This window comes from Pseudarthrobacter sp. KH_020_B (assembly GCF_057840185.1).
The window spans coordinates 1,942,210-1,999,880 of sequence record NZ_CM174506.1; the positions used below are offsets into that span (position 1 = coordinate 1,942,210).

Below are 57,671 nucleotides of genomic sequence, written 5' to 3' on the forward strand. Positions count from 1 at the left end.
GGGGGCCACATCCTGGCTACAGGTGGTCTCGGCACCGACCGGCCGCTGGCGTCGGCCGAGCTGTACGACCCGGGCGCCGACCGCTGGACGATTGCGCGCTCCTTGGCCGAGGCGCGGGGCCGCCACCGCTGCACCGTCTTGTCCGACGGGTCCGTCCTCGTGAGCGGTGGGACGAGTTCGACGGCCGCGCCGGTAGCCGGCGGGGAGCTGCCGTCGGCGGAGCTCCTCGACCCCGTCGAATCGACCGTCGGGGTTGCCTATGTCGAGGTTTTCCGCCGTCTCGTGACCCATCTGCAAGAGGACCGCCGCGAGATCGCCCTCGGCGGCGCGGACACGACCGTCCACCTGCGCACCGTTGCACAGGTTAGGGTCGCCGCTGTTCCGACGAACCACGTCCCCGCGACGCTGGGATGCTCCAACGCCGCCGCGTACGTGCCGGGCGACGGCGCGGGCCGCCTGTCCACGATCACCACGCCATCGGTCGCGGCCACGAACCTGTGCGACGTGCCAGCCGACCGCACCTACTCCGGCCGAGACAACCGGCTGTACCGGGTGGAGATTCTTGACTCGGGGGAGATGCTCGGCGCTTTGGCGCCCGCCGGCCACTCGCTGGTGTCCGACGCCGCCGGCCCGGTCACCGTGCTGCACGTCGGCGCACTCGACCCGGCAGCAATCGCGGCGCTGCGGGTGGGCCGCTGGGACCTCGTCGCCGGGGACGGACCGTCCGCCGTCCGCGAGGCAGTCCGGATCTCGGGTGTCGATGCCTCGGGCACCGTGACGCTCGCCGCACAGACGCGCCATGCCTCCTACACTACGGCCGCGGGGGCCATGCTCGTTCCCGTCCGCGATGTCGCCAGACTCGCGGCGGCCGCGGCAGCCGGTGACGTCACGGTCACCGTCGTCCCGGGCGAGGGGCCGGACCCGGCCGAGGCCGCCTCGGGAGCTCTCTCCCGGCGTGGTTGGTTCCTGCGGACAGGGGCCGGCGCCGAACCGGTCTCGTTGCTGTCCTTCGACGCCGGCACCGGGACCGCGACCCTCGCCAGCCCGTTGCGCGAAGCCTACCCGGCAGGGGCGGAGCTCGTGCCCCGGGCGAGATACACGTGGTCTACCGAGAACGCATCGTTCGCCTCGGCGGTGACGTCCGTCGTCCGATCGGACCTCACCGCAGCGACGACGACAGTCCAGGTGGCGGGACTCGGGCCTGACCGATCGACGGCCCTGCGTGTGGGTGACTTGGTCGAGCTCGTGGGCGATGCAGACGAGCTTGGGCGCGGGCGGGGGCTGCTGTGCCGGATTGCCGCCGATCCGGACCCCGACACCCTGACCGTCACCCTCGACGCCGCGGATCCGCGGTTCACCCCCGACCGCACCGACGAGATCACGTCCGACCACCTCGTGCTACGTCGCTGGGATGGCATCGGCTACGTCGGGACGGACCCGGCCGACCTCGATGACGGGGTAAGGATCCGGTTCAGCGGGTACGACTTCCGCGCCACCTCGTACTGGTGGTTCACCGCCCGAGCGCGCGAGGCGCAGGTGGAGAAGCTGGACGCTGCACCCCCGAACGGCATCCAACGCCACCGAGCCCCCCTCGCGGTCCTCCACTGGAGCACCGACGTCTCGGGGACGGTCACGCTCGATCGGGTCACCGACTGCGTGCCCGTCTTTGACCCCCTGACCGACCTCCAGGCTCGTCATGTCCAATACGACGACTCGGCGACCGGCCTCGGGGCGGATAACGTGCAGGGGGCGATTGAGGCGCTCGCCCCTCAGCTTCTGCCGCGGGTGGACCGGGGCGGGATCAGCTGGGCGAACGACCGGCCCCTGCCGGTGGCCTCGCTCAACGCGGGCCTCACAGTCCGGTTCACGGAGTCGCTGGAACCTGCCACCCTGACTGACCGGACCGTGGAGGTGTGGCTCCACGTTCCCGACGAAACCGACCCGTTCATCCACGCGGTCCGGCTCCCCGGAATCGTCGCTCCCGGGGTGGCCAGCATCGCGCCGGGCGCGGTCTCGGTGACATTCCGGCCGCGCACACCCGTCGACCCACTGCGGGTCGGTGCGTGGCAGGACCGACTTCGCGTGATCGACGATCCCGCCTCCCAAGGAGTCCGCGCCGTGGTAGTGCTCCGTGCCGCGAAGATCCTCGACGCCTCCGGGACGCGCCCGCTGGACGGCGAGGCCTTCGCTCGCCTCACGACGGAGGGGTATGGCACCGTCACCGATCTGCGCTTGCCGTCGGGCGACGGGCGGCCCGGCAGTGACTTCGAAAGCTGGTTCTTTCTCACCGGAGCGGCCGCACCGGTGCGCGTCGCGACGGTCGACCCACCCACCGGGTCCCGCCTCGACGGCCCACCAGCGGCCCTCCACGTCATGTTCACCCGCGACGTCCGCCGGACGAGCCTGACGGCTGCCGCCGTCTCGGTGACAGGGCCCGAGGGCGGGGTGTTGCCCGGCACGGTCGCCCCATTCCCGTTCACGCCCGGCGCGGACGCCGTTTCCGGCCTCACACTGACGCCGTCTTCAGCGGCGGATTGGTCGGTGCCGGGCATGTACACGCTGCGCCTCTCAGCCTCGATCGTCGACTTGGACGGCGGAGCCCTGGACGGCGTCGGCAACGGCACGCCCAGCGACTTCGTCTCGACGTTCTTCCTCGACCCCTTCGAGCCGGGACCGGTGAGAGTTCTCGAAATCGAACCCGCCGATTCCCAGACGTTGCAGGAGTTCCCCGACGTCATCCGCGTGCGCTTCACCCGCCCGATACGCCCGGAGACGCTCGACTCCCAGACCGTCAACGTCATCCAGGCGCCCCTGGAGGACCCCGTAGGATTCGCGGACGTGCCCGGCACGATCACCCTCGTCACGTCACCGACCAGCCCGCCGCGTGTCGTCGGGTTCACCTTCGCCCCGACAGACAGGTCGCAGCTGAACTTCCCAGGCCTGTTCGGGGTCCGGCTGCGGGGCACGGGCAGCGTCGCAATCCGCGACTTCGACGGGAACGCCCTCGACGGCGAGTCCTCTGGCGGCCCGAGCGACTTCCGGTCCTTCTTCGAGGTCGGGAGCGTGCCGTGATCGTCACGACCAAGGCGACCGGTGTCGCCGCCCGCGGGCGGTCTCCGCTCGTCGGGCTCCTCGATCCGGCCGGTGATCGGTATCTTCGGGGGTGCCTCGTTGCCCTGCGCGAACGGCTCGGCGCCGACCTTGTCGGTGTCTACTTGTACGGCTCGGCAGTCATCGGCGAGTACTATCCCAGGCGCAGCGATCTCGACGTCGTCGCCATCGTCACGCGGCCGCTACCCGCATCGCGCGCGCTGTGGGTGGCGGCAGGCATTTCCGCGGTGGCCAAGCCCTGGGCAGCGAAGGGCATTGACCTGGCCGTCGTGACCGCCGACGTGGCGGGCTCCCCTTCCCGCAGCCCCCGATTCGAGCTCCGGATGCTGGCGTTCTACGGGCCACCCCAGGCAGGCGACGCCGTGCCCGGGGGGGACCCGCGTTTGGTCATGACCTTGGCCTGCTGCCTTGATCACGGGATCGCAGTATCGGGGCCGCCCGCGGCGCAGGTATTCGGGCCAGTGCCGCGGGAGGCCTATCTGTCGGAGCTGCGTGCTGAGCTCGGGAAGCGATGGCTGTCCTCGCACTACCGGGTCCTCAATGCCTGCCGTGACTGGCGTTACATCGAGGAAAGCGTGATCTGCTCCAAGGTCGACGGAGGGCGGTGGGCCCGCGGTCGCCTCGCCGATCCATGGGTCGTCGACGCCGCCTTGGAGTGGCAGGTGCGAGGCGACGGGCCGGTGCTTGACGTTGGGGAGATCGAGATCTTCCTAGCGCGGGTCGTGGCCATGCTGGAGGCGGCATAATGGCTACGGCCTCCAGAGTGACGGAGGTCGCCGCCCGACTCGCCGCACTCCCGGCCTGGCTCGCAGCCGGGGCGTCGGACGACGCCGGGCCGCTGGTGTCGGCGGTCCTCGTGGCCGGTCCCGACCCCGAGGCCACGGCGCGGTCCATGGCCCTCTTCGCAGCGCAGGACCACGTCTCACGCGAACTCGTCGTCGTGCTGACGGACGGCGGCGGGCTCCCCGACGTCTCCGTCCCCGTCCCCGTCGTCCCCGTGGTCGTGGAATCCGGCCTCGGCGCGGGAGTCGCACGCGACCGGGGCTGCGCCGCCTCGCGCGGCGACCTCCTCGCGCTGTGGGAGGTTGACGCCTGGTATTCTGCCTGGCGGCTACGCTACCAGTCACAGGAGCTCCGTCGCACCGGATTGCCGGTGTCCGTTGCCGCATCCTCGTTGGTCTGGGACCCAGAAGCGGGCGAGGGCTGGGCCGGCAACGCGGACCCGTACGCGCTGCCGCCGCGGGTGTTCGCGGCGACGGCCTGCCTCGCGCGGACTGAGTGGGTCGCGCGGCCTTTCGCCGGGCGCGGTATGCACCGCGCGGACGGCGGGAATGGTCCACTACTCATGGACATGCCCTCGACGCCGCGCCACGTGCCGCACGGCTCTCACCCGGCGGTCATCGTCCGCCCGGGCGCCTACCGGCCCGAGGTTGCCCAGAATGGCTATCCGCCGGGGACGATCGAACTAGTCCTCGCCGCCGGTGCGGGTACGGGGAGGGACGCGGTCGCCGGTCCCGGCGAGGGTACCGCCAAGGTCGCCTTTTCCGGCACCGACGAGGGCCCGGCCGCTGCGGCTATGGTTGTCGGCCGGGGCGGGCACAGCGAGGGAACCGGCCCGTGGACAGCACTACCTCTCGTGTCCTGCGTCATGCCGACATTCAACCGGCGCCGGTTCATCCAGCAGACCGTCCGCCTCCTCGCCCGCCAGGACTACCCCCACCTCGAACTCGTCGTCGTCGACGACGGGACTGAGCCGGTCGAAGACCTGCTCAGCGGGTTTCCACGCGTGAAGTACGTGCGGCTGGGAGAGCGGGCGACGATCGGCCGGAAACGGGACATCGCCGTCGAAGCCGCGAGCGGCGAGATCGTCGTCCAGTGGGACGACGATGACTGGTACGGGCCCCACCGGGTGAGCCGCCAAGTCATGGAGATTATCCGCGGCCGCGTCGACGTCACCGGTATCGGCATCAACCTCCTGCTAGACGTCCAGAGCATGCGGTTCTGGTCCGTGCGCGAGGACGAGGCCGACGCGCCGCACTTCGCCCCGTCCGACATCCTTGCCGCCGGCACCCTCTCGTTCCCGACCGAGCTCTGGCGCCGCGCAGGCGGCTACCCGGACCTGTCGATCGGCGAGGACGTCGGCATCGTCCAACGGTTCGCCGACGCTGGCGCGCGGGTCGCCGCCATCAGCAACCGGGCCGCCTACGTCTACGTGCGGCACGGCCGCAACTCCTGGCGCTTCGACTTCGAACCCGCAAATGGTCCCCCGGCGTGGCATCCGGCCCAGGCACCGCCAGCCATGTCGGCAGGAGACCTCGCCTTCTACGCATCGCTCACCCCGGGGGGTGCCTTGTGAGGAACCTGCAGACCAGCTCAGTGCCGCTCGTATCCTGCCTGATGCCGACCCAGGACCGGCGGCCGTTCGTCGCCCGGGCCGTTGAGATGTTCCTGGGCCAGGACCACCCGGAGCTCGAGCTCGTCGTCGTCGACGACGGCACCGACCCGATCGGAGACCTCCTGCACGGCGACCACCGCCTGCGGTATGTCCGGCTCACGGGGCGTCGCTCCATTGGCACCAAGCGCAACATCGCTGCCCAGCACGCCCGAGGAGAGATCATCGTGCACTGGGACGACGACGACTGGCACGGCCCCGGACGGGTATCGGCACAGGTGGCGCCCATCCTCGACGGGACAGCCGACATCACCGGCCTCGGCAACCCGCCGTTCGTCGATGTCCGGACTGGTTGGTTCTGGGCGTGCGACGTACCCGGCGACTACATCCTGTTCGACGGACTCGTGCTCGGCGGAACCCTCGCCTTCCGCCGGTCCTGGTGGCTGCTCAGCGGCGGATACCCGGATACCTCAATCGGCGAGGACATCCAATTCCTACGGGCGGCTATGGCCCGTCATGCCCGTCTCGCGGCCGTGACCGAGGACCACCACTACGTCTGCGTGCGCCATCCCGGCAACACTTGGCACTTCGACGGCGGCCACATCGAGCTGTTGTCCGGGTGGCGACGGATCCCCGCCCCGGCGTTCCTGCCAGAAGCCGACCGTCAGTTCTACGCCGCACCGACGGGACTGGGTGCGGCGGTGGTCGGGGGGCAGGGCCGATGACGACCCCGGCAGGCCCGGTCGGCGTGCCACCCTCGCGGTCGCCCAGAACGGGAGGACCTGGATCCCGCCAGGGCCCGGCGTCACGATTGCCGACCACCGAACGCGGCCGCGCGGATGAGGGCCCGGCGTCGCAGGTGGCGGCGCTGCTGGCCGCCGCTCCATCGCCGGGTGCAGGCGAAGCCGCGACCGAGCGCCACGCGGATGCCGTGGCGGAGGCGCTAGGGCCGGTCATCCAAGACGCGCTGCTTCGCGGGCCCCCCACCGGTGCCGTGGAGAGGACCGGCGGTCTGCCCGCACACGGCGCTCGCCCGCCCGACGGGCACTCCTCCGACCAGGCCGTCATCGCGGGTATCGGCGTGCCGGGCGACCCGCTGCCCGCTGCGCTCATCGCCGCACTCGGCACGCTGCTCCGGGTCGATCTCAGATCCGTCCGGCTGCACGAGGGAGCGATGGCCGAGGGCAGCACCCAAGCCCTCGGAGCACGGGCCTACGCGTTTGGCCCGCACGTCGTGCTCGGCGGGACGTGGCAGGGGCTCGGCACTGCCTCGGGTCGCCAACTGCTCGCTCACGAGCTGGCTCACATCGCCGTTCAGACCCACCAGGGGACCGCCCGCGTGCAGCGGGTCGAGTTCCCGGCCCAGACGGTACCCGCCCGGCCAGCGTTCGACACGCTGTACACCGGCGAGGACCCCGCGACGGTGATCGGTCAGCTCCCGGAGGTGTTCCGGGCGCTCAGGACGATCACGCTGGACGATGAGGCCGTCCAACTGGGCGTCTCGCCCCGTATCCTGCAGCCGTCAGAGTGCTTCCTCTACACCGAAAACTACATCGCCATCATCCGGGCGGATGGGACTGTCGGCGCCCTCATCGAGCAGGACACGAGCAACCCGGTCATGCTCAACGCGGCTCTGCTGCTGCTCCGCGAGCACCGCACCGGGCGGGTGTGGTTCGTCGGGCTGCGCGGTGACCTCATCGCGATCCAGTCTTTCCGCCGGTACGGGGGCATCCCGGAGCCGGCCCGGCCGGCGGGGGAGTCGGCGCTCGTCCTGTTCATGCCGGGCGTGCTAATGCCCCCGGAGCTGGCGAACTCCCTGCGGCGCCGCGCCCGAGGGGCCTCCGGTACGTCCGCCGAGGCCCCGGAATGGGCCCTGACTACCCTTGCCCGCCTGCGCCGACGTCGCGGGGGAGCCGGGAGCACCGGTGACGGGCCCGGCGCGGGAACCAAGGGCGCAGGAAGCGGCGGCGGCGGGATCGCCGATCGGGCAGGTGAGACGGTGACGGGCGACGGCACGGGCACCGGAACCGGCACCGGGCCGGGCAAAGGCACGGCGCCCACGCCCACGTCGCCCACGTCGCCCAAGCCGTCCCCGGCTCCCAGACCGGGCCGGCTGCGCGGCCCCGCCACGTACCGGGCTTCCGTATCCGCGTCGGGGGCGGCGCAGCTCCAGGTCACCATCGATCGTGCCACGACCACCGTGCCGTTGCGCGAGGGCGAGCCGGCCCCCTCGCTCGACGCACGCGTGGACGCGGCCGAACGGGCACTCCAGGAATCGCGCGACCCGAGCTCACAGGCGAACCAGCAGGTGGCGAATCCTGCGGCCGCAACGGGATTCACCCCACCGCCTCCCGGTTCCAATGCCTCCGCCCTCCCCCCGGAGCAAGCCGCCGAGCAGGCGCGCGGATCCGGAACTGCCGTGACACCCGGGGAGCACGTGCCCGGCGGCCGCTCCGGGGCGAACGCTCCGCCATACCCGTCAACGATCCGCATGGGTGGTGTCGCACCCGAGGACCCGGCGGTGACCGCCTCCGGTGCCACCAACCGGTTCACCATGAACCTGGACTACGCCGCCAGATCTCTCTCCTCCAACGACGAGGTGTTCAATCGGATGCAGCCGGTCCAGTACTACTGGGAGCTCATCGACGTCACCAAGCTGACCCGGGGCCGTGACGTCACGTCGGGCGAGGCGCGTACCCTCGCGGACAAGACGAACGTCGGCGAGGGCGAGGCCCAGTCCGCCTTCAGCGGCGCCGGGGCCGATCTCTCGCGCACGGCCGAGGACGTCGCGGTCGACCAGCAGCGCGACCTTGACATGATGGCCGAGGAGGACTGGCCCTGGGCGGCCCGGGCCGGCTACCTCATGGTGATCGGGCTGTCGAACAGCGTGCGGCTGCTCGGCTCGATCGTCAGCAGCTTCATCGACGTCGTCACCCAGCCGCTCAACGAGCGGTCCATCGGCTTCGACCGTGAGGGAGACTTCATCGTCCGCTGCGTCGCCAGTCCCCAGTGGTCCGACGAGGCTGTGGCGGACCCGGACCACCACGTACTGCGCGCCTCGAGCGTCGCGGTCCGCCCCGTCCGGGTCGCGAATATCGAGACACTCGCCAGCCAGGGAGCCGACCTGGAGGCGACAAACCTCGTCCAGGCCAGGGCGGAGCTGGTTGCAGCCGAGGCCTCCCGCAACGCCCGGCGCATCGCCGCGGCGCGGGAGAAGGTCCGGGGCCTGGAGGTGTCGGGCCGTTTGGGCGGGTTCGACATGTTCACCCGCACTGCCGACGGTCTGCGCAGGGTCATCACGGTGGCCCAGCAGCTGCAGGGGCACCTCACGGCGCGCGCCCCCGACTCGGCGCTGTCGCGCGACGAGGTATTCCTCCACCTCCAGTTGCTGAGCACCGGGCAGTCGGTCCAAGAGTTCCTCGAGCTGAAGCGCCGCCAGCTTGTCCAATTCGCGGGCGAGGGCGGCGAGCACGAGGCGTGGGTGCGCAAGCAGCACGCCTCGTTCCGGGCGGTCGACGGCATCATGGATTTCCGTCCGCGTCTGGTGCTGGCCAGCCGCGAGACCGGCCAGGTGACACCCGTTAACACGATGCTCGGCGAGCTGGCGGACTCGCGCCCGGGCGCCCGCCGATGGGGGCTGGTCGACGTCACATCCTCTGGTAGCCGGGATCTCTACGTCGGTCGCGGGTCGGCCGCCGGGCATGAGGGTCACGTGCAGGCGATCCGGGACGCGTTCCGCGACTTCGCCGAGAACGCCGGCTACGGGCGCGGCACCCTGGCTATCCGACTTCCCGAGGAGCTGACCAACGCGCTTGGCGCACCGGTCCGCATCGATGCCACCATGGTGTCGCGCCCCGGGGCATGGAAGCGGTTCACGCAGCGGCTGCAGGACCTCGCCACCGTCGCCGAGATCGCCGGGCTGTTCGCGACCGGCGGGCTCGGGCTCGCCGTCGGTGCGGTCGGGGGCATCGCCGGGGCAATCACTGCGATCGATTCGCTGGCGCGGCGCGCGAGGACCGGGCACGCGTGGGAAATCGGCACGGTGTTCGACGTCCTCGGGGTGATTGGGGGCGTCGCCGCGGTCGGGCAGCTGGGTACGTTCTCGGCACGTCAGATTGCCGAAGCTGGCAGTGCGGTGGGGCGCCTGCCGTCCTGGGTGACGCGCGTCGAGGCCGCGGAGAACGTCCTGCACGTGTACGGCATGGTCGGCAACGTCCAGCAGCTCGTCACGATCCCGATCCAGCTAGCGATCGAGTGGAACGAGATCGACAGGATGGAGGGCCTCACCGACGGGGAACGTGACTCCCTGCGAGCCCGCGCGCTGCTCGGGGCGATGAAGTCCGGAGCGGTCACGGTCGTGTCGATGGGCGGGGGCCTCACGTCCCACGAAGGTGGAACCACCCGTCTGGGCGGCGGAGAGCCGGAGGTGCTCCCCGCGGGGACCGGCGCCCGTGAGGCGGCCCAGCTCGCTGACGGGACCGGTCCGGCACGGCCCCCGCTGCGGCATCTCGAACCCGGCCTGGCCGGCGGCGAACAGGGACGTGCAACGGAGGGGGCCGGGGCGGCGCCGGGCCCCGCGTCCGGCGGGACCGATCAACTCGCAGGAGGTTCCAGTGCGACCGTCGCGCATGCCGAGGCACAACCGGTTTCTGACCTCGTCGCGCAGGCCCGCGAGCTCGCAGCCCGTCGCTTAACCGAGGCCCGCCGCGGCGCTGCCAGCACGGACGCGGCTGCCGCTAGCCCCACGGCCGACGAGTCGGGTCGGCGTGCCGCCGACGAGGGCGACGCCGCACGCACGGCGGCGGGGACCCCGCGCGATCCTGGTGGGGCCGTAGGCCGCGCGGCGGCAACCGAGGTCAACGCGGCCGAGCGTGACCTGTCCATCGAGATTCTCGGGTTCCGTCTCGGACGCAAACAGCCCTCCGGGCCGGTAGGTCCAAGCGCCAGTCCTCCGCGGCCAGGGCCGTTCGGTGCCAGGACCACGTCGGGCGAACAGGCGGTTGCCACCTATGACCAGGCCGTCGCTCACAGCAGGGGTGCGGAGGTTGGCTTGTTCTACAACGTGAACACCGGTGAGTTCGCCGTCCAGACAGGGACGGAGTTCTCCGTCCGCAGCCCGGCCGGCGACGGGTGGCGGGCCCTGGTCCACCTGCACCCCAACCCAGAGAACGTGGTCATCCGCCGCCTGCCGGCCCCGGCGGACATCTCGATGGCGGTCCGGGCGGCGTTCCGCAGCGGCAGCCACACCGAGTTCGTGCAGTCGACCCGGCCCAACGGTTCGACTGGCATCACCCGGGTAGAGGTGACGACGAACCCGCTTCGCATCGTCGTCGAGATGCCGGCGTCGGCCGGCGAACCGGCACGGCGCATCGAGGTCAGCTCGCCAGAGGCGTACGCGCGCGAGTACGGCGACCAGACGACGCACATGGACCCGTCGAGCCCGCTCTTCGAATGGGTGATCCGTGACCTGGACGAGTTCTACCGCGACCGGCGGGAGGACGCCGGGGCCGATCCCGCCACGGGAGAGGTGACCGGTGCCGGCGCGGCGCGGCCGGACACGGGTCCCGCGGCCGGGACCGGAGACCGCGCCGCCGAGGGCGGGCAGGCTGACGAGCGAACGGCCGCGGGCACCGTCCGCCCCCCACGGTCCGAACCGGGCGTCCGGCTCACCGGTCCGGACGCCCCGGCGCGGCTCGGCGAGGCAGGTGGCCTCGGTTCGGAGGTCCACGCGTGGGCCGAGCAGGTCCTCGCCGCCTGGACCGCGGGCCACACCTTGGAGGCGGGAAGGGGCGCACCGCTCCCGGTCGGGCACCGCGATGCGCCTGCCCTCGTTGCGCAGATGGATCGGCTGCAGGCGGCCATGGAGCGTTACCGCCGAAGCCGGGGATCGACCGCGCTCACCCTGGCCAGCGCGGTCGCGAACATGCGCCGCCAGGCAGCCCGCGCGACCGAACTGCTCAGGTCCAGTGCCTCCGCCTTCGAGGTCACGCCGCTGACCCCCGAAGTGCTGCCGCCCGGCGGCCCGCGGGTGCCCGGAGCGGTGGCGGAGCCCGGATCTGGTGCCGCCCTGGCCGATGCGGCACGGGCGCGATTGACGGCGCTGGGGCCCGTGACGTCGCCGTCGGCTCTGGAGATCTTCAAAGCCCTGCACATCTCCGGGCCGGAGTTCGTCGCCGAGGGCACTCTGCGGGAGTCACTGACGAGGGGCGAGATCCCGGATGTCGGGCTGCAGGGCTACACGCTCGGCGAGGGCGGCATCCGAGCCCTGGCCACCGACCCGCCCGGCTTGGCGGACAGGCTGGCCGATGTGGTCGCCGGGTGGGAGCGGGCGCACATGGTCGGGCCCGGCTTCGGGTCGGAGGAGTTCCTCGGCATTATGCTCGCGCCGTGGGGGGTGAACCAGGTGGCGCAGCGCCAAGGCATCGAGGCGTTCCTGCGCTGGGCGCGCGACAACGGCTACACCACCGATCCCTTCATCCGTGCCGCCGGGCGCCGCCTCGCGATCCCTCTGGAGGGCGGGGGGTACGACTACGTCGACGTCCTGACGTCGATCCACTACGAGATCCCGCGCGCCGGGGCCCTGGCCCTCACCTTCGACATCACAGTGCAGCCCGACGGCAGCTGGACGGTTGTCCACAACCTGCCCCCGGGCGCGCGCGGCGCGGACATCCCGCTGTCGGGCAGCCGCTGACCTCAGCCCAGTGCGGCCAAGGCGTCGAGCCAGGACCGGGTGAGGCGACGGGCGATCTCCTCATCGCCCTCGGTGGTGAAGTCCACGGTCATAGGGCGGGGCGACAGGACGGGTACCGAGAGGCTGGTACGGCGGGCCCCTAGTCGCACGAGATGGACTGGCGCCAGCTCTTCCAGCAGCGCCAGGGCCCGGCGGGTGATTGCCTCCACGCGGTGCGCGTGCTCATCCGGGGCATCGAACTCCACGGTCAGCCGGTCGACGCGCACGTCGAGTCCGCTCACGGCGGCGCAGCCCTGAGCATGACCTCGCGCCAGTAGGGTCCGAAGTCGGCCTCGGCCGGGACCCTGCCGTGCTTCTCGAGTTCGCGTCGCAGGCCGCTCAGCAGTCCGACCGTGCCGATCGGGCGCCCGGCCGCGGCGGCCTGGTACGCCGTGTGCAGCACGGCATTGCGGATCGAACCGCCCGCCAGCGGGAACGACGCGAGGCGGTCCCAGTCGACGTCGTCCTCAACCGGCGCGGCTGCCGGCAATTGGACCTGCCAGATGAGACGGCGCTCGGCGGCCGAGGGGAAGGGGAACTTCACCACGAAAGCCAGCCGGCGTAGGAAGGCCTCGTCGAGATGACGCTCCAGGTTTGTCGCTAGGACTACGAGGCCGTCGTGGGCCTCGATGCGCTGAAGCAGGTAGCTAATCTCGATGTTCGCATACCGGTCATGAGCATCCTTGACCTCGCTGCGCTTGCCGAATAGGGCGTCCGCCTCGTCGAAGAACAGCAGGCCATCCGTGTCCGCCGCGGCGGAGAAGATTCTGCTGAGGTTCTTCTCTGTCTCGCCGATGTACTTGCTGATTGCGGAGGCGAGGTCGACGGCGAATAGATCGAGGCCCAGCTGGGCGGCGACGATTTCGGCGGCGAGGGTCTTCCCCGTGCCTGGTGCGCCGCTGAACAGCGCGGCGATCCCGCGGCCCCGGGAGCGGCGTTCCCCGAACCCCCAGTCGGAGAGCACCCGGCGGCGGGCCCCCACCGCCGCAGCGAGCTCCGCCAACTGCTCCTTCTGCGCCGGGGGCAGGACCAGGTCGTCCCATGTGAGACGGGAGCGGATGCGGCGTGTGGCAGCACCCATCGCCGGTGCGCTGCCCTCGCGGGCCGCGGACTCGACGTCGCCGACCGTGACGGGCGATCCACGCAGCCGGGCGGACGCCACGGCCGCGGACACGACCGCCGGGATCTCGGTGGCACCGGCCCTGAATCTCGACGCGAAGGAGGAGGCCTCGGCTTCCCCGGCGTGGACGCCCGCCGCGGACAGCTCCGCTAACCAGTTGCTAGTGAGATCGCCGGTCCCGCTCTCGGGCAGGACGACTGTGATCCAAGGAACGCCCAAAGGGCCTCCGCGGCCGGTGACACCCTGCTCCGTGGAGACCAGCGTCAGCCAGCCCGTCCTGTCGATGACGTCGACGACCTCGGCGACCATGGCATCCACGTCGGTCCTTGGACGCTCGGGCGTCTCGCCACGGGAAGGTACCGGCTCGGGGAGGACGACCAGCAGGAGCGCCGGAGCGATCCGCGCTTGGAGGGTCGCTTCGCGGACTGCGTCCGCAAGCGATCCCGGTGCGGCTGGGTCGGCCCGGTCGACCGCGCCTTCAGCGACGGCAATGTCGAGGACAAGGAGAGGCAGTCCGAGCAGGCTCGCCGCCGCGTGCCCGGCGTCCACTCCCGTCTGCAACCGGCCGGTGAGGCATGCGACTAGCCGGGTACCCGCCGCGCCGGCGGCCCACGTACCGCCCGCGAGCAGCCGCGCCCCAGCCCGGACCAACGGCTCGGCCGCGGCCGTGATGTGATCTCCGAGAACATCAGGGCGGCGCGGCGCCATGACCCGCAGCCAAGGCCGATCGAGGAACGGCGCGTGCCCGACGAGGGCTGCGAGAGCGGCGTCGGTGAGTGCCAGCACCGACTGCCCGCCGTGCGGGTCGGGGATCGCCCGCAGGATGCCCGATCCCCGCAGTGGTGCCTGCGGCAGCAGCGCGAGGGCACCGCCGGCCCGCTCTGCCAGCCCACCGCCCAGCAGGTCAAGGGCCAGGGCCGTGCCGGGACGTCCCCCGCCGGAGACATCATGGAGGGCCGAGCACCATGCCGCCCACCTTCCGTCCAGCTCTACGCCCAGGCACAGGACGACGAGCGTCACCTCCCATGGGGAGAGCTCGGCCGCTCGAGCCAGCCGGGCTAGGGGCAACCGGACCCACGAGGCGGTCGCGGTTACGCGCTCGTCGAGGGCCGACCGTAGCTCCGCCAGGACCGGGCCGAGTTCTTTCCCTCGTTCATCGGACAGTCCGGGTGCCGCACCGAGGCTGTTGAGCGCGTGCTCCAACAGGACGAACTCCGCACGCAGGTGCTCCCAGTGGTCCGAGAACCCGCGCACAGACGCCGGCGTCGCTGTCTCGTCGGCGTCTGCGTCCATCTGCATGTCTGCACCCATGTCCACGTCACACGGTCAGGGTGAGGGTGTCGGAGCGACCGCCGTCAATGTTGACCTCGACCTTGTGCGTCCCCGGGGGGAGAGGACTGGCGAACTGGAGGACCAGCTCGGCTGCGTCAAGGTGCTCGCCGAGGGAGTGCTCGGCGCCGTCCAGTCGTACGCGCACGTCGTGTCCGTCCAGCCGATCGCCGCGAAGGACGAGCCGCCCCTGTGCGATCTCGTACGATGAGCCGCCACCTCCGGAGAAGCCCCGGAGCAGCGGTGCGACGACTAGCGAGCGCGGGTTAGAGAGTCCGCCTGAGGCGAGCTCGGCGCGGACCTCGTACCGACCGTTGACCAAGCCCGTCCCGGGAGCGAGGTTGGAAACAGCCGCCGTAACTGCCGAGACGGTGACGCGTTCAGCATCGCTGCGGGCCGGGTCCGCCGCTGCGGACCACGTGACGGTCGCCTCCGGCCGGTTTCCGACGACGGGCGAGGCGACGAGCCGTGTGGCGGTTGAGAGGCCTGAGCCCGTGAGGACGACGTCGGTCGCCGAGGCGAATGTCCCGCGCACCGGCGAGAGGCCGGCCGCCCAAGGATCGATCCGGAAAGCCTCGGGCGCACTGCTGCGTCCGCTCACCGTCACGACGACGTCGGCGTCGGGCCCCCGGCGCAGGGACTGAGGAAGGGCGGCGACGATCGTCCCAAAAGTCGCCGGAACCGCCGGGGCTGCGGTGGCCCCGGCGACTGTCACAACCGGCGCAGTGCCCTCCGTGGCGAGCCCGGTCCCCGTGATCGTGATACTCGTGGGCGTCACCGAACCGGCGACGAGCGCGGCGAGCGGCGCGGTGACCGGCTCGAGCCCGGTGATGGTCGGCCGTATGACGGCGGCCACATCGACCCGCACGGCGACGGCCGGGGGCGCGATCGGGGACGTCCCTGTGCCTCCGAGCCGGACGAGAGAGAGCTGGTAGGCGACGGACAGCCGGAACGGCTTGCCGATGGTGCTCCAGATCCTCGACAGTTCCTCGACTGTGATCGGATGGAGTCTGGCTGTGAGGTCGCCGAAGGCGTCCCGCAGAACCGACGGCACATCCGTATCGGAGTCGAAGCCAGGGACATGGGCGCGGGTGAGGACGGGAGCATCGTGGAGGGCGAGCATCGCCTCGCCGAGGGCGGCATGGGCTTCGTCCGTCTCGTCGTCGGCCGTGGGCGTGGGACCGAAGGGCGTCAGGAGATAGTAGAGGTCCAGCGACAGCGCCGGTACCTGCTCTGGCGCCCCGTCCATGGAATCGCCGGGGGGTGCGGCGTTCTTCAGGTATGGGCTCTCCGTGGTTTGGTAGAGATACAAGTTGACGCCGCTGCCGACCGTCGGCGGGTCCTCGCCGGGCGGGAGTAGCGTGACAGAGCGCGCGGCGGACATGACCGCAGTGAGGTAGGCCCGCAGTGTTCGGGTAGCCGCTGAGATCGCCTGCGCGCTCACGTTATCTCCCGAACCGGACTCGATCGAAGGGGGAAATGCCAAGCGGAGACGCGGAGAGGGCGGGCCGCGGTGCAGGCCGATGCGTCCCCGCCCCGTCCGAGGGAGACACGGGGACCACAGCCGGGCGGTGGACGACGGTGACCTCTAGCCGACCGATGTGGACCGAGATGGAAGGGGCGGTGTCGTTGCCGGGGCGTCCGCTGCCCTCGTCGGACCACTCTTGGCCAGTGGCCGAGCTGTCGTTCCCGGCGGCGCTGCCCCCCTCGGAGCGGGTACCAGTGGCGCCGACCTGTGCGGGATCGGGTGCCACCGGGCGGCCGGGTTCATCGGGCCCGACCCGGATTTCCGGCGGCATGCCACGGAGGACGCGGGTGAGCATGTCTTGCATGTCGAGGTCCGTGATGCTGACGAGGGAAGCGACAGCGGGCTGCGGTTCAGGCTCGGCAGGGGCCCGTCCGGAACCCGCATCCCCACCCGAGCCACGAAGTCCGGTCTGCGCCGTGTCGCCCCGCTGCAGCGAATGTTGAGACGTGGACCCTCCGGGCCCGGCCCCGGTCGTGGGCACGGCCTGAGGAGGCGGCTGAGGAACCGCCAAGGGCGGGGTTTCGCGCTGGCCGCGCGCTGTCGTGGACCCGGGACCGGGTGAGTGCGGAGGGAGCGCCGCTGGGGCGGCCTCCGACCACTCCTCGGGTGGGGCGGGAAGTGCGGCGATTCCGGCCGTCGGGGGCACCGCCGCCGACAGCGGCTGCAGCCCGGGGTGCGGGGCATCCGGCACCGGGCCAACCGGATGATCGCCCGCGGTGTAGGAGGAGGGCAGGCCTGCTCCCGGATCGGACGCCGCGCCGTGTCTTACTTCGGGGACACCTGGTCCGGAGGAACCGTCGTCTCGGTTCCCCACGAGGTCCAACCCCGTAGGACCGGCATCGCCCTCGGCGTGACCTGTACCGCCCTCAATCCCGCTCCCGGAACCCGGCCGCGGGCCGTCAGCGGCGCTCGACGTACCCCTCGGCTGCGCCCCTCGCACGCGCCCCGTCCTTCCGTGTGCCGACCCCGGCTGCGCTACATCGTCCGGCCGATCCGTGTCACCGAGTTGATCCGGATCGTCACCGTGCGGTGCCAGTGCGGTCGGAACGGTATACGGGCCGGCCAGCCCACTTGTCCGCGCAATGCGCGCGGCCGCGTTCTGCCGGAGCACGGAGTCGGCGCGCCACGGCCGCGCGCCCGCCGATGCCGACCGGGCCAGGTAGCCGCTCACAGAGCCGCCTGCGACCGGACGTCCTGGGAGACGAGGGTTGCAAGGGCGCGTCGACGGGGGCTGGGAAGGCTCATGATCTCCCGTTCGCCCCAGTGGTAGACGCTCGCCAAGAGGTGCAACTCGCGGACCACGGTGCTGGCCGGAACCGCGAACTCATCGAGCAGGTATGTCGCAAGGTCGAGATCCGCCTGGAAAAATGTATTGCACTCGGGGCATTCGAGGTCCATCGCCAGCTCGATCGCCGGGCCAAGGGCGGCGACGGCGTCGGGAAGGGCCGTGCGGGCCTCCGCCGGCAGGGCCTGCCAAGACCCATCGGTGACGCACCGCGCGACGAGCATGGCCAGCGGGTCCTCGCCGCTAGCGGCCCAGGCCCGAGCCACGGCCTCCTGGTCTCGTCCGGTAGCCGCCCGCACCGCGAATTCGAGCAGGCCACCGGCACCGTCCGAGACCTCGACGGGGACCGGGTCGGCGGCGAAGGAGTGCGCTCGCCGGGGAATGTCGGACGCGCCGAACGACACATCCATCGGTTGATCACACGTCGAGCACGACAAGACGACTTCGAACCGGTCCCCGTATGTCGCAGTGCGCACGGCGAGTAGCAATAGGTCACGGTCGGCGACGGCGAGGTCCAGCAGAACGTCGGGGCTCGGCGGTTCCCAAGGGCCCAGTCTGACGACGCTCCGGGACAGGAGGCCCGTGACGACGACCGCGACGGGACTTAAAGTCGGCTGGGAGGCGAGCCACTCCTCGTCGTAGCCGCACAGCGGCCGCACCCATGCTTCGACGATCCGGGAGCCGTCGGGCGCGGAGGCACCGCCCAGTAGGGGGACGGCTTGCGCGACGCTCATCCAGCGGCCACGGGATTCAGCCGATCCGCGCGGGCCCGCGGTCGGCTGCCTCGGACACTGCGGTGTCCCGCTCGAACCACTCGAACTCGAGTTTGACCGTCGTGATGGCTACTGCGTTCGCGGATGCGTCGAGGTCGGGGATGGCCTGGTAGTCCGCCACCCACGCCCGGTACAGGTTGTACGAAATCGCCTTCCCGCCAGCCTCGTTGAATACGTCGACCGTGACGTTCTTCCGGAAGTCGCGTGGGCTGGTGATTCCGTGGCTGGCAAAGTCGTTGACGAGATTCGCCCAATCCTCGAAGGCGGTGTCGTATGTGATTCCCGCCTCGAGGGTGACCGGCTCATACTTCGTCTTTCCCGGGAGCTTGCGGGCCACGATATTCTCACCCGCCTCGCGCCATTCCGTCATTTCCGTCGACCGTTTGAGGCCGGTCATCTTCGACAGGCCCGCAACATACAGGCCATCCCATTTGATCTTAAACCGGAAGTTCCGGTACGGATCGAAGCGATTGGTGCTGGCGCTCATCCTCATGAAGTACTCCGTCACATCCGCGTGGCTGGGGGCGGCTTACGTCGCCTGGTCGACCTTCTGACTCAGGGTGAAAACGACGAACTCCGCAGGCTTCAACGGTGCGAACCCTACGTGGAGGTTTACGACGCCGTTGTCGATGTCCTGCTGGGTCGTCGTTGTTGCGTCGCAGGCCACAAAGAACGCCTCGGCCGGCGTGGAGCCTTGGAAGGCTCCACCTCGGAACTGGGTCATCATGAACGCCCGAGCGTTGAGCCGCAGTTGAGACCATAAAGGCTCGTCGTTCGGTTCGAACACCGCCCACTGGATGCCGGCGTAAATGCTGGTACGAAGGAAGATCGCCGTGCGACGGACCGGGATGTAACGCCACGCCGCGTCAGTTGCGAGCGTCCGCGTTCCCCACGATACGACACCGTAGCCTGGGAACCGGCGGATGGCGTTTAGTCCAATGGGGTTGAGGCTGTCCTGATCGGCGTCCTGCAGGTCGTCGCACAGTCCGAGCGCGCCGGCCAGTCCGGTGTCAGTTCCCGCGGGGGCCTTGAAGACGCCGCGGCTGTTGTCGACGCGCGCGTATAGCCCGGCGATAGCTCCCGACGGCGGCACTGCGATGATGGGGTTGCGGCCGCGGCCGATTGGGTCGGACACGCGTAGCCATGGGTAGTAGACGGCACCGTAGTCGTTGGGCGTGGACAGCGAGCGGACGAAGACACGTGCCGCAGCCTTGTCGCCGACGTCGGGGGTGGCCCCGGCCACCCGGCCGTCTTCGGGAGACAGCACGCCGACGTCCCCGACGAAGAACGCGTCCTGCAGTGGGCGGTTCCGGCAGTAGGCCATTCCCGCGCTGACGGTAAGGTCGTTGCCTGACCCCGGGATCGCGATAATGTTGACGTCCGTCACTGAGTCGAAGGCGTACAGTCCAGTGCCGCGGTCGGGTCGGCCAATGAAGTGGCTGTCGCCGGGGGAGGGCACCCGGCCGTTGGCGCCTGGACCCGCGCTCACGCTCCCGCCGGGGAACGTGATCCCTGCTGGAAAAGCCGGCACCGGGAACGCCTGGACATTGTCGACCGGGCGCGACACGTCTGGGTTAGTCGACGGGGCGGAATCTGGCACTTGGATGTGAAGGTGGCGCGAGGACGGGTTGACCTTGCGTTCGACGAAGTTGCCAAGGGTGCGGTCCATAGAGAGGTTGTCGTGGCTCTCGACGATCCGTGTCCCCTGGGTGACAACAATCGAGAAGGTGGGCGGGTCGGTCGTCGACCGCGTGGTGCGAACGCTGAGAGCAGGGCCGAGCGAGACCGTGGAGGATGCGGTGAAGGCCGTACCGTTGTTGCCGTCCTTGAACGTTGTGACGTGCGAGGAGGCCGTAGCAGCGGGGCGGGCGTCCTCGGTCGATGCAGTCGCGGGCACCACGGCTTTGACGTAGATGTACCGCGACGATGTGTTGATTGCGGTGTCGACGAAGTCGTCGCGCGCGGGGTCCATGCTGAGGCCGTCGTACGACTCGACCGGCACACCGGCGTAGAGCACCGTGAGTCGGAACAGGTGGTCGGGGTCGCTACTGCTCTCGTCCACCTGGAGCCCGAGGGAGTTCGCCCAGGCCCCGGGTGACCGGGCGACGATCGCGAGGCTCGGGGCTGGTGAGGTCTCGCGGTCGAGGAGTCCGACGCCGGCGAGTCCGGCGTTGGTCGACGTGTCGTTCCCCGACGCGCTGTACCCTGCTGGGTCGTCGTCGTCGACGACGACCCGGACGATGTAGGCGCGGCGGCCGCCGTTGCCGAAGAACGCCTGCACCGCGTACGCGAGATAGCTGTCGGAGCGGAATCCGCCAAAGATCCGCGTGAACTCGGTGAAGCTCGTCACTAGAAGGGGGCGCGGAGCGGAGCCGAAGGGCATTGCGAATCCGGGGACTGGACCCTTATCGGCAACACCGACGAAGCCCGCAGTAGACGTGCTTACGCCTTCGATGGGCCTGACAGCGGAGGGCAACTCCAGCGCATATACACCAGGGTGAAGCAACTCGGGCATTCGGTCCTCCAAGCCATTGATGACTGGATATTGCCGTGTTTTCGTGCTGTCGGCGAGGAGTCGGTGGAGGCTCGCCGCGTCTCATTCATTCTTGACCAGCGGCAGGCGGCTGTCAACGATTCGCGTTGACTCATCAAGGATGCCCGCGTAGCTGCTATCGAAGAATCATTTGGTAATGCCCGCGTAGCGGCGCGTCTGCTGGGACGGTTTCTGCCGGCCCGGCACTGTGAGCCATGGAGCTTTCGATGAGCGAACGCAAGGCCGTCACGAAAACCACCGCACTCCGATATGCCCGGTCGGACCGGGCCGCCAAGAAGACAATCCTCGACGAGCTGTGTGCCCTGACGCTTTGGCACCGGGACCATGCGCGGAAGGCGCTGCGGCAGGCCCTGGTGCTCAAACAGGTCAAGCCCCGGCCGCCCAGGCCCCCGATCTACGGCGAGGACGTGATCGAGGCGCTGCGGTTCTGTTGGGCCGTTCAGGGCACCCCGTGCGGGCGTCTGCTGGCAGCAGCGCTGCCGGATCTGGTTCCGCGGCTGCGCCGGTTCAAGGAGCTGGCGATCGAGGACGGGACGGCGGCGTTGTTGCTGAAGATCGCCCCGGCCACCATCGACCGCCGACTCAAGGCAGACCGGGGCAAACTCGACCCAAGAGGCCGCTCCCACACCAAGCCCGGAACACTGCTCAAAGACTCCATCCCGATGCGGACCTGGGCCGAATGGGACGACGCGGTGCCCGGGTTTGTGGAGATTGATCTGGTCGGCCACGAGGGCGGAAATTCCAGGGGTGAGTTCTGCTTCACCCTGACGATCACTGACATTTCCACGGGGTGGACCGAGACCAGGTCCGTGAGGAACAAGGCCCAGAAATGGGTGTTCGCTGCGATCAAGGAAGCCACCGCGGCGTTCCCGTTCCCGATCCGGGGGATTGACTCGGATTAAGCCGAGGAAAACGCTAAGCCGAATGGAGCCGCTGTGGTCCCGGGTTCGGGGGATTTTGGACCATTTCCTCGGCTTAGTGCCTGCACGCAAATCTGGCCTTACCTTTGCCGTATCCATAGATCCAGCGAAGGGAACGCGTCATGGAGACGACAGTTAGTGGGATTGGTGAGCTGGTGGTGGCCTGTCTGGAAGCGGCGGGCTACAAGCAGTCGACGATACTTGAATACAGGAAATGGCTTCGCCGCTTGGAGCTGCTCGCTCGGAAACAGGACGGACGTTACACCGTGGAGCTCGGTGCGGAATTCGCGTCTATGACCACGAGCCCACGGACCGGCAGATTCAGTAGCCAGCGCCGAAAATCGTACGGCCGGTTGGTGAGGTTGCTGGATTCCTACACCCTCACCTGTTCGGTGGATCTTTCCACCATGCGGCGTGACGGCGGCGAACCCGCTCCGCAGTCCGAGGAGTTCATCCGGTCGTTGGCCGCCTGGTCAGTTGAGATGGGGCAACGCAATCTGGCGGTAGAGACTCGAAACTCGTACATGCGTGAGGTTCGCGGCTACCTCCTCTACCTGGAAGCGCAAGGAGTAACCTCGCTGCAGGAGGCCAAGGGTGCCAGCGTGCTGGGATTCCTTGAATCGTTGCGGGGACGCTGGGCCGAGTCCTCGATGTGGGTGGCGGTCATCAATCTGCGGGCCTTCCTGAAATTCTTGGGACGGCGCGACTTGCAGGACGCCCTGGGCCTGGCCAACGCCAAGCGCCATCACGGGATCGTTCCAACCCTGGGCGATGAAGATCAAAGCGCTGTTCTCCAGGCCTGCACCCATGGCTTGGTACCGGCCCGTGATGCGGCGATCACCCTGCTGGCGTTGGTGACGGGGCTGCGTGCCTGCGACCTGATCGCCCTGCGGTTGAGTGACATCAACTGGAGGGAATCAACGATCGGGATCGTGCAGCAAAAGACCGGCAATCCGCTCACGCTTCCCTTGCTTCCGATGATCGCCGAAGCGCTGGCGGCATATGTCCTCACAGAACGTCCTGAAGTCTGGAACGACCACGTATTCTTGCGCTCCTTGGCACCCCACACCGAGTTCTCGGATCACGCGTCCATCTATGAAGTAACCCGACGAACCTTTATCGCGGCCGGATTGGACCGCACCGATGCCGGGACGAGGCTGCTGCGCCACAACGCCGCCACCAGGCTCCTGCGTGCAGGAACCCCGCTGCCAACGATCTCGGCAGTTCTTGGGCACTCTGCCCCGGATTCCACCAACAGATACCTCGGCACGGATACCGAGCATCTGCGCGCATGCGTTCTCACTCTCCCGATGCCGCAGGGAGCATGAAAATGAACAAGCCACAATTCACCAGCGCACTCGGCCCCGAGCTGGAGCGTTACCTTGCCTTCAAGAAAAGCATGGGCATCTACTGCGACGGCCGGGTCTGGTACTTGAGGAGTTTTGACCGATACTGCACGGAACGTTCGCTAAAGGACCTTGACCGGTCCACCGTTGAAGGTTGGGTTTCTTCCCGGATCGCAAGTCTCCCGAACGGCCGCCGGTCGTGGCTGTCATACATCAGGGACTTTGGCCGTTGGGAACGACTCAACGGCGATGAGGAAGCCTACGTTCTGTCTGACGAGTGGAGATCCGACCTTGTCCGCCCGCAGCCTTACCTGCTGACGAACGAGGAGATCACCAGGTTCTTCGATGCCGCGACACGGTTGGACACCAGATCCCCGTGGAGATGGCAGGGACTCGCGTTTTTCGCCCTCATGCATTCGTGCGGGTTGCGCACCTGCGAGGCGCGTGGGTTGATGCCCGGGGACGTGAACCTTGCCGCAGGCGTCATCGACGTGCTCTGGTCCAAGGGCAACCGCAGCCGGCAACTTCCCCTCACCGGCCAAGTCGGTGAGATCCTGGCCGAATGCGACCGGACCTCCCGGAAATTCTTCGGCGCGGACCGGGCGGCTTTCTTCGTCTCCACCGTGGGCGCCCAGGTGCGCCCCAATGCTATTGGGAACGCGTTCCACAGGATCTGGGACCAAGCCGGGCTGCCGCGCCCCAGCGGAGGGAAACAGCCGAGGCCCTACGACTTCCGGCACCACTTTGCCTACGCCAACATCGAACGCTGGATGGCCGAAGGCACCGATGTCAACGCCATGCTGCCCAATCTGTCCAGGTACATGGGCCACGCTTCGCTGCACAGCACTCTTTACTACATCCATACATCCCCGGATTTCATGAACGGCTACGCCGACATCGTCCGTGAAGACCAGGGAATTCTTCCCGAGGTGGGATTCGAATGAAGCGCGACACCAAGCACGACACCCCCAACTTTTGGGGCCACGCACGGAACTACCTGCACGAATACATGCCCCAGGTCAGGAACGTTTCCCCGAAAACCGTCGAGGCCTACCGGATCTCCCTGGAATGCTTCGTGGACTACCTCGTGGACGAGCACTCCGTCCTGCGCAAGGACATCGGTTTCGACCACTTCGATCGGACATTCCTCAAGGCATGGCTGATCTGGATGCGGGAAACCAAGAACTACCAACCAAAGACGGTCGGCCTGCGCCTGACCGCCATCAAGGCGTTCCTGCGCTACGCCTCCCAGGAGGACCTCCGGCTGGTGGCCCTGCACGAAGCAGCCACGGCGCTCAAGGCCCCAGCGGTGCCCAAGAAGCCGATCGACCACCTGCAGAAGCACGAAACCGCGGCGATCCTGGCGGCCTTCACCGGCTCCACCCCGAAGTCGCGGCGCAACCGCATGCTCCTGATCCTCCTCTACGAATCCGCGGCACGCATCAGCGAAATCACCGCCCTGACCCTGAATGACCTGAGTCTGGCGAAACCGGCCCACCTGACGCTTACCGGGAAAGGAAACAAGAGCCGCGTCGTGCCCCTGGGCGACAAGACCATCGAGCACCTGCAGGTATATCTCCAGGAGTTCCATCCCCGGCCAGCAACCCTGCCGGCCACGCGTCCGCTGTTCAACAGCCTCCACCAGGGTGAACCGACCCGGCTTTCGGAAGACAGCGTCGCAGCGATCCTCAAGAAGGCCGGCGACATCGCCCGAGGCTCCTGCCCCACGATCCCGGTCAAGCTGCACTGCCACATGCTGCGCAAGACCAAGGCCATGGATCTTTACAAGCAAGGGATCCCGCTGCCGATCATCATGCAACTGCTCGGACACGAAAGCGTGAGCACCACCTCGGCGTTCTATGCCTTCGCCACCTTGGACATGATGAAAAAAGCCATGAACATGGCAACACCCGGCATCAGCCAGGCCACCGTGGAATGGCTCAGCGAGGAAAACCTGCAAAAGCTCTACACCCTCCGGTAGCCCCAGAAATGCTAAGCCGAGGAAAAGTTCGTAAATCCCCCGAAACCCGGGACCACAGCGACTCCATTCGGCTTAGCGTTTTCCTCGGCTTAATCCGAACTAAGCCGAAATCGGCTTAGTTCGGACAACGGGAGCGAGTTCATCAATTGGGGGCTGCTGCGGTGGTGCGAACAAGAGCAACTGACGTTCACCCGGTCCCGGTCCGGGAACAAGAACGACGGCGCCCATGTGGAACAGAAGAACTGGCATGTTGTCCGGCAAACCGTCGGATACCACCGCTACGACACGGGGGCGGAACTGGAGCTGCTGAACCGGATCTGGGCGTTGCAAGGGCGGCTGACCAATCACTTCGGACCCCAGCAGAAACTCATCCAGAAGATCCGGACCGGCGCAAAGATCAGCAAGAAGTATGACCGGCCGGCGACCCCTTACCAGCGGGTCCTGGCCGACGAAGGTGCGGTCCGGCCCAGCGAGAAGGCGAAGTTGAAGCGGGAGAACAAACCCTTGAATCCTGCGGCAATCCAACGTCAGGTTCAAGCACTCTGCGCCGAACTGCTCACCCTGACCACGGCCAAGCAAGGCCCCAAGAGCCAACCAACCCTCCGGGCAAAATCAAATGATTCCACGATGAAAGCTACGCGGGCATCTTGACATGATTCCCCGGGTGATTCGCGTTGACTCATGAAAGATGCCCGCGTAGGTGCTATCGAAGAATCATTTGGTAATGCCCGCGTGGTGGCGCGTCTGCTGGGGCGGCATCCGCCGGCCCGGCACTGTGAGCCATGGAGCTTTCGATGAGCGAACGCAAGGCCGTCACGAAGACCACTGCCCTCCGATATGCCCGGTCGGACCGGGCCGCCAAGAAGATCATCCTGGACGAACTGTGTGCGCTGACGCTTTGCACCGTGACCATGCGCGGAAGGCGCTGCGCCAGGCCCTCGTACTCAAACAGGTCCGGCCCCGGCCGCCCAGGCCCCCGGTCTACGGGGACGACGTGATCGGGGCGCTGCGGTTCTGCTGGGCCGTCCAGAGCACCCCGTGCGGGCGCCTGCTGGCAGCAGCGCTGCCGGATTTGGTTCCCCTGCTACGCCGGTTCAAAGAGCTGACGATCGAGGACGGGACGGCCGCGTTGCTGGTGAAGATCGCCCCGGCCACCATCGACCGCCGGCTCAAGAGTGACCGGGGAAAACTGGACCCCCGGGGCCGTTCCCATACCAAGCCCGGAACACTGCTCAAGGACTCCATCCCGATGCGGACCTGGGCCGAATGGGACGACGCGGTGCCCGGGTTTGTGGAGATCGATCTGGTCGGCCACGAAGGCGGAAATTCCAGGGGAGAGTTCTGCTTCACCCTGACGATCACTGACATTTGCACCGGCTGGACCGAGACCCGGTCGGTGAGGAACAAGGCCCAGAAATGGGTGTTCGCCGCGATCAAGGAAGCCACCGCGTCGTTCCCGTTCCCGATCCGGGGGATCGCTTCGGATAACGGGAGCGAGTTCATCAACTGGGGGCTGCTGCGGTGGTGTGAACAGGAGCAGCTGACCTTCACCAGGTCCCGGTCCGGGAACAAGAACGACGGCGCCCACGTGGAACAGAAGAACTGGCATGTTGTCCGGCAAACCGTCGGATATCACCGCTACGACACGGCGGCCGAACTCGAGCTGCTGAACCGGATCTGGGCGTTGCAAGGGCAGCTGACCAATCACTTCGGACCGCAGCAAAAACTCGTCCAGAAGATCCGAACCGGCGCAAAGATCAGCAAGAAGTATGACCGGCCGGCGACCCCGTACGAACGAGTCCTGGCCCGACGAGGGCAAGGTCCGGAAAGTCGTGAAGGCCAAGTTGAAGCGGGAGAACAACCCCTTGAATCCTGCAGCCATCCAACGCCAGGTTCAGGCCCTATGCGCAGAACTGCTCACCCTGACCACGGCCAAACAAGGCCCCAAGAGCCAACCGACCATCCGGGCACAATCAAATGATTCTTCGATAAGGGGTACGCGGGCATCTTGACATGATTCCTCGATTCGCGACGGTCCCATTCTTGATTCCTCGACGACTAGAAGGGAGTCAGAAGGTGAGCGTCCACCCCTCCCGTGCCGACTGTTCTTTGGTGTAAGACACGCCATGAACTTTCATGCCCTGTGGATCTAAAAGCGTGATCACACCGCCTCTGTTGCCCAGCTGCATCCCATTGGTCACAGGCACCTGCAGGGTTGCCCCAGCTGCCAACTGACCGCCGGGAACCGGACAGATGTTCTTCAGCCGGTCCGCGATGTGCCAACCTGTGAGATCGACCGGGTTCGGGGAAGCGTTGAGCAGGAGCATGGACTCCGCTTCCGGCGCCGGACCTACCGGATTTACCAACGCGGACAGGATCCGCAGCGCCGCATCTCCCGCTTCGGGACGCGGCTGGGTCCCCTCGATCGTGTGCCCCGTGGCATCGTCGGTATGCCAGGACTGGCTCTGGAAGGCGAGGAAGACTGCGACCCAGCGATCCTCCCCCGGAAAGTGCAGCAATATTGCGCCGTCCTGCCACACGCCGTCGTCCCGACGGAAGGCGGCACTGTTGCCCTGATTCATGTGGACATCATGAACGCCGTTCCCTGGGGTGAACCCGAAAACCTTGTCATCCATTCCTGGCTCGGGGCCCCAACGCTCACCGAAGACGTACAGCCGGGCGGTCGCATCGCCGATGGCCCGTAGCACGTAGTGGTCTAGCAGGTCGGCCAGATCATTGTCCGGGCCCGCGATCTCCGGGGGCAGGAGCCGCATATTTGCCGGATCAAACAGGTTGCCGCGGATGAAGTCCAGATTAGGACCGCCTGGCCCGGGCGGCAGGCGCGTCCATCCGGTGCCGGGGTCCGGCAGCAGGTCCAAGACCGGATGCCGGAAATTGTCATCCGTGATGTACAGCAATTCGGAGGGCGATTGCTGGGACTGGACGTTCACAGCGACACGGTAGTGCGTCCCGGAGTCATCCTGTAGATGGATCTGATAATGGGGCGTATCCGATGTTCCCTCCCGGCGACGGTCCTTCACCCTGGCCGTCAAAACCCCGTAGGCCTTCAAAGGCATCGCATCCTACCTTTCGTATGTCGATGACAGGCGTATGGTGAAACGCACCGCTTTACAATCAACACCACCCGCGTTACTACAGCGTTACTGCATGAGAGTCATAGCACCACTACCCTTGAACTCCTCGATGTGGTAGCCATAATCGGGCGTGGACGTATCGAACTGGCTCAGGCCTGACGCAACCACCACTCCGGAGCCACTTCGTCCGGGAAATTCTGAACGACCCCTATGCCAGCGTTTCCAACGCGGCCGGGTCCATGTGGGACGTTAAAGCTAACCGCCACACCCTGGCCGCCACCAGCAACTAGTAGTACTTAGTTAGGTTGGGCCTCGTGGTTGGCAGTAGGGGCAGTGTCCGGTCCGTGCGGCGACGAGGTGTTGGAGCTCGCGGAGGATGCCGTAGAGACTCAGCTGCCCCAGGCGCTTTTGGGCGTGTCAGGCGCAGTGTGGTGATGAATAGGTGGGCCGCGGTGACGAGGGTGGCGTGGTGGTGCCAGCCGAGCCAGGTGCGGCCTTCGAAGTGGTCGAGGCCGAGACCGGTTTTCAGTTCGCGATAGTCGTGTTCGATGCGCCACCGGATTTTCGCGATCCAGACGAGTTCCTTCAGCGGTGTTTGAGCTGCCGCGGAGATCTCGGACAGTGGGCCCTCATAAAATGAGGGTCTACCGAAAGTAGAGATCAGCATGACCGCATCACGCAGACGATTTACCCAGGAGTTCAAGGACGAGTTGTGCCGCGAGGTGATCAACACGTCCAGGCCGATCAAGGACGTGGCCACCGCGTACGGTGTTGGTCCCGAGACGCTGCGCAATTGGCTGCTCAAGTACCGTGAGGCCAACGGCGGCACGGAGACGGATCTGACGGTGTCGGAACGGGCCCGGCTGAAGGAGCTTGAGCGTGAAGTTCAGGAGCTGCGGGCGGAGACTGCGTTCTTGAAAAAAGCCAGCGCTTACTTCGCGCGGGAGCAGCGGCAGTGAGCAAGTATGAATTCATCGATTCCCAAAAAGCTGAGCCCGCCAATCTGACCTCGGTGGTGAAAATGTGCCGCTGGCTGGCCGTCTCGACCTCCGGTTTCTATCACTGGGCCACACGTCCGCAATCGGCCACAGCGGCCCGCCGCGAGACCCTGACCGCCCGGATCCAGCACTTCTTCGAAGAGTCCGACGGGACCTACGGGTACCGGCGCATCCACGCCGATCTCGCCGCGGAAAAGACCGAGTGCTCTCCGGAGCTGGTGCGGCAGATCATGCGCTACGAGGGCCTGGTGGCCTGTCAGCCACGGCCGTTCCGGATCACCACCGAGGCTGACGCTGAGGCAGCCGCGGGCATGCCCGACTTCGTCCGGCGGGACTTCACCGCCGACCGCCCCGGGGTGAAGTTCGTCGGCGACATTACCTATATCCACACCTGGCAAGGCTTCGTCTACCTCGCCACCGTCATCGACTGTTACTCAAAGAAAGTCGTCGGCTGGTCCATCGCCGATCACATGCGCACCGAGCTCGTCGCCGATGCGCTCAAGAACGCCGCCGCCACGACCCTGATCGAGCCGCACGCGATCTGGCACTCCGATTATGCCGAGGAATCGGTTAAGCCGAGGTTGGCGTGTTTGGCCTTGTGATTCGGGGATCTCGGCCCTGTTCCTCGGCTTAACGTTATGTGCTATTTCAGGGTGTAGAGGAGTTGAAGTTCGTCGTCGCTGAGGACTTGGGTGCTTGATTCGCTGATTGCCGGGGTGGCGGCATTCATTGCTTCGCGCATCATGTCGAGGGTGGCGAAGGCGTAGAACGCCGAGGTGGTGCTCATGTTTTCGTGGCCGAGCAGTTGCATGATGATCGGTAACGGAATGCCTTGCTTGTAGAGGTCCATGGCTTTGGTCTTTCGCAGCATGTGGCAGTGGAGGTTCTCCGGGATCGAAGGGCACTGTTCGCGGGAGAGGTTCCCGGCTTTGGTGAGTACCGCGGCGACGGTGTCGCTGGAAAGGGCGGTTGCTTGGCCGCGGTGGTAGCTGTAGAAGAGGGGACGTGTCGCCGACCGGGTTGCCCGTTGAGGGTGGAATTCCTTGAGATAGACCTTCAGGTGTTCGACGGTCTTCTCTCCCAAGGGAACGACGCGGCTCTTGCCCCGTTTCCCCGTGAGGGTCAGGTGGGCTGGTTTTGCCAGTGTCAGGTCGTCAACGGTGAGTGCAGTGATTTCGCCAACGCGCGCGCCACTGTCGTAGAGCAGGATGAGCAGCATGCGGTTCCGGCGTGATTTCAGGTCCTTGCCGTCGTGGGCGGCGAGTACCGCTGTCGTCTCGTTTTCTTCAAGGTATTCGATGGGTTTGCGCGGTGTTGCCGGTGCCTTGAGGTTCTTGGCCGCTTGGTAGACCGTAACCAGGGTGATCTCTTCCGCGGAGGCGAAACTCAGGAAGGCCCTGACGGCGCTCAGGCGCAGGCCGATGGTTGCCGGCTCGTATTTCTTGGTTTTCCGCATCCATACCAGCCAGTCCTTGAGGGCTTGCCGGTCGAAGTGATCAAAACTGATGTCTTGCCGGCGGACCTGCTTCTCCATGACCAGGTATTGGACGTAGCTCTCCAGGCTGATCCGGTATGCCTCAATGCTGCGCGGCGCCAGGGCCCTGACCTTGGGCAGGAAGTCGTGCAGGTAGTTCCGGGCGTAACTCCAGAAATCTGGGGTCGGTTCGTGCGTTGTGCGTTTCATTCGAATCCCACCTCGGGAAATACGCCTTGGCTGTCGTGGGTGAGGGCTGCGTAGCCGTCCATGAAGTCCGGTGATGTGTGGATGTAGTAGTACGTGCTGTCCAGCGATGCGTGCCCCATGTATCGGGCGAGGTAGGGCAGCATCGCGTTGACGTCGGTGCCTTCGGCCATCCATCGTTCGATGTTGGCGTAGGCAAAATGATGCCGGAAGGAGTAGGGGCGGGGCTGGTTGCCACCAACGGCCCGCGGCAGCCTGGCTTGGTCCCAGATCCGGTTGAACATGACCCCGATCGAGGCCGGCGGGACCGGGGCTGCGGTTGAGGAGACGAAGAACCCGGGACGCTGTTGCCCGAATCTCATGCGGGATATCCGGTCACAGTCTGCGAGGATATCGACGATCTGGCCGGTGATTGGGAGGCGCCGGCTTCTGTTGCCCTTGGACCACAGCACCTCGATTTCCTCTTTGTCGAGGTCAACATCCCGGGGTTGCAGCCTGCGGGTTTCGCAGGTCCGAAGCCCGCACGAGTGCATCAGCGCAAAAAAGGCGACGGACTGCCATTTCCATGGCGAGGTGGTCTCCAACTCGGCAGCAGATTGGAAGAACCGAGAGATTTCTTCGCGGCGCAACAAGTAGGGCTGGGAGCGGCGGAATCCGCTCTTCCAGGACTCGGAGAGCACATACGCTTCCGGGTTGTCGTGGGTGCGCATCCAGCGGCCAAAATCCCTGATGTATGACATCCAAGACGGTGGAGAGCCCGGCTGGGAGGACTTCTTGAAGGTGACCCAGCCTTCGACGGCTTGCTGGTCAAAAGAGGTCACCCCGTGTTCCGTGCAGTATGCATCGAAGCTGCGCAGGTACCAGATGCGTGAGGTTCCGTAGCAGCCCATGCTCTGCTTGAATGCGAGATACCGTGTCAGTTCCCGGGCGAACACGCTGGTGAACTCATGCGTGCTCATCGTCCTGACCCCTCCACGGGACTTGACCCCGACAGGGGCAGGACGCATCCACGCAGTCGTTCCGTGTCAGCGTTCAGGTACACGTTGGTCGAGTCGCTATGGGCATGGCCCAGGATCGCCGAGATGGTCGGCAACGCGGTGCCCGCCTGCATCAACTTGGACGCCGCGTTGTAGCGAAGGGCACGTGATCCAACCTTCACATCCTCCACTCCGGAGGCACGAAAGACCTTGTTGATGATCACGTAAATCGTCGCGTGGTCAGCCAATGCAACATGCGGGGCCTTCAGCCGCAAAAAGACTTCCGGCTCTTCGGATACCGGCCGCTCGTCAAGCACGTAGCGGGCAAGTTTCGCGAGAACGAGTGAAGGTAGCGGTAGGGTCAGCGGATTGCCGGTCTTTTGCTGCACGATCCCGATCGTGCCGCCGCGCCAGTCGATGTCCGCCAGCCGCAGGCTGCGGATATCGCACGCACGAAGGCCTGTGATCAGCGACAGCAGGACAATCGCCGCGTCCCGTGCTGACACCATTCCGTGCTGGCAGGCGTCAACAACGTTCCGTTCAACGTCGGAATCAAGCAGGGGAACAATCTCGTGGAGCCGCCTGGTCCGGGTCAGCGCCAGCGCATCGAGTAGATCCGTGCGGGAGGTGTATTTCAGGAACGGGCGGAAGCTGGCCACGGCCGACCACATGCTCGAGTCAGCCCACCGGTCGCGAAGGGACTGAACAAATCCCAGGACACTGGACCCTGTAGCGGCATCCCACGAGGAAATCCCGCCCGCCTCCAGGAAATTCAGATACTCGCAGGCCAGTCCACCGAAACAGTTTCGTGTTGAACGCGCGAGGCCACGCTGCGCCATGTCCTGGGACCAGGAAGCCAGCAGCCCGGAGAATTCAGGATTGTTGGGTGCTGCCCTGTGCTGACCGCGGGGTCGTGTGGAGAGGTCCACCGTGCCGGTGAGCACGAACGAGTCGAACAACCACACCAGCCGGCTGTAATCAGTATGGCGCTGGGCGCTGTACCGCCCGGTGCGCGGGCTGGTCGTCATGGAGGCGAATTCCGCACCCAACCCGCTTGTGTAGATGCCATCCTGTTTCTCGGCCAGAACACCCAGCCACTTGATGGACTTGCGAATCTGGCCAATCGTCGAGTGCATGTAGCCGGCGTCTTCCAACGCTGCCACAACGGCATCTCCGATAGCCGCAACTGTCGTATCCACTGCCTTGTCCTTCCATTAGAACCATGGAAACAAGACAGGCTAACCAGAAATATTAAGCCGCGGAACAGGCCCGAGATCCCCGAATCACAAGGCCAAACACGCCAACCTCGGCTTAACCGATTCCTCGGCATAATCGGAGTGCCAGATCGCGAGAGGCTCGATCAGGGTCGTGGCAGCGTCTATACCTCGACCAATTTCAGGGCTCTGGTGACCGGCCTGGGGATGCGTTCATCGATGGGACGGACCGGGGTGTGCTGGGACAACAGCATGGCTGAATCGTTCTTCTCAGCTCTGAAAAATGAGCGGGTCTATCGGACCGTTTACGCGACCAAATCACAGGCCCGGAGCGACGTCATCCGCTACATCGAGGGGTTTTACAACAGCCGGCGCCGTCACTCCGCCCTCGGTTACCGTCGGCCTAACGAAGTCCACTATGGTTATCAGCAGCCAGCCTTGGCAGCGTAGAAGAATCCACTAATTCCGCTGTCCGAAATCCCCGCAGCAGCTCAGTTCTTTCGGGCAATGTGGAGAGCCAGTAGTCGGAGGGCGCGGGTGCGCCTTTGGGCCATTCGGCAAGCAGCCACTCGGCGGGGAGGGAACCGTCTTCCGTTCGGGGGATGTCCCGGTTGGCTGCCCTGACGCGCAAGGCGATAAACCGGGAGGTCATCGACGCGAGTTTGTTGCTGGTGGTGGACTTGGTGCCGTGCCGCCAGGTGACCTGATGCAGCGCACGGCGGCCGGCGTCCATGACGAGGTCTTTCAGCGATGTGGGGGCGTCCAGGTAGCGGCGCTGGCTTGAGCGGGGGCCTTTGCCGGCGTACTCGGCCACACCGATGGGGGTTTCTTGGAGGTGCGCGGTCGTTGAGTGCTTGACGGCGACCATGTAGGGGATCTGTCGTTCGCTGAGCCCGGACCGGAACGCGGTGATCTCGCCATAGCCGGCGTCCCCGACCATGATCGGAGGCCGGTAGCCCCAGGCGCCGAGTTCGTCGATCATCTCCAACGCCATCGCCCCCTGCGTGCGATGGCGTTGGAGATCGGGGATCTGCGCTTTGGCCCGGCGGGCCGCGATCATTTCGGCTTGGGCGTTCGTGTCCGTGCAGGTGTCATCCCAGGCTTCGGGCACCTAGAGCCGCCAGTCCAGCGGGCAGGACGCCTGGTCGGTGGCTGCGTGGATGCTGACAGCGATCTGGCAGTTGCCGATCTTGCCCAGAGTGCCCGAATACTGCCGCGCAACGCACGGCGAGGAGCCGCCGTCCTTCTTGAACCCGGTATCGTCTACCACCCACGCGTCGGGGCCGATCACTTCGACGGCTTTGCGCACCAGGACCCGGCGTACCGGCTCGGGCTTCCACGGTGAAGACGAGGCGAACTGCTGCAACTGCTGATAATCAATCCCCAGCCGGCCGCCCATCGGCTGCATCGATTTCCGCCGGCCGTCCAGCATCAGACCGTGTAAGTACAGGTTCCCCTTGTTCCGCTGATCCGCCCGTGGAAGGGAAGCGAACACATCCCCCACGAACGCCTCCAACTCCGTCCTGGTCTCGGCAAGCTCATAGGGTTTCATGCCTCGAAAATTAACAGGATCGATCAGGGATCAAAAGCCGCCACGCCGACCTAACTAAGTACTACTAGGGAGGCGTACCAGAACTTTCAGACAACCTTAGACGAAGTTGTATTTGAAGCCGAGGCCAGTCACGCGGCGGCGAGGACTTTGCAGACAGCCCTGTCAGACGATTTACAATCTCGAAACCGCCACTTTTGGTCAGGACCACCCGCGGATCGGGATCAAGGCTAAGCGCAGGCTAAGCAGAGTGGGATTCTGACTGGGCGAAGACACGGACGCTGCCTTTCGTCGGGCGGCAATATGGTGCGATTGCCGCGCCTGTGTCGTATGCCCGGCTGGAGGTGATTCATCAGCTGGCCGACCGGACCAGCTATTTTTTAGTTCATATATGCTGCGGCGCATTGCTCATACAGGGGGCGTAGTGCTGGCAAGGTATGTCAGTACCTGATCAGTTTTGGGAGTTCCTTGCAGGCCGAAGGGGAGGGCGGTTCTTTGGATCCATGATTCAAGCTGAGCCTGGCTGGTTTCTGGATCCAGGCCGCCCGGCTTGACCCGGATCGAGAGCTCAAGGAAGTCCAAGTCCTCGATCGTCCAGCGTTCCGCGTCTATCTTTAGCCCGCCGCCGTCCGGGCCCGCGTCCGGACTGCCGACGCCGATGTCCTTCCACTTGGTCGCGGTTATCGGGCCGAGCGCAGTCAGCCCGGCCAGGCTGACCTTCAGGTCCGCGCACTCGTCCAGGAAGGTCAGCTGCCGAGTATCGAATGCTGCACCCAGGTCCGCGCCGGCCTCGATTTTTCGCGGGACGTGGCCAGCAGGCAAGGTTAGCGCCGATGAGACGGCGAGGACGTGGCGTGTACCGGTCCAGTCGCCCTCGATGCGGTGCTCCCAATCGTCTTTCTTCTGCGCTGCGGCCCATGACGGTCCCAGTTGTGAGCGGCGGCAGGGCCGGAGCTTGACGGTGGAGTCGTCTTGGTCATTTCTGCTACGCAGGCGGAGAATGATCCCGGCCGCCAACAGCGGAAGGGATTGGGGAAGCCCGGGTGTGAGGTCCTCCAAGAACCAGATCCGAAGTGGCGAACCCTTCTGGAGTTGGAGTGTGTCCAGTGCCGCGGGGACGCCCTGAGAGAGCGTTGCCTTTATCTCGACCGGATCACGAGGCGTCATGGAAGCGTTCTGATCCGTGGCCCATGGCCGATCTGCGCGTACAGATAGGGTGATGTGTTGGGTCGCTCATAGTGTTTCCTCCTTGCGTTTGTGACTATTTAGTGGACCGTAACGTCGACCATCATTTGGGCGGCGCCGGGGATGCCAGCGATGCTGAGGGTGACTCCTGACCACTTACCGTCTGGCCGGTTGAGAGCGGGCTTGGTTGACTTGCCGATCGTGGTGTTGTCAGCGAAGGGGTAGAGGTCGTTTGCGTCTCCGCGGTTGCCTTGGCCGAATATCGTCGCCAGGTCACGCTTGTTATCAGCCTGCAGGAGTTCGATGGCGAGGCCTCGTTCTTCGTTCACATTGTCGATCGCCTCATCAACCACGTAGACAGCGATTCCTTCGTCCGGCAAGAACGCATCCTGCGCCCGTCGGCGCCGGTACTCAACAGCAATGTATTGTGTTTCGGTCATCTTGCTGCGGTTTTGTATGAAGAGCATGCCGCCGCCTTCGGCCGCGGGTTCCAGAATGATGTTCTGTGTGGTCGTGGTGACCAGCTCAGGCGTGATCCATCCGTGAAACATTCGCAGCATGCCGTTGGGGAAAGCCGGTGTCAAACCGCCGTCGCCCCACGAGCCGGACGCCATAAGGCAGTAGTCGCCAAGGCCATTGGAGCGCGTTGCCTCCAGCTGCCCTGTATCGTAGTAGTCGGCCCAGCGTGCGGCAAGATGCCCCCACTCATGGGCGCAAACCCCAACCGCGCAGTCCTCGGGGACGGTGAGGAAGGTCCGGACAGACAGACCATCTCCGACGCCAATGCCCCCGGGCACAACCCATTTGAGGCTCCAAAGATCGTCCCTGGACCGGGTCTGCTCGGCTCCGCTGCCCGCATGGACAACGAAAAGAGCGGTGACTATGTTCTCGTCAAGCGCATCAAGGGAAGGCCCAAACTCAACGCCCTCGGCCAGTGCTGCCCGCACGGCATCCCGGGCCATGCCTTGAGCGTTGTGGGGGAAATTGTTTCCCATACCCGAATTTCCATCGGCGTAGAAGCTCAACGGCTGAGGCATCCGGAACCAGCCATGCACATCCCCCTGCACATCGATGCCGGTACCGTCTTCAACGTCGAAGCCGCTTACTTTGCGGTAGAAGTCACGCATGCTCCCGGTAGGGAAGACACCAGCGCTGAAGAGCATGGTGTCGTAATAGCCCGGGCCGTGGGTAGGATCGTGCTGCCGGTCTGGGAAATCGACCAGCAGCACCAGAGTGCGGACGACGCCCTTCAGTTTCTTAGCAGGTCGCGCGATCAACTGTTTGTCACTGCTTGAACCGTGCGTTACCGAACCGTCATCGAGGCCGACAAAATTCTCGCCCCGCCGACCGGAGCGCCAGACCCAGTAGTACTGGGCAAAGGTCGTGTCCTTGGGTAAGCGCCGCGATTGCAGAAGTTCCAGGTACCGAGCGTAGAGTTCCCCCATTGCCTGGGGCGACAGCGGTACCGGGCACAGGTGTTCGTAGCTTTGGGAGCCGCTTTGGTAACGCTGTGGGTTGAGTGTGACTCGCATCGGAAAGTTACCCTTCTTACCTCATCGGAAAGGACCGCCCGTAGCGGACCAGGAGAGCGTGAACGGGTACGTCGCACGAATACCCGACTGTAGAGCCCGTGGGGCAACACTCGCAGCACACCTGGGCAGTCTTGCAGACGTCCATCCGGCCGCATCAGTCATGGCAGGATCCCACGGAGGAATGGTCCAAGCCGACCACGTCGCATACCGGAATGCACACGCGGCAGTGCACTCGAGACGAATCTGCTCTCCAGATCACCCTGTGGGCCACCCCCATCAGCTGACTGCTCACGTGCGCCCCAACCCGGGGCACTTGCCACAATGGCCAGCGGCGTCCGGTGCGTAATACACAATGAGTGCGATAAGTATGGTGGTACGCCCTTCCGGCCCAAGCGTCAAGTGGGAAAACCTTCAGCTCGTCATAGCTAGATCCGCTTCCCTCCACGCCACGTTTTCGTTGGGAACCATCCGCGTCCCCGTGGTTCCCAAGCTACCCACGCGCGACGGCCCCGACCGGCCGGTCACAGCGACCAGAACATCCACCACCAAGCCCTTGGCATTCTTAATCACCCTCGCGTAATCAGATGCGTACCTTCTCCATGATCTCGCTTCGTACTCCTACGACAGGTCCGTCCATCATCACCACAGCCGTGCCCGTGGAGACCTATGACTCCGCGAGCACCATAGGTGAGGCGCGTTGCCCGCTTGGCCTAAGGGTTATGGCATACCGCTTACTCGTGGCCCTCGGCCTGCGGGCCCGCGATGTGGTGGAGTTGCTGCGCTCGGGCGAGCAGGCGATGGACGAGCTCGACGACCGGGTCGTGCAGCACGTGCTCGCCACGGTTGGCCCGCGCCCCGACGCGCAGCTGCGGATCGCTTACCGTGAGGCAGGCGCCGGCCAGATCCCGGTGTTCGAGATCGCCGCGCAATGCGAGCACCTGCGGTCGATCATCACCTCGGCGAGGCCGCTGCGGCCCACCGATGTGGTGCTCGCCGGCGAGGCATCTGGCGACCTCGACGCCGTCGCCGTGGCGGATCCCGCACGCCTCGTAGCCGTTCACACCCCGCTCGGCACATTGCTTGCCGACGCCAACGCGTACCTCGCGGTGTGGAACCCACGACTCGAGGACCTCGCCACCCACCGCGACGACGTATTGGACGAGACAGATGCCGCCATCGATGACGCGGTCGCGCTGCTGGAGCGCGGCGCGCGCCTCGCTGTGCCCGGCTCCGGATGGGGCCAGGCGATCGCCTCGCGCGGCGGCCAGTTTGCCCGCACGATCAACCGAGTCCGGGAACGCCTCGCCCTGTGGGACGATCGGCTCGCCCTGATCGACCAGGGACTGGTCCAATACGCCGCCCTGCCCCGCGCCACGCCGGACGAGGAGCGGTACGCCGCCCTCGCCGTGATCGAGGGCGCCATCGTGCCCGCGGCGGCCGGCGGCCTCGCCGATCCCGCCGCGACCCCGGCCCTCCAGCTCGTCGCCGTACAGGCACTGCGGGACACCTTCGCGGGGCGGGCAGACGGGCTGCGCACGTTCCTGGCCACCACGGCGACCGGCCTCGTCCCCCTGCGCACCGAACTGCTCGGCCACCTGCCAGTGAGCGACGTGGACCCGACGCCGTTCGAGGTGGACACCACGGAGCGGGCGATGATCACGCTCGTCGAGGACGTCGTGGCCGCAGTGCGCTCGCTCGCCGCAGTGCTCACGGTCCGGGACACGGCGGCGACGGCAGCGTTCGCGGACCACGCCGCGTCGACCGACCCGCCCGCCGCGCTCAAGGCCCTCGAGGCGGCTGCGGAGGCTCTGCTCGGCGAGGGGTTCCGCATCGTGCCGCGGTTTACCATCCCCGCGCAGGCGTCAGCCGAATGGGGTCAGGACCTCGCCGACCAGGCGGGGCTACTCGCTCACCTCACCGGCAGCGGGCGGGACTTCCCGGTGGAGGGCTGGGTGCACTCGGCGGCGCGCGTGCGCGAGCCGGTGCGCCGTCTCGAGCAGGCCGGGCTGTTTGCGCGAGCGCTCGTGGGCTTCGACCCGGAGCTCACTCCTGTACAGCTGCCGTACCGCTCGGGCGACGCGTGGCTCGCCATGGAATTTCCGCCGGCCCAGGATCTGAACGGCGAGCACCTCCTGTACTCGGCCGTGTACCACACCGGCTTCGATCCGGCGGGCGACGTGTGCGGGTTGCTCGTGGACTCCTGGACCGAGGTGCTGCCGAGCGACCAGACCACGGTGGGCCTCGCGTTCCACTACGACCAGCCCTCGAGCGAGGCCCCGCAGTCCCTGCTTCTGGTCACCCCCGCGAGCGACGGCAAGACGTGGGTCTGGGACGACCTGCGCCAGGCGATCCCGGACACCATGCGCCTCGCCCGCCAGCGCGCCGTCGAGCCCGTGCACCTCGACGTGGGCGCCGTCGCGCGGTTCCTGCCCGCCACCATCACTGCCGTCACCACACACGGTATCTCCATCGGGCTGTCCTATGCCGTCAGCAACCTTGTGGACCTCACCCTGGAGGATGGCAATGCCTGAGATCTCCGCCGCTGCGGCGTCAGCCCACTACGAGCTCATCTCCGGACCCACCCAGCTGAGCCAGGCGCTCACCGCGCACCTGTTCCCCTCCGTCACGGTCTACAACCGGCTCGAGGGCCGCCCTCGCACGCGGTCCTTCGACCGGTCCCTGCGCGCCGAGGTGCGCGACCCGCTGTGGGTTCCTAACCCGGCAGTGGCAGCTCGGCGAGTTCCAGGCGAATGACGCCGGCTCGCCGGTGTCATCCCAGATGCTCCTCGAGTGCACCGAACTCACCGAACTGGGCGCACGTGAATGGCCGGTGACCGCGTTCGACGCGCCGCTGCCTCTCGAGACCCGCGTCGAGCGGCGCCCGTTCGCGTTCCGGCTCGGCGGCGTTCTGATCGCTCTCGACTTGCGCCTCGCGCTCGGTCGACGTTGGGAAAAGTGGCTCGCGGCTGCCCTCGCGGCGGGCGACCTGTCCGCCGACTACACGGCGAACTTCCGCGAGGCGTTCCAGTTCCCGTCTCCCGACCCCGACTCCGCCGCCGACGCCGGCCTCGCGGCGCATCCGTCTGTCTGGCAGTCCTTTGCGGCGGTGTCAGGCAAGCGCGCGCTCGACGGCGGGGCGCTCTTCGAGCAGCTCACGGCCAGGCCGCCGGGGACGCCATACGAGGGGGTCACAGGGATCGCCGGCGCCGACGAGACGTTCCTCGACACCTTAGGCGTGCGGTTGGTCGAGTGGTTCCGTGACCTGGTGGTGCCCGCCGAAGAACCCGAGGCCGACGCGTGGGACCCGCAACGCCTGGAGTACAGGTTCCGGGCGGCCGCCCCGAACGCGGACGGATCGGCCCGGCGGTACGCTGCCCGCGAGTACCACGGTGGCCGCCTGGACTGGTGGCACCTCGACCTGGACGCGGAGGACTCCACGCCGCTGGACCGACCGGCCCCCGGAACCGTCGTGGAGACGCTGTCCGCGACAGTCCCGACGCCCGTGTCCTTCGAGGGCATGCCAGCCACCCGCTGGTGGGCGTTCGAGGACGGCCGGACGAACCTCGGGGCGGTCGACGCGGCGACGACGGACATCGCGACGATGCTGTTCGTGGAGTTCGCGCTCGTGTTCGCAAACGACTGGTTCCTCACGCAGCTACCGATGCCCGTCGGGTCGATCGCGAGGGTGCGCGGTCTCGCCGTGACGAACGTGTTCGGGGAGCGGTACTGGATCCCGCCGGCCGGCTCGGGGGACGACGACACCTGGCAGCGCTGGTCGATGTTCTCCTCATCGCTAGTGGGCGCGGGGCAGGCGGACACCTCGCTGCTCGTGCTGCTCGTGCCGCCCGTGGCCGCGAAGGTGCAGGACGGGCCGGCGTTCGAGGAGGTCGCGCTCGTGCGCGACGAGATGGCGAACATGGTATGGGGGCTTGAGCGGACGATCCCGTCCGGGGCCGGGGGAGGGATGCCGGGCGGGCTGTCAGCCGGGCAGACGGCCACGTTCTTCCGACGGCTCGGCGATGCGGTGCCGCCGGTGGACCCGGGCGAGCCCCGGGTCGCGGACGTGCGCTACGAGGCGATGACGTCGGTGCCGGAACACTGGATCCCGTTCGTGCCCGTGCACGTGGAGGGCTCGAACCGGCAGATCCAGCTGCAGCGGGCCGCGATGCCGCGTATCGTGCCGGGGCTCGTCACTGAGCCTGTGCAGCCGCGCACCGCGCTGCTGCGTGAAGGTCGGGACGCGGCGCCAGGCGATCCCGTGCAACCATACTTCCTGCACGAGGAAGAGGCGGGCAGGTCCGGAACGGTCGTGGCCCAGTCGTTCCAGCGGACGCGGGCTGTGGGCGGCCGGGCCGTGGTGTGGATCGGCGCCTCCCGGACTGTGGGGCGCGGCGAGGGCTCCAGCGGGCTCTCGTTCGACCGGCTCGTGCCCCTACCTCCGGCGGACGCCTGAGCCGCCCGGGCACAGGTGTCCGCGCACACAACAGCCCAATCTTGGGACACACGACCAAACTGAGTCCGGAGCCGCGTCTCGACGGCGAACCCGGTGACGGGCCCAGTGACTGTTGTTAGGAATGGCGATACTCTCACAGTTGTAAATGGCAGTTTGAAGAGCACCGGTTCTTGCTCCTGCGCCCACGCCTTCACTTGGGCCCGTGGGGCGCACTTTGTGGTCTGCCAACCGCCGCTGGGCGCCCTTCTTTCACGCCAGCGATAAAGCCCCCGCGCCACTTACAAACAACCGGACAGGCTCACGCCGGGCGACCATATCTGGCGAAGTCCTCATGCACGCCGCGCAGGGCACGGGCCGGCTGTTAAGCAGGTCAACCGCCCGGGCCCCAGCTGGTCGCAACCGCCGAGGCGCACCACGGGCACGATACCGGTGCCGCCTGCGCTTTGGTGCTGGCCAACTCTCTGGCGCGAACCCACACCGACTACCGCAGCGCCGAGACACGGGCCGCCGACCCCGATGACGCGAAGCGTTTTCTCGACCTCGCGGTGCAGGGACGCTCGGCTGCGCAGGTCGTCGAACTTGCGGCAACGGTGGCCAGCCCGGCGGAGCGGGATGCCCCGGTCGTCGCCGGCGCACTCGCACGGATGAAACGGGCGCACAAACCGCAGGCCGATCTGGCCGAGGCCGAAACCATCGCGCAGGACTTTGTGGAATGCTTGCCTAGATGATCCAAACTCCCGGTCCCCCGGACAGCCCCGGAAGCAGCCGGCCAGGCGGGCTTAACCTCAGCCTTAGCGTTCCAGACCGGGTGCCCCTGGATGAGGTGCTGATCGCTGTCGCCACATTGACCAACGGCGCGGATCGGCCCGTCGCTACCAGCGGGCGGCTGAACCTGGCCGAGGGCGACCTGGACGTTGTCGTAAGCGGCCCCGACGGATCCAGGACTCTCGCGGGCTGGCCGTGGCCCGCCGATAGCGCACCGCGGCAGGTGGAACTCGGACCGGGACAGGCGCTCATGGGAGGCGTCCTGCTGCTCAGCGCCGCGGGCGTGGCCCCCCTGTTCCCGATCGCCGGCCAATACGACCTGATCGCCGAGTACTCGCCATCGCCTGGCCAGATGCTCCGCAGCGAGCCCGTAACCGTGGTACGCACCGAACCCGGGGATGAAGCCGGCAGGGAAGCGCCAGCGCTCTCTGGAGAACCCTCAGGTGGCGCAGAGCCTGACATCGGCGTCGTGCCTCGGCGACGCGGCAGAAATGCTCGCGGAACTCGAACGACGCGGCACGCCGGTCACACACCTGATCGTAGGACTGGCCGCCGGCGACACCGCTGCGATCGCTGAACTGATCGCGGAGGCAGCCGACCAGGCCGGAGCCGCCACGGCCGCCGCCGCCATCGCCTCCGTTCTGCCCGACGCCTTGGCACCTTGGGATGAAAGGCTCCAGACGGCGGCCTCGGTCCTGACGGCGGCCGACGACGACGGGCGGGCGGCAGCCATCCTGCGGGCCGAACCCTGGCCGCAGAGCCAGAAGTGAAATGGCCGGTAAGGGGGCCTCCATCGCTCGACAGGCGTAACGGCGCAGTAACGCCCGCATTGTAAATTCTTGGGGAGGCAGCGTTGCAGCCGGGATCCTGCGGTGTTAAATTCTGCTTACCTGAAGGGCACGTTTTCCTAGAAGAGAGGCGAATGATGGTCGCCGAGAAAGATCCCAGGGACGCCGACTGGCCGAAAGTGAGGTACGAGGTGATCCTCCGGGCCGGGGCTTCGGGCAGCATGGACATGCGTAGTGTGGCGGACCTGGACATGGACCGTGTACCCGACCCGGACGCGGGCGTGCGGTTGCTCGTCGATATGCAGGAAGCGGCCCGCCTCGTAGAGAGCGGCTTTGAGGTCACACTGGTCCAGGCCGCGCCTGCCGGTCCGCTGGATCCTGCGCTCGTAATGGACGACGAAGCCGCGCGTGCGTGGCTCAAAGAACGTCTCCGCGGCGTCGAGCGAGGAGGGCAGTACTGATGTACCGCACCGTGTCCCAGCTCGATGCGGCCGGCAGCACGCTCGCCACGAACTACCCTCAGCTCTGCTCACAGTTCGTGCTGCCGGAGCCGTCGGTCCAGGGCCGGCCGGTCAACGCGCTCCGGCTCCGCGCTGGCGGCGGGGATAACCGCCGGGGTGTCCTGCTCGTGGGCGGCACACACGCCCGCGAGCTGATGAACCCGGACCTGCTCATTGAAATGGCGGTGGACCTCGTTGCCAGCTACCTGACCGGAAACGATGTGATCCTCGATGGCAGAACCTGGCCGGCTGCTGACCTCAGGCTCATCCTCGAGACCATCGATCTCTACCTCCTGCCGTGCGTCAACCCGGACGGGCGCCACCACGTGATGACCGTCGATGGCCTGTGGCGCAAGAACCGCCGGGATAACCCGGGGACGGCGTGCGACGGTGTGGACCTCAACCGCAATGCAGACCTTCTCTGGGGCGTGACGGAGGGCCAGACGTCCTGCGCCCCGTGCGCCGACACCTATTGCGGACCGTCCGCCGTTTCCGAGCCTGAGACGCGAAACGTCCGGTACCTGCTTGATGCGCACGCCATCGACTGCTTCGCGGATGTCCATTCTTACTCCGAACTCGTGCTGCACCCCTGGGGTCACGCGCCAACCCAGACCGGTGACGCCGCGAAACGGTTCACCACACTGCCGGCGGCCACGTGCCAGCCGATCACAGACCCCAGCTATGCGGAATACATGACCCCACGGGACCTTTTGCGGTTCGAGACGGTCGGGGACCGGGTTGTCCAGGCAATTGCCGACGTGCGCGGTCGCAATTACACCCGCCAAACCGGCGTCAAGCTGTATCCGACCACCGGGACGCTGAGCGACTACGCCTACGGGCGGCACATCGCGGACAGCACACACCGCAAGACTTATGGGTTTACCCTCGAGACCGGCCCCTGGCAGGGGAACGTGGCAGACTCCTTCCATCCCGCGAATCCAGAACCAATCAAGCGCGAGGCCGAATCCGGGCTGTTGGCGCTGGTACAGCAGTGCATCTGCGCCATCGAGCTGATCGGCTGGAGGCTGCTCGGCCGCGACACGGAGGTCCGTGCCTTGCGCCGGGTCAGGGACGAACTGCTGGGCAGTACGGAGGAGGGCAGGAGCTGGATCGCTTTGTTTGAGCGGCTCCAGACTCCCATGCTGGCCATCTTGCTGGAGGATCAGGACCTGGCCGGGCGTGCTGCCCGCCTGCTGGCCGACGCCGGGACACAGGTCGGCGACGACCGCGCGGTCTTGACGCCGGAGGTTGCCGGTGCAGCACGCCAATTCGTGAATGACCTTGCCGAGCGCCGCCCCTTGGAGCTCCGCCGTGACCTGCGCACAGTGGGGGAGCGCCTGGCGAGCTTCGCCGGTTTGTCCACCGCAGAAATCCTGCACTCGCTAATGGAACGCGGACCCGACAACGGCAACGGCTCCGACCCGCGGAACGCCTAGGACCAGCCTAACCCGGTGGCCCTTGGCCGCCCGGAACTGATCACGGGCGCGGTGGCCGCGGCTCGTTCGGCGCCACCAGGCCGGTGCGGTACGCCACGGCCACCGCTCAGGCCCGATCGTGCAGCCCCATCTTCATCAGGAGCCGGGTGACGTGCGTTTTGACTGTCGTCTCGGCGATGAACAGGTAATCAGTAACGTTCGTGTTCGTTATTCCGTGGGCGATGAGCGTCTGAAGCCGTGCTTGCAGTGTCAACAGCACCGTCGTTCAGTACTATTGCGGGGTGGGTGGCTTTGGGTTTACTTGCTTGACGTGCAGCTTTGGTGGGCAACATAGCCTCGCAGATGAGTGCCCAGCTTCCCAACCGAATCGCATCTTTTACCGGGAACAAGCGTCGGAATGGAAAGCTTCCACCGCTGACATTGAGACCGCCACGGGCTCCTGGGCGCAGGGCGAGAGCGTTTCCTGAGTGACGCGTACTGAATTGGCAGGCTGCACTGACGCTGACCGCACCGAACCATGCGTTGCAGGTGCTCTCAGGGCATGTACGGTCTTATTCTGAACTACCGTCTCCCAGTATTTCTTTGCCCCAACACTCCTTGAGCTCCTCGAACGCCGCCCGCGCGGTCGCAGCATTCGGCGCGGTGTTTGAGGGCGTCCCAGCGTTCGTGGATGCCAACCGGAAGGTGTTTCGGATCAGGTGAATAATGCAGATCCGCATCCCGGGATTCAGCACCACGGTCGCAGAGGTCTTCATGGCCGCGCCGACAATACCGTGTTCTCCACCGCGGGACACCTGGGTTCCTGGGCCGGCGCATCCCCGGGCGCCGATGAATCCGCCGGACGGGTCAAGTCCACCAAAACGCGCCCCTGGGCATCGCTGCCCTCTCGGCGGCACGCTCGAAGACCACCTACTTCGCCGCAAAGCACTCGCGTATCGCCGCCCGGCGCGGACCGATGAAGGCCCTTGTCGCGGTCGAACACTCCATGCTCACCGCGGCCTGGCATATGCTCACCACCGGCGAACTCTACAGAGACTTTGCCGACCCCGGCGCTGACCATTTCACCCGGCAGGCACCAGCGAAAACCAAAGCCCACGCAATCGGACAGCTTGAATCACTGGGCTACCAGGTGACCCTCGAGCCCTTCCAACAGACCGGATAAATCGCTTCCCGCAACCCTGGCCTGCGCGATCGGTTGGCCGAGGCCTTGTGCGGTGTAGCTGGTGATGCCAGCGAGGGCTGCATACCAGTGGGGGTCGTTGTGGCCGGGGCTGCGCTGTAGCTCCGGCCCGCCCACTGTCAGGGATGCTGTGGCATTGTCGGCGAGCGGTTCGGAGAGTCGCCTCTCCGGTATGGAAATAGGGGGGACAGGCTCATTGACAAGATCCATCGAATTGAGGATCGTCATTGCTACCGATTACCACATTATGACCGAACCGAAATCAGGTTCCCATGGGCAACTACGGCTCCGGAGAGTTGAAACTTGACCTGCTTCGGTCCTGGCGGCTTCGCCGGGACGCAGTGGACGTTCATGTTGCAACTCGTCAACAGCGCCTAATTGCTGCGCTGGCCCTCCGTGGTCCAAGCCTCCGTAGCTACCTTGTCGGCTTGTTGTGGCCTGAGCATCCCGACGCCAGGGCCCTGGAAAGTTTACGGGTTAGCGTTCATTTGGTTTCACGCCAAGTGCCCGGCCTAATCGTCAACGGTGGTGCAATGCTGTCCCTGGACACGCGGGTCGATGTGGACCTGAACCGGCTCCGGGCTCAGACCCAGGCCCTGGGTGAGGGCAGGCGCGAGGGAAACGCCGTCTCTCTGTTGCGTGAATTGCGCGATGCGGAATTGCTTCCGGGTTGGTATGACGACTGGGTGATGTTTGAACAGAGTCGACTGCTTCAGGATCGGCTGCGTGCTTTCACCTTGATCTCGAGGCAGGCACTCGACCGGTGTGAATCTGAGGTCGCCGGGGCGGCTGCGAAGGCGGCCTTGGAGATCGAACCACTGTATGAGAATGCCGTCCGGCTCCTAATTTCGGCGGAGGTGCAACAGGATAATCCTGCTGCTGCGGTTCGTGCCTACGAACGGTATGAACAGGAACTTGAAGCGGATATGGGTCTTCAGCCATCCAAGTCCGTCCGAAGGCTCATCGAATATGCCCCGCAGCGCCCAGCCCAGGTACAGAAGGACCGCCTAGGTCCGGCCAGTGACTCCCGGCTGGGCGGCGAGCCAGTCCTGCACCACTCTTAGGACCTCGGCAGGGTCAGCGGTGGCTATTGTGTTTCGGTCATTACCGGGAGCTTGTCCGTAGGTCATCCTTGCCCGGAAACTCTGAGGATGAGAAGGCTCGTGCCACGTCCGGATGATCATGGTCTCGACCGCTGGAGCCTCCTGACCTGCTCCGGCGTCATCAGCAGATTCTGACCAATGGTGGTCGTTCATCATGGTGGACATTCACTCCTGGTCTGCGATCAGTCTTGGTAGGACGGTCGCGGACTATTAAGCACCGAAACCGTCACTCTGCCAGCCGCAAGCTGTCTCCTTAGCGGTGGCGAGGCGAGTATTTCTCTTGGCTGTCATGATCCTGCTGCAGAAGTATCAGGAATTGGCTCATGTTTCCGAAATATTCAGGCAAGATATTACGGGGTTCGTTCGTGCGAGCCCACGCAGCGTCCGATTAAACCTGTCCGATTAAACCGCCGATACAGCTCACATTAAACGCGACTGTAGTACTAGGCGTTTTGGTGAATGTTGCAGTTGGTGCCAGGTCAGTCGTTCCGGACATCGCCGAATTGGACGGTGATGATCAGCGGGATTGTCAGAGAATGACCTTCGGTCGCGGCGGTTACCGCCGTCGCGGACGTCTTTGGGAGAGCCGGAGGCGGAAACGCCGCTGTGGACGAAGGGCTGGACGGTTCAGGATCCTCGACTGTTGGCTGATTGGTGCCTGGATGAGTCGCGTCTTGTGTGCCCAACTCTGTAGGTACCGGTGGAAAGTTGTCCTCAATGGGCGGGTTGAGGACATCTCCGAGCAGCGCCTGCTGCTGGGGACCCAGCGTGGTAGTCGTGGCGAGGCGTTCGATGATGCTGCTGATTCGTACCCCTTCGTTGGCTACCCACTTGATTCTTGTCTCGCCTAGGTTTGGGGTCCAAATGGTGCCGTCAATAGACAAAATGTTTCCGGATGTATCCCGCTCAGGCACGCCGGAGTGATGGAGGCCGATGACTTCCCACTGATTGTTGTAGAGGGGAGAACCGGAGGAGCCCGGGGAGGTGTCAGTGTGGTAATGGATGAAGTGGTCCAACCGGTCGATCAGTTCGTTTTGTTGTAATGCGACCTGCTTCGGTTGGCCATCCGGATGCTGAATGACGTTAATAGGCTCACCGAGTAATAGCTTGCCTTGGTCCGGCGTAACTCGGTTGAAACCAAAGTGCGCCAGCGGAAGCTGCGACCTTGTGTCGTCCTCTAGCGGCTGGGGATCGACAGCTACCAAGGTGAAATCCAGATCGATGTCGGTGAGGAAGAAGGTATCGGGTTCGAGGTTGAACCCGCTTGTGGCGCGGGGGTGGCCGTCGATGTCGTTCTGGAAGTTGAACTCTGCGCGGGATGACCGTGCGGTGGGTGTATCTGGCAGCACATGATTGTTGGTCAACATCAGTCGCGAGGAGATCATGAAGCCGGTGCCGAAGCCTATAGTTCTGAATTGGTCGCGAATTTGAATCCTCGCCACACTTTTGGCAACCGCCGATCCAAGATCTAGGAAAGCGGCATCCAGCAGATTATTTCCGCCGAGGATTCGTTCAAGCAAGTGGTTCGCCTCCACTGTGCCGAGGTTCTCAAGCGGTCTTCCATCCGTAACGGAATCCAGCGCCTTGCTTACGAGAGGGTGGCGCAGGACGTGCTGGGTTCGTAAGGCCACGCGTTGTGCATCATCCACTTGAAGAATACTGCCGCCGGGAGCCAACGCTGCCGCGATCCTGTCCTGGATACCAGTCCTGTGCGTGGCTCTGTCCCGGTATCGCGCCTCAGTTGCAGCGACTACATTTTCAGACAGTTCCATTACAAACCCTCCTGATGGCGCAGGGACTGGAGGTAGGTCCGCGGGTCCCATTAGTTCCAGGCGTGTCCCAGATTCTGCCCATTCAGGTGGTAGTGACCCTGTTGTCCCTGTTGCTGATGCTGTGGCGGATCGTTCATCCGTACGATCGCCTGTTGTCGGCACCGCGGTGGAAGATCCCAAAGCAGTGTTCTGTTCCGCCTCGAATACGAGTCTCAGTAATTTCGAGTCTTTCTCGGTGGGGGGAATGGTGGGCTGAATCTCCAGTCCAGGTAGGTTGGGGGACGAACCGTCGAAACGCAGAACCATCTTCCGAGGGTCGGCAACAGCAACGTAACGCTGCAGCAATGGCAGAACTGATCGCACTCGATCTGTTTCGTCGAGAGTAAGCTCGCTGGCCGAAGCTCGCAGATAGAGGTCAAGTCGCTCCATAGTGAAACTAAGGCCCTCGGTGAACAGTGGAAGGCCTCGGCTGGCGACGTTCAAGAATGCTTCGAGGGCCTCTCGAGGGCGGCCTGCTCGTGCCAAATATTCGCCTCGAATCGCCGCGCCGTCGGGAAACCAAGCGAATGAGCGGTAAAGTTTGTAACTCCAGTCGTTGATGTGCTTCAGGCGGTTAAACCGCAGTAGTGCGTAAAATCCCACTGCCGCGGCGACGGGGTCTTGGACGCTACCACCGATGAGGTGATCCGCATCTAGGGCATGGGTATCCATCTCCACACCTGCGGCTGCTTCGGATATGAAACCGAAACTCCGGTAGCGCGTCATGGCATTAGCATCCACATTTGCCATGTGGACCTCGAGGGCAATATCATCTCCCTCTTCGGAGGCTGAACCACTATCGAGGCGGGTGATAACGACCTCACAACCCAAGCTGAGGGATATCGGGAGTGCCACATTGGTGGCAGGGCGGCCTGTCTGCTGCACCTGGAGGAACCAAAGCCCCTCGGCGCCGGAAACAGACAATTTGTACGCATTTGAACTGACCTGCCGCACAACAATTAGGTCGATTGGCTGTGGAGCGGCACTGCAGGCTAGGGCGTTGCCCTTGAAAAGCCGGACTTCAATCTCGTCCCGGGAGAAACCGGGTACTTTCTGGATGGATGAATCCCCAAATCGGAACTTCAATGGCGGCACTGTATTGGCTGGCGGCTCGAGAGATGCCTCTGGACCCTGGGCCTCCAGAGCCGGCCCGGCGGCACCCATCGTCCAGCCCTGAGCTACTTCTCGAGGCTCTTCGAGGTAGTCACTCAGTAGGGCGTCCAGTTCACCCTCAGGGTTATCGCGGGCACCCAAATCCTCCAAAGGAGTTGATGAAAACTGCGCCGCTGCGCTGGAGAGAAGCCCCCGTCCTGGCAGAAGCTGGTTGTTGATACGCGGCAGGATCGAGGCGGAGGGGTTGCCCAGGAAGTGCTGTACCTCATCGCTTTCGTGCGGAGACTGCTGCCACTCGCGGGGCTCGAGTATCACCTCCGTGGGCGACTTCGAACGCCGCGAGATCGTCACTTCGCTCATCAGGGTGTGTCCCGCCGGTAGTTGAGCGAGCACCAGATACTTCTGGCCGTATTCCAAACCGCTGACTGTCTGTCCGCTGAACGTGTGTGCGACGAGCGACAGGTCACCCTTCCGGATCTGGACCGGCAGGGTAAGATTGTTCAGCTCCTGAGTTCGGAAGCGTGTTTTTACCCGGACCGACCCAGTGGATGCTTCTGGGGGCTTAGATTCCATGGATTTAGGTGCCATCAGACATTCTCGCTTTCCAAACCCGTTGGCGAAGTGGTTCGACGAGGTAGGCCTGAGCTGCGCAGTCGCGGAACGGTGGCGTAGGCGCATCTAGTGCAGCTGAGAACTGGTAGTAGCCGGCTTTGAGGCGTGGGCGGAACGGGTACGTGTCCCTAGTGGCATGAAATTCGTAGCTTATGGCCGGATCGGACACGTCATGAGCCCGGACGCGTGTAAAGGTGAGCGCCGTCTCTGGTTCAACAATGAACTGGAAGGGTACATCCGGTCGGTCCTTCAAATAGCAGAGAACGACATCATCACTGAACCCGTCGGCGATTCCGATTTGTTGGCCTTTGTATTGTGTACGTAGCTCCTCGAGTCGTTGCGGAAGACCGTTCAGTAGGGAAAACGACGAGATGTGCCAGTGGTCTGCCCGTTTGCCGGCGGCCGAGCCGTCCGGTGCCTTTGCTGCGTCACCTTTGAGGCATCGTAGGAGAGCCATGCTGAACAACGTCTGCTGACCAGGCACGGCTTGAGCGATTCCGGTCGGGATGGCGGCGTAAAAGATAGGGGCACGCCGGTCATCTGTCATATTGGGGCTTTCTACGTCGAAGACGGCGCTGGGGCGTAATTCCTCGTAGGTCCTTAATCGCCGGGGGGCGCTCCGGCACGCGTCCACGAAGTAAAACTGAGTGCGGGCGATCTCCGGGCGGGCAGTTTCGGGGTTAGGGTAAGTCGGATCGTTGCCATGAGGTGCCATGCCTTGAATCAGGGAGTTCGTATCGACGGCATGCTGTCCCAGTGGTCCTCCCGCCCCAAAGCTGTCTAAGAGCAACAGTAGATCGCTGCGATTTCGTTGGATTCCGTGGCCTGAGAAATAGAAAAAGGTTCCGCCGTCGCGGTTTACCCTCGCACTCTTGCGCCACTCGTGCGCGCACGCCCGGAATTTATCGAGGCCGCAGCGCGGAACTTGGAGCTTGTTCATCGGCGGAAGCCCCGCTGGCTGTGCGATCGTCTTCGCAACTTCGGCCTGGGTCGGAGACAACAGCAGACGCACAGTGCCGAGAGGCAGTTCCAACCTTTGCTCCTGCGCCGCATTGAGCAACCAGTCGAGGATAAGATAGGCCGTCAGGGACGTTGATGATAGCCGCTGCATCCCCCAATTGGCAGGGGTTTCGGATCCAGCGGCCGCAGGCAGGAATGCGTAATCGCTTACCCCTGCGATAAGTGCATGGAGTGCGGGACGGCCTTCAAGACTCTTGTCCTCGTAAATCAGTTCTGGCTGATTTGCCGGACGTTCTTCGAGTGTCAGCAGTTTCACGGCCTAGTCCTAAGCTCTCGCAAAAGCAGACTATAGAACGTCGGTCTCGTAAAGTAGGCGCCGTGGGCCTTGAATGCGGAGACCCCCGACTTGAATTTTAGGTCCTGGATGAGGACCTCGGTGTCCTTGTCCGAGAAAACTGGCTCGACAAGGAAGCTGAGGATATCTGCCGGGTCATAAACGTTTAGCCATGTCCGCACTCGACCGCCAAGGGCTGAGATTTTGTCGGGAGGCGGCGGAGCGGGGGGGCCGGTGATAACGCTGGCTTTGAAAATCTTCATTTCCTCGAACTGACCGACTTGCCCTCCTGCTGACACCCAGACATCGACCTTCAGAGAGGGGTCGTAGGTGGTCAGAAGGTCGTAGAGGATGTTGCCACCCATGGAGTGGGTGAGGATGACTAACGGTTCGTTAGGTCGTGTCCGCTGAGCATCGGAGATGGCCTGCCGAATACGTTCCACAATAGGTCCGGGTGTATCCGCATCACCTCGCTGGAGCAGGTAGATAAATACATCTCCCATAAATTGGGTGAGGCTGTAGTGCAGGCCATCCCGAAAACGATCGAGCGCGGCGAGCGATACGACCCGGGCCGGTGCGCCTTTAGCACGGTCGATGATTGCGCCGAGCGCGGCTCTGAGCTTACTCGAGCCGTCAGGGCCAAGGGTCTCAAGCCTCCTCGCATCCGGCAGCTGACCAGCTGGATGCCCGGAATCCGAGAACATTGGGGCCTGCGATGTTGCGCTCTGCCCGGCGAACTGCATCGTCCGCGCCAAAATTGCGTCTTTGATTGTCTCTAGGAAGTCGTCATCAGACGGGGCGTGCCGGATTTCCGCCGCCAGAGCTGCATCTGCGGCGACGTTTGCAGCTGCTGCCAGGACCACCCCATCGAAACTTCCCACAGTCTGGGTCCTTGACTCGGATTCTTCCGTGGGGAGGTCACCGGATTGGAGCACCGACCGCTCGCTGTGGATGAGCGGTGCCAGGAGCGCCTCCGCCGCCTGCCAAGGATTGGCGATCCACGCGTCCCGCAGAGGTGTTTCGCCACCTAGGTGCTCGAGCCCTCCTTCAACAGCGCCGTTGCTGTCCGCAATCAACTCCGCGACCTCAAGGTCAGCGGCTGTTGCTTCCACTGCTGGGCCAAGGTCCTCCAGTGTGCGGATATTAGGTACCGTAGCCTGTGCCCAGTAGTGCCGGACCGCAAGGTCTCCCCAGTAAGGGCTTACGATCTCCATATCCTTCCATAGGGGGTCAATCTCGGCCATAGGTTGAATGAGGAGGCGTCGAATTAACTCCGTGCGAGCATTGGCCTCCTGCTCGTACTTCTCACCCGTACGGGTGGCGACGCCGTGTATGAATACGACTGGCATGATTTACTACCGAGCCTTGCTGCTGGATGGTGTCAGGTTTCGGCATCTTCCCTGACCGGGTTTTGGGTCTGCCGGCACAGGTATCGTCCTTGGGCGGTGCTGTCGTCCCAAGGCGTCGAGCTGCGGCGGCCATATTGGGTCAGGAATTAAAGAGTCGAGCAATAGGCCTCCCTTCAGAGAGGAGCCCGTAAATTGCGGACGTATGCAGATACATCAGTGCCTACATCAGTGCCGTTTGGACATTCCGTTATTTATTACAACAGACCAGCGTTACTGCAGCGTTACTTGAAACGGACAGGGGATGCGCGCCGCCGCCGGCCTTCGATTCTTCCCCAACTGCCCTGACAGATGTTGAAAATGAGGCGTTTTCACGAATGCGAGTATGTGGGCGCACCTCACGCGGCCGCGCTGGAGGTGAGGGCTATTTGGTGCTTTGCTACCACCGGTCCTGCAAATTTGTGTGCATCTGGTTGACACCGACCCGGAGATCCCATCCGAGGGGGGACTGCACCTTGGAACAACTGGGACTGACCCGGATTTCGTTGACTCTCGGGGTTTAGTGTTGCTAGGCGGCTTTGAGGCCGGTATTGATTGTCTCAAACTCGACCGGGGTTAGCCGTCCGAGGCGCCGCTGGCGGCGTTTCCGGTGGTAGGTTTTCTCGATCCAGGTCACGATGGCCAGGCGAAGATCGGCCCTTTTGGACCATCGCTGGCGGTCCAGCACGTTCTTCTGCAGGAGTGAGAAGAACGATTCCATGGCGGCATTATCGGCATACGCGCCGACCCGGCCCATCGATCCTTTGAGCCCGTTGCCTGCCAGCGTCCTGACGAAGGCGTTGGAGCGGAATTGGGAACCGCGGTCGCCGTGCACCACGGTTCCTGCCGGCTCCCTGAGTGCTATCGCGTTGTGGAGTGCCGAGACGGCCAGAGACGCTTTCATCCGGGAATCGATGGAGTAGCCCACGATCCGGTTGGAATAGACGTCTTTGATGGCGCACAGGTAGAGCTTGCCCTCGTCGGTCCGGTGCTCGGTGATGTCCGTGAGCCACAGCTGATCAGGCGCCGTCGCGGTGAAGTCCCGGCGGACGTGGTCATCGTGGACGGGCGGGCCGGCTTTGCGGGTCAGGCCGCGCTTCTTGGCGAACACGGACCAGATCCGTTGGCTGCTGCACAGCCGCGCCACCCGGTTCTCTCCGGCGCTGAAACCTTGGTCTTCGAGTTCGTCGGCGATGAACCGGTATCCGAACGCCGGATCGTCCCGGTGGACGTCGATGGCGGCGTTGATCAGGTGCGCATCAGACCAGTCGCGCTCTGTGACCGGCGCTGCCTTCCAGGCGTAGAAGGCCTGTTTGGAGAAGCCCAGCACCCGGCAGGCCACCGCGACGGGGATCCCGTCCGCGGCAAGGTCAAGGACCAGCGGGAACTTCATTTTGGGGGCAGTTCCCGGGCGAAGAAGGCCGCTGCCCGGCGCAGGATCTCGTTCTCCTGCTCCAGCAGCCGGATCCGTTTCCTGGCATCCCTGAGCTCTGCGGCTTCCTTTTCCGTCACGCCGGGACGGGCGCCGTCCTCTATGTCGGCTTTCTTGAGCCAGTTGTGCAGGGTTGCTTCGGAAATTCCGAAGTCTTTGGCGATCTGCGAGATCGGGGCTTCGTGCTTCCGTGCAACCGCGACCACGTCACGGCGGAACTCAGCGGGGAAAGGCTTGGGCATATTGAACATTCTTGCTGCAAGGAGTAAATCCTCACAAGTCAGGAGTCAAGCAAACCCGGGGCAGTCCCACTCCTCGCATGCGGAGCCTTGACGGCGTTCTATGAGTACTACTTCGGCCTCAGTTGAACACCGGTAACGGGTGCGGTGAAGCCCGAACGCCTACCTAGTCACGGACTGTCAGAATTGTGAGTGAGTCCCAGGGAGCAAGACCATCAGTCAGTCGTAGCCACATTTGCTTCTCGCCGGCTTTTCACGGCTGACGCCCCTGGAGGAGGGCATAGATTAGGATCCGTCCGGGTCCCGCCCTGGCCCCAAATAGTCACATCGGCAGACCTACAGCCTTGGACATGGCTATGGTGGCCCTTGACGACGATAACGCTGTAGTAACGCGCTGAGAGGTGTACTCCAAAGTACGAAGTCCTACGCGGGTTTCGTGCCAAACCAGGACAATAACGTGGTCGGAAAGATCCGACCATTGGATGGAGATGGCAAATGATCCCGGACGATTATCACGCCCTTTATGACCGCGGAGCTCAGGTGGCACGCAGCGCCCAACACCCATCCGCGGAGACCCCAACCACCGGGCGGGACGCGTTGTCCGCTGACGTACCGGACCTGGTCATCGAGGAGGATGAAACCACAGGGCTACCCAACCGGATCGTCAGCCGGCAGCCCAGCGGCCGGCTGGCTGCGCCGGGACCTTCCGATGCGGGTGACGCCGTGCGCCAGTTCGTCCAGGACAGGCGGGCCGTCTGGAACCTCGCGGAAGAGGACGCAGCGGCTGTGGAGGTGCGCTCGGTCAGCCGCACCGGCCTCAAGACAGCGCAGTTGTACCAGAGCGTGGACGGCGTGGAGGTCTTCGATTCGGAGGTGACAGTGGCGCTCGACGACGGGAACGGCGTGATCTCGATGTCCGGGCAGCTGTTCCCCGGCGCGGGCGTCGCGGCCCGGGAGCGCCGCGCGGAACGGGCGCGGACCCCGGAGGACGCGATCGCCCGGGCAGCGTTCGACCTGACCCGGGTCGTTTACCAGTCTACCGACTTTGCACTCGCGGCAACGCAGCCCGACGATACTCCGTACCGGTTGTATGAGTTCAGGGCTGGCGAGAATGACCGTCGACCCCTGTTTGAGCGGCCGATCAGGCTGAAGGACGTGATGTTTCCGTTGGGGAATCAGCAGTTCGCCTCAGGTCACTACCTTGAGCTGTGGATCGTCGGATTTCCCGCGTTTAGTTACGTCATCGACTCTGTGGACACTCCATTTGTCCTGTTCCGCAAGAACCTGGCCAGTGAGAGTGCCTCCTTCACCTATCGCGTGCACAACACTGGAGACACGCTGTTCCGGCCCCATGACGGGCCGGCTCCCGGAACCCCCCATCCCACGGGGATGCCCGACGGCTTTCAGGCAGACGCCGTCGAGGAACGCCTGGTCACGCTGGAGAGCCTGCCCGGCCGGGACCCCTGGTTACCACCGGGCGCGACGACCACGCAGGGAAACAACTGCATCGCATACGCCGATTTGAAGGCGCCGACAGGGCCGGGCCCCGGCGATGTGTTTGGAAAAATTTCCGCACCCGACACGTTCGATTACACCTACGATCACAGCCAGGACGCCAGAGAGGCAACAAATCTCCAGAACAGCCTGGTAGGCATGTTTTTTCATGTCAACTGGCTCCACGACCGTTGGTACGAGGCAGGCTTCGACGAGGCAGCCGGGAACGCCCAGGCCGACAACTTCGGCCGCGGCGGTGTTGGAGGCGATCCGATCCTGGCGGAAGGCAACGATTTCAGCGGCACCGACAACGCGAACATGTCCACCCCGGCAGACGGGGCCAGCCCCCGCATGCAGATGTTCGAGTTCCTAGGACCGCAGCCCAATCAGCCGACCCGTACCAGCAACCACGAAGCGCTGATCACGTTCCACGAGATGGGCCACTACATCACCAACCGGCTGGTGGGGAATGCGAATGGCCTGACCAACCAGCAGGGCCGCGCCATGGGCGAGGGCTGGGGCGACTTCTTTGCCATCAGCATGACGTCGCAGCCCGCCGACGACTTCGTCAACGGTGTCTTCCCGGTGGGCGGCTGGACCGACCTCACACCAAACTTCAATGACAACTACTACTTCTCGATCCGGCGATATCCCTACAGCGCGGACATCGAGAAGAACCCTTTGACCTTCCGCCACATCAGCGCCGGGCATTTACTCCCGGTTGGTGCGCCCATCAGCCCTAACGCCGGCGGCTCGAACACCGCCG

General features: G+C 65.4%; 37 protein-coding genes and 7 pseudogenes (2 of these 44 only partly in view). 24 read left to right on the forward strand and 20 right to left on the reverse strand.

What is annotated here, in order from left to right:
* The 6 genes and pseudogenes from AC3IT0_RS09025 to AC3IT0_RS09050 form a co-directional block, all read left to right on the forward strand.
* Positions 1–45, forward strand: a pseudogene (locus tag AC3IT0_RS09025) (Kelch repeat-containing protein); its annotated part reaches 1,218 nt to the left of the window's first position; the annotation flags it as partial.
* 114 nt (positions 46–159) lie between these two features.
* Positions 160–3,072 carry a DUF6519 domain-containing protein gene (locus tag AC3IT0_RS09030; RefSeq protein WP_489323757.1) on the forward strand — a complete coding sequence of 971 codons (2,913 nt, stop codon included), beginning with the start codon at positions 160–162 and terminating at the stop codon, positions 3,070–3,072.
* Positions 3,069–3,857: an aminoglycoside adenylyltransferase domain-containing protein gene (locus tag AC3IT0_RS09035; RefSeq protein ID WP_489323375.1), complete on the forward strand. Its 789-nt coding sequence runs from the start codon at positions 3,069–3,071 to the stop codon at positions 3,855–3,857. The genes AC3IT0_RS09030 and AC3IT0_RS09035 overlap by 4 nt, the downstream gene beginning before the upstream one ends.
* A complete protein-coding gene (locus AC3IT0_RS09040) occupies positions 3,857–5,467 on the forward strand; it encodes a glycosyltransferase family 2 protein (RefSeq protein WP_489323376.1) in 1,611 nt (536 codons plus the stop codon). Before AC3IT0_RS09035 ends, AC3IT0_RS09040 begins: the two co-directional genes overlap by 1 nt.
* Before the next feature lie 41 nt (positions 5,468–5,508).
* Positions 5,509–6,228: a glycosyltransferase family 2 protein gene (locus AC3IT0_RS09045; RefSeq protein ID WP_489323377.1), complete on the forward strand. Its 720-nt coding sequence runs from the start codon at positions 5,509–5,511 to the stop codon at positions 6,226–6,228.
* Positions 6,229–6,314: 86 nt separating this feature from the next.
* The gene (locus AC3IT0_RS09050) at positions 6,315–12,194 is read left to right on the forward strand and encodes a polymorphic toxin type 4 domain-containing protein (RefSeq protein ID WP_489323378.1); all 5,880 of its coding nucleotides are present in this window, start codon (positions 6,315–6,317) and stop codon (positions 12,192–12,194) included.
* A gap of 2 nt (positions 12,195–12,196) precedes the next feature.
* On the opposite strand, the gene AC3IT0_RS09055 is transcribed toward AC3IT0_RS09050, so the two are convergent.
* The 6 genes from AC3IT0_RS09055 to AC3IT0_RS09080 all read right to left on the reverse strand — a co-directional run bounded on the left by AC3IT0_RS09055 (position 12,197) and on the right by AC3IT0_RS09080 (position 20,783).
* Positions 12,197–12,475 (reverse strand): hypothetical protein, encoded by a 279-nt coding sequence (locus AC3IT0_RS09055; protein WP_489323379.1) that lies wholly within the window; start codon positions 12,473–12,475, stop codon positions 12,197–12,199.
* Positions 12,472–14,652: an ATP-binding protein gene (locus AC3IT0_RS09060; protein WP_489323380.1), complete on the reverse strand. Its 2,181-nt coding sequence runs from the start codon at positions 14,650–14,652 to the stop codon at positions 12,472–12,474. The genes AC3IT0_RS09055 and AC3IT0_RS09060 overlap by 4 nt, the downstream gene beginning before the upstream one ends.
* Before the next feature lie 19 nt (positions 14,653–14,671).
* On the reverse strand, positions 14,672–16,126 hold the full coding sequence (locus AC3IT0_RS09065) for a Pvc16 family protein (RefSeq protein WP_489323381.1): 1,455 nt from the start codon (positions 16,124–16,126) through the stop codon (positions 14,672–14,674).
* Between the two features lie 1,251 nt (positions 16,127–17,377).
* Entirely contained in the window at positions 17,378–17,905 is a 528-nt protein-coding gene (locus AC3IT0_RS09070) for a hypothetical protein (protein WP_489323382.1), read from the reverse strand.
* A 340-nt stretch (positions 17,906–18,245) separates the two neighbouring features.
* Positions 18,246–18,761: a phage tail protein gene (locus AC3IT0_RS09075; RefSeq protein ID WP_489323383.1), complete on the reverse strand. Its 516-nt coding sequence runs from the start codon at positions 18,759–18,761 to the stop codon at positions 18,246–18,248.
* Positions 18,762–18,797: 36 nt separating this feature from the next.
* The gene (locus AC3IT0_RS09080; RefSeq protein ID WP_489323384.1) at positions 18,798–20,783 is read right to left on the reverse strand and encodes a phage tail sheath family protein; all 1,986 of its coding nucleotides are present in this window, start codon (positions 20,781–20,783) and stop codon (positions 18,798–18,800) included.
* Between the two features lie 245 nt (positions 20,784–21,028).
* Between AC3IT0_RS09080 and AC3IT0_RS09085 the strand changes: the two genes are divergently transcribed.
* The 6 genes from AC3IT0_RS09085 (at position 21,029) to AC3IT0_RS09110 (ending at position 27,050) form a co-directional block, all read left to right on the forward strand.
* Positions 21,029–21,724, forward strand: a complete 696-nt coding sequence (locus AC3IT0_RS09085) for a hypothetical protein (protein ID WP_489323385.1) — start codon at positions 21,029–21,031, stop codon at positions 21,722–21,724.
* A 140-nt stretch (positions 21,725–21,864) separates the two neighbouring features.
* Positions 21,865–23,070, forward strand: coding sequence for a site-specific integrase (locus tag AC3IT0_RS09090; protein WP_489323386.1), 1,206 nt, complete (start codon positions 21,865–21,867; stop codon positions 23,068–23,070).
* Positions 23,071–23,072: 2 nt separating this feature from the next.
* Entirely contained in the window at positions 23,073–24,032 is a 960-nt protein-coding gene (locus AC3IT0_RS09095) for a tyrosine-type recombinase/integrase (RefSeq protein WP_489323387.1), read from the forward strand.
* A complete protein-coding gene (locus AC3IT0_RS09100) occupies positions 24,029–25,069 on the forward strand; it encodes a tyrosine-type recombinase/integrase (protein ID WP_489323388.1) in 1,041 nt (346 codons plus the stop codon). Before AC3IT0_RS09095 ends, AC3IT0_RS09100 begins: the two co-directional genes overlap by 4 nt.
* Before the next feature lie 228 nt (positions 25,070–25,297).
* Positions 25,298–25,720 (forward strand): hypothetical protein, encoded by a 423-nt coding sequence (locus AC3IT0_RS09105; protein ID WP_489323389.1) that lies wholly within the window; start codon positions 25,298–25,300, stop codon positions 25,718–25,720.
* Between the two features lie 247 nt (positions 25,721–25,967).
* A complete protein-coding gene (locus AC3IT0_RS09110) occupies positions 25,968–27,050 on the forward strand; it encodes an integrase catalytic domain-containing protein (protein ID WP_489323390.1) in 1,083 nt (360 codons plus the stop codon).
* A gap of 88 nt (positions 27,051–27,138) precedes the next feature.
* Here the strand turns inward: AC3IT0_RS09110 and AC3IT0_RS09115 are convergent, their stop codons facing one another.
* Both AC3IT0_RS09115 and AC3IT0_RS09120 read right to left on the reverse strand, forming a co-directional pair.
* On the reverse strand, positions 27,139–28,146 hold the full coding sequence (locus AC3IT0_RS09115) for a DUF2278 family protein (RefSeq protein ID WP_489323391.1): 1,008 nt from the start codon (positions 28,144–28,146) through the stop codon (positions 27,139–27,141).
* 376 nt (positions 28,147–28,522) lie between these two features.
* Positions 28,523–28,753: pseudogene (locus tag AC3IT0_RS09120) on the reverse strand (transposase); the annotation flags it as partial.
* A 76-nt stretch (positions 28,754–28,829) separates the two neighbouring features.
* Between AC3IT0_RS09120 and AC3IT0_RS09125 the strand changes: the two are divergent.
* A pseudogene (locus AC3IT0_RS09125) lies at positions 28,830–29,761 on the forward strand (IS3 family transposase); the annotation flags it as partial.
* A gap of 44 nt (positions 29,762–29,805) precedes the next feature.
* On the opposite strand, the gene AC3IT0_RS09130 reads toward AC3IT0_RS09125, so the two are convergent.
* From AC3IT0_RS09130 to AC3IT0_RS09140, 3 genes are read right to left on the reverse strand one after another with little or no spacing between them, the layout of a single operon-like run.
* Positions 29,806–30,846, reverse strand: a complete 1,041-nt coding sequence (locus tag AC3IT0_RS09130; RefSeq protein ID WP_489323392.1) for a tyrosine-type recombinase/integrase — start codon at positions 30,844–30,846, stop codon at positions 29,806–29,808.
* The gene (locus AC3IT0_RS09135) at positions 30,843–31,802 is read right to left on the reverse strand and encodes a tyrosine-type recombinase/integrase (RefSeq protein WP_489323393.1); all 960 of its coding nucleotides are present in this window, start codon (positions 31,800–31,802) and stop codon (positions 30,843–30,845) included. Before AC3IT0_RS09135 ends, AC3IT0_RS09130 begins: the two co-directional genes overlap by 4 nt.
* The gene (locus AC3IT0_RS09140; protein WP_489323394.1) at positions 31,799–33,019 is read right to left on the reverse strand and encodes a tyrosine-type recombinase/integrase; all 1,221 of its coding nucleotides are present in this window, start codon (positions 33,017–33,019) and stop codon (positions 31,799–31,801) included. Before AC3IT0_RS09140 ends, AC3IT0_RS09135 begins: the two co-directional genes overlap by 4 nt.
* A 168-nt stretch (positions 33,020–33,187) precedes the next feature.
* Here AC3IT0_RS09140 and AC3IT0_RS09145 point away from each other — a divergent pair.
* Positions 33,188–33,484 (forward strand): annotated as a pseudogene (locus tag AC3IT0_RS09145) (integrase core domain-containing protein); the annotation flags it as partial.
* Between the two features lie 10 nt (positions 33,485–33,494).
* On the opposite strand, the pseudogene AC3IT0_RS09150 reads toward AC3IT0_RS09145, so the two are convergent.
* From AC3IT0_RS09150 to AC3IT0_RS09160, 3 genes and pseudogenes are all read right to left on the reverse strand, one after another.
* Positions 33,495–34,586 (reverse strand): annotated as a pseudogene (locus AC3IT0_RS09150) (IS701 family transposase); the annotation flags it as partial.
* Positions 34,587–34,991: 405 nt separating this feature from the next.
* Complete coding sequence (locus AC3IT0_RS09155) at positions 34,992–35,750, reverse strand: hypothetical protein (protein ID WP_489323395.1); 759 nt, start codon at positions 35,748–35,750, stop codon at positions 34,992–34,994.
* A gap of 98 nt (positions 35,751–35,848) precedes the next feature.
* Positions 35,849–37,300, reverse strand: coding sequence for a M6 family metalloprotease domain-containing protein (locus AC3IT0_RS09160; protein ID WP_489323396.1), 1,452 nt, complete (start codon positions 37,298–37,300; stop codon positions 35,849–35,851).
* Positions 37,301–38,037: 737 nt separating this feature from the next.
* Here AC3IT0_RS09160 and AC3IT0_RS09165 point away from each other — a divergent pair.
* The 7 genes from AC3IT0_RS09165 (at position 38,038) to AC3IT0_RS09195 (ending at position 45,242) form a co-directional block, all read left to right on the forward strand.
* Entirely contained in the window at positions 38,038–39,831 is a 1,794-nt protein-coding gene (locus AC3IT0_RS09165) for a hypothetical protein (protein ID WP_489323397.1), read from the forward strand.
* Positions 39,824–40,054: a hypothetical protein gene (locus AC3IT0_RS09170; protein ID WP_489323398.1), complete on the forward strand. Its 231-nt coding sequence runs from the start codon at positions 39,824–39,826 to the stop codon at positions 40,052–40,054. The genes AC3IT0_RS09165 and AC3IT0_RS09170 overlap by 8 nt, the downstream gene beginning before the upstream one ends.
* Before the next feature lie 13 nt (positions 40,055–40,067).
* Positions 40,068–41,753 carry a hypothetical protein gene (locus AC3IT0_RS09175; RefSeq protein WP_489323399.1) on the forward strand — a complete coding sequence of 562 codons (1,686 nt, stop codon included), beginning with the start codon at positions 40,068–40,070 and terminating at the stop codon, positions 41,751–41,753.
* A gap of 443 nt (positions 41,754–42,196) precedes the next feature.
* Positions 42,197–42,481 carry a hypothetical protein gene (locus AC3IT0_RS09180; protein ID WP_489323400.1) on the forward strand — a complete coding sequence of 95 codons (285 nt, stop codon included), beginning with the start codon at positions 42,197–42,199 and terminating at the stop codon, positions 42,479–42,481.
* A 435-nt stretch (positions 42,482–42,916) separates the two neighbouring features.
* Positions 42,917–43,288 (forward strand): hypothetical protein, encoded by a 372-nt coding sequence (locus AC3IT0_RS09185; RefSeq protein WP_489323401.1) that lies wholly within the window; start codon positions 42,917–42,919, stop codon positions 43,286–43,288.
* A gap of 152 nt (positions 43,289–43,440) precedes the next feature.
* Entirely contained in the window at positions 43,441–43,767 is a 327-nt protein-coding gene (locus tag AC3IT0_RS09190; RefSeq protein WP_489323402.1) for a hypothetical protein, read from the forward strand.
* The gene (locus AC3IT0_RS09195; protein ID WP_489323403.1) at positions 43,767–45,242 is read left to right on the forward strand and encodes a M14 family zinc carboxypeptidase; all 1,476 of its coding nucleotides are present in this window, start codon (positions 43,767–43,769) and stop codon (positions 45,240–45,242) included. Before AC3IT0_RS09190 ends, AC3IT0_RS09195 begins: the two co-directional genes overlap by 1 nt.
* Positions 45,243–45,348: 106 nt before the next feature.
* Here AC3IT0_RS09195 and AC3IT0_RS09200 read toward each other — a convergent pair whose 3' ends face one another.
* Together AC3IT0_RS09200 and AC3IT0_RS09205 are read right to left on the reverse strand one after the other, a co-directional pair.
* Positions 45,349–45,495 (reverse strand): LuxR C-terminal-related transcriptional regulator, encoded by a 147-nt coding sequence (locus AC3IT0_RS09200; protein WP_489323404.1) that lies wholly within the window; start codon positions 45,493–45,495, stop codon positions 45,349–45,351.
* A gap of 325 nt (positions 45,496–45,820) precedes the next feature.
* Positions 45,821–45,961 (reverse strand): annotated as a pseudogene (locus tag AC3IT0_RS09205) (IS256 family transposase); the annotation flags it as partial.
* Here AC3IT0_RS09205 and AC3IT0_RS09210 point away from each other — a divergent pair.
* Both AC3IT0_RS09210 and AC3IT0_RS09215 read left to right on the forward strand, forming a co-directional pair.
* Positions 45,954–46,404, forward strand: a pseudogene (locus tag AC3IT0_RS09210) (transposase); the annotation flags it as partial. The pseudogenes AC3IT0_RS09205 and AC3IT0_RS09210 overlap by 8 nt on opposite strands.
* Before the next feature lie 551 nt (positions 46,405–46,955).
* The gene (locus AC3IT0_RS09215) at positions 46,956–47,486 is read left to right on the forward strand and encodes a bacterial transcriptional activator domain-containing protein (protein ID WP_489323405.1); all 531 of its coding nucleotides are present in this window, start codon (positions 46,956–46,958) and stop codon (positions 47,484–47,486) included.
* 518 nt (positions 47,487–48,004) lie between these two features.
* Here AC3IT0_RS09215 and AC3IT0_RS09220 read toward each other — a convergent pair.
* From AC3IT0_RS09220 to AC3IT0_RS09235, 4 genes are all read right to left on the reverse strand, one after another.
* Entirely contained in the window at positions 48,005–51,037 is a 3,033-nt protein-coding gene (locus AC3IT0_RS09220; RefSeq protein WP_489323406.1) for a trypsin-like serine peptidase, read from the reverse strand.
* Positions 51,027–52,337, reverse strand: a complete 1,311-nt coding sequence (locus tag AC3IT0_RS09225; RefSeq protein WP_489323407.1) for a hypothetical protein — start codon at positions 52,335–52,337, stop codon at positions 51,027–51,029. The genes AC3IT0_RS09220 and AC3IT0_RS09225 overlap by 11 nt, the downstream gene beginning before the upstream one ends.
* Positions 52,334–53,704: a hypothetical protein gene (locus tag AC3IT0_RS09230; RefSeq protein WP_489323408.1), complete on the reverse strand. Its 1,371-nt coding sequence runs from the start codon at positions 53,702–53,704 to the stop codon at positions 52,334–52,336. Before AC3IT0_RS09230 ends, AC3IT0_RS09225 begins: the two co-directional genes overlap by 4 nt.
* 565 nt (positions 53,705–54,269) lie before the next feature.
* Positions 54,270–55,414 (reverse strand): IS3 family transposase gene (locus AC3IT0_RS09235; protein ID WP_489323409.1). Its coding sequence is split into 2 segments (ribosomal slippage): positions 54,270–55,141 and positions 55,141–55,414, totalling 1,146 coding nucleotides; the frame shifts between segments, so codons are not numbered across the junction.
* A 720-nt stretch (positions 55,415–56,134) separates the two neighbouring features.
* Here AC3IT0_RS09235 and AC3IT0_RS09240 point away from each other — a divergent pair.
* On the forward strand, positions 56,135–57,671 hold the 5' portion of the coding sequence (locus AC3IT0_RS09240; protein WP_489323410.1) for a M36 family metallopeptidase. It continues 320 nt past the right edge of the window; 1,537 of the gene's 1,857 nt are visible here — the first part of the coding sequence; it begins with the start codon at positions 56,135–56,137; its stop codon lies beyond the right edge, outside the window.

What these genes read in the sequence shown, in the direction of transcription:
- AC3IT0_RS09040 (WP_489323376.1), top strand. Translation starts at nt 3,857, where the DNA reads ATGGCTACGGCCTCCAGAGTGACGGAGGTCGCCGCCCGACTCGCCGCA.
- AC3IT0_RS09045 (WP_489323377.1), top strand. Translation starts at nt 5,509, where the DNA reads ATGCCGACCCAGGACCGGCGGCCGTTCGTCGCCCGGGCCGTTGAGATG.
- AC3IT0_RS09060 (WP_489323380.1), bottom strand. Translation starts at nt 14,652, where the DNA reads ATGCAGATGGACGCAGACGCCGACGAGACAGCGACGCCGGCGTCTGTG.
- AC3IT0_RS09070 (WP_489323382.1), bottom strand. Translation starts at nt 17,905, where the DNA reads ATGGATGTGTCGTTCGGCGCGTCCGACATTCCCCGGCGAGCGCACTCC.
- AC3IT0_RS09075 (WP_489323383.1), bottom strand. Translation starts at nt 18,761, where the DNA reads ATGAGGATGAGCGCCAGCACCAATCGCTTCGATCCGTACCGGAACTTC.
- AC3IT0_RS09080 (WP_489323384.1), bottom strand. Translation starts at nt 20,783, where the DNA reads ATGCCCGAGTTGCTTCACCCTGGTGTATATGCGCTGGAGTTGCCCTCC.
- AC3IT0_RS09085 (WP_489323385.1), top strand. Translation starts at nt 21,029, where the DNA reads ATGAGCGAACGCAAGGCCGTCACGAAAACCACCGCACTCCGATATGCC.
- AC3IT0_RS09090 (WP_489323386.1), top strand. Translation starts at nt 21,865, where the DNA reads ATGGAGACGACAGTTAGTGGGATTGGTGAGCTGGTGGTGGCCTGTCTG.
- AC3IT0_RS09095 (WP_489323387.1), top strand. Translation starts at nt 23,073, where the DNA reads ATGAACAAGCCACAATTCACCAGCGCACTCGGCCCCGAGCTGGAGCGT.
- AC3IT0_RS09100 (WP_489323388.1), top strand. Translation starts at nt 24,029, where the DNA reads ATGAAGCGCGACACCAAGCACGACACCCCCAACTTTTGGGGCCACGCA.
- AC3IT0_RS09115 (WP_489323391.1), bottom strand. Translation starts at nt 28,146, where the DNA reads ATGCCTTTGAAGGCCTACGGGGTTTTGACGGCCAGGGTGAAGGACCGT.
- AC3IT0_RS09130 (WP_489323392.1), bottom strand. Translation starts at nt 30,846, where the DNA reads ATGAAACGCACAACGCACGAACCGACCCCAGATTTCTGGAGTTACGCC.
- AC3IT0_RS09135 (WP_489323393.1), bottom strand. Translation starts at nt 31,802, where the DNA reads ATGAGCACGCATGAGTTCACCAGCGTGTTCGCCCGGGAACTGACACGG.
- AC3IT0_RS09155 (WP_489323395.1), bottom strand. Translation starts at nt 35,750, where the DNA reads ATGACGCCTCGTGATCCGGTCGAGATAAAGGCAACGCTCTCTCAGGGC.
- AC3IT0_RS09160 (WP_489323396.1), bottom strand. Translation starts at nt 37,300, where the DNA reads ATGCGAGTCACACTCAACCCACAGCGTTACCAAAGCGGCTCCCAAAGC.
- AC3IT0_RS09170 (WP_489323398.1), top strand. Translation starts at nt 39,824, where the DNA reads ATGCCTGAGATCTCCGCCGCTGCGGCGTCAGCCCACTACGAGCTCATC.
- AC3IT0_RS09185 (WP_489323401.1), top strand. Translation starts at nt 42,917, where the DNA reads ATGAAGCCGGCAGGGAAGCGCCAGCGCTCTCTGGAGAACCCTCAGGTG.
- AC3IT0_RS09190 (WP_489323402.1), top strand. Translation starts at nt 43,441, where the DNA reads ATGATGGTCGCCGAGAAAGATCCCAGGGACGCCGACTGGCCGAAAGTG.
- AC3IT0_RS09195 (WP_489323403.1), top strand. Translation starts at nt 43,767, where the DNA reads ATGTACCGCACCGTGTCCCAGCTCGATGCGGCCGGCAGCACGCTCGCC.
- AC3IT0_RS09215 (WP_489323405.1), top strand. Translation starts at nt 46,956, where the DNA reads ATGCTGTCCCTGGACACGCGGGTCGATGTGGACCTGAACCGGCTCCGG.
- AC3IT0_RS09220 (WP_489323406.1), bottom strand. Translation starts at nt 51,037, where the DNA reads ATGGCACCTAAATCCATGGAATCTAAGCCCCCAGAAGCATCCACTGGG.
- AC3IT0_RS09230 (WP_489323408.1), bottom strand. Translation starts at nt 53,704, where the DNA reads ATGCCAGTCGTATTCATACACGGCGTCGCCACCCGTACGGGTGAGAAG.